General features: G+C 41.3%; 54 protein-coding genes and 1 other RNA gene (2 of these 55 cut by a window edge). 24 read left to right on the plus strand and 31 right to left on the minus strand.

Going from position 1 to position 57,671, the window contains the following annotated elements:
• The 7 genes in view from ispC to lpxA are tightly spaced (at most 48 nt apart) and all read left to right on the plus strand, a layout consistent with a single transcriptional unit that may run on beyond the window.
• Positions 1–826, plus strand: the 3' portion of a protein-coding gene (gene ispC, locus L2096_RS08665; RefSeq protein ID WP_111812336.1) for a 1-deoxy-D-xylulose-5-phosphate reductoisomerase. It extends 371 nt beyond the left edge of the window; 826 of the gene's 1,197 nt are visible here — the last part of the coding sequence; its start codon lies off the left edge, out of view; its stop codon occupies positions 824–826.
• A gap of 4 nt (positions 827–830) precedes the next feature.
• Positions 831–2,186 (plus strand): RIP metalloprotease RseP, encoded by a 1,356-nt coding sequence (rseP, locus tag L2096_RS08670; RefSeq protein WP_004936798.1) that lies wholly within the window; start codon positions 831–833, stop codon positions 2,184–2,186.
• A gap of 40 nt (positions 2,187–2,226) precedes the next feature.
• Complete coding sequence (gene bamA, locus L2096_RS08675; protein ID WP_004936801.1) at positions 2,227–4,713, plus strand: outer membrane protein assembly factor BamA; 2,487 nt, start codon at positions 2,227–2,229, stop codon at positions 4,711–4,713.
• Positions 4,714–4,761: 48 nt separating this feature from the next.
• The gene (locus L2096_RS08680; RefSeq protein ID WP_004936804.1) at positions 4,762–5,262 is read left to right on the plus strand and encodes an OmpH/Skp family outer membrane protein; all 501 of its coding nucleotides are present in this window, start codon (positions 4,762–4,764) and stop codon (positions 5,260–5,262) included.
• Positions 5,263–5,265: 3 nt separating this feature from the next.
• Positions 5,266–6,336, plus strand: coding sequence for a UDP-3-O-(3-hydroxymyristoyl)glucosamine N-acyltransferase (gene lpxD / locus L2096_RS08685; RefSeq protein ID WP_004936807.1), 1,071 nt, complete (start codon positions 5,266–5,268; stop codon positions 6,334–6,336).
• A gap of 6 nt (positions 6,337–6,342) precedes the next feature.
• The gene (fabZ, locus tag L2096_RS08690; protein ID WP_025094871.1) at positions 6,343–6,828 is read left to right on the plus strand and encodes a 3-hydroxyacyl-ACP dehydratase FabZ; all 486 of its coding nucleotides are present in this window, start codon (positions 6,343–6,345) and stop codon (positions 6,826–6,828) included.
• Positions 6,825–7,613, plus strand: coding sequence for an acyl-ACP--UDP-N-acetylglucosamine O-acyltransferase (lpxA, locus tag L2096_RS08695; RefSeq protein ID WP_004936813.1), 789 nt, complete (start codon positions 6,825–6,827; stop codon positions 7,611–7,613). Before fabZ ends, lpxA begins: the two co-directional genes overlap by 4 nt.
• Positions 7,614–7,656: 43 nt before the next feature.
• Here the strand turns inward: lpxA and L2096_RS08700 are convergent, their stop codons facing one another.
• Positions 7,657–8,502, minus strand: coding sequence for a YbgF trimerization domain-containing protein (locus L2096_RS08700; protein ID WP_104124781.1), 846 nt, complete (start codon positions 8,500–8,502; stop codon positions 7,657–7,659).
• Between the two features lie 306 nt (positions 8,503–8,808).
• Between L2096_RS08700 and ffs the strand changes: the two genes are divergently transcribed.
• An RNA gene (ffs, locus tag L2096_RS08705) (signal recognition particle sRNA small type) lies at positions 8,809–8,905 on the plus strand.
• Between the two features lie 11 nt (positions 8,906–8,916).
• Here ffs and L2096_RS08710 read toward each other — a convergent pair.
• The 3 genes from L2096_RS08710 to L2096_RS08720 all read right to left on the minus strand — a co-directional run bounded on the left by L2096_RS08710 (position 8,917) and on the right by L2096_RS08720 (position 11,101).
• On the minus strand, positions 8,917–9,396 hold the full coding sequence (locus tag L2096_RS08710) for a regulatory protein RecX (RefSeq protein ID WP_048763734.1): 480 nt from the start codon (positions 9,394–9,396) through the stop codon (positions 8,917–8,919).
• A 50-nt stretch (positions 9,397–9,446) separates the two neighbouring features.
• A complete protein-coding gene (recA, locus tag L2096_RS08715; protein ID WP_025094874.1) occupies positions 9,447–10,499 on the minus strand; it encodes a recombinase RecA in 1,053 nt (350 codons plus the stop codon).
• Between the two features lie 158 nt (positions 10,500–10,657).
• Positions 10,658–11,101, minus strand: coding sequence for an RNA-binding S4 domain-containing protein (locus L2096_RS08720; RefSeq protein ID WP_025094875.1), 444 nt, complete (start codon positions 11,099–11,101; stop codon positions 10,658–10,660).
• A 576-nt stretch (positions 11,102–11,677) separates the two neighbouring features.
• On the opposite strand from L2096_RS08720, the gene L2096_RS08725 reads away from it, so the two are divergent.
• Together L2096_RS08725 and L2096_RS08730 are read left to right on the plus strand one after the other, a co-directional pair.
• The gene (locus L2096_RS08725; protein ID WP_151815506.1) at positions 11,678–12,538 is read left to right on the plus strand and encodes a 3'(2'),5'-bisphosphate nucleotidase CysQ family protein; all 861 of its coding nucleotides are present in this window, start codon (positions 11,678–11,680) and stop codon (positions 12,536–12,538) included.
• A 56-nt stretch (positions 12,539–12,594) separates the two neighbouring features.
• The gene (locus L2096_RS08730) at positions 12,595–13,332 is read left to right on the plus strand and encodes a histidine phosphatase family protein (RefSeq protein ID WP_004936829.1); all 738 of its coding nucleotides are present in this window, start codon (positions 12,595–12,597) and stop codon (positions 13,330–13,332) included.
• A 67-nt stretch (positions 13,333–13,399) separates the two neighbouring features.
• On the opposite strand, the gene rpsT is transcribed toward L2096_RS08730, so the two are convergent.
• Positions 13,400–13,669 (minus strand): 30S ribosomal protein S20, encoded by a 270-nt coding sequence (rpsT, locus tag L2096_RS08735; RefSeq protein WP_004925626.1) that lies wholly within the window; start codon positions 13,667–13,669, stop codon positions 13,400–13,402.
• A 208-nt stretch (positions 13,670–13,877) separates the two neighbouring features.
• Here rpsT and L2096_RS08740 point away from each other — a divergent pair, with 208 nt between their 5' ends.
• From L2096_RS08740 to L2096_RS08770, 7 genes are all read left to right on the plus strand, one after another.
• Positions 13,878–14,543 carry an NAD-dependent epimerase/dehydratase family protein gene (locus L2096_RS08740; protein ID WP_055414555.1) on the plus strand — a complete coding sequence of 222 codons (666 nt, stop codon included), beginning with the start codon at positions 13,878–13,880 and terminating at the stop codon, positions 14,541–14,543.
• A 12-nt stretch (positions 14,544–14,555) separates the two neighbouring features.
• Positions 14,556–15,071, plus strand: a complete 516-nt coding sequence (gene rraA / locus L2096_RS08745) for a ribonuclease E activity regulator RraA (protein WP_004936834.1) — start codon at positions 14,556–14,558, stop codon at positions 15,069–15,071.
• A gap of 13 nt (positions 15,072–15,084) precedes the next feature.
• Positions 15,085–15,867 (plus strand): glutathione S-transferase N-terminal domain-containing protein, encoded by a 783-nt coding sequence (locus L2096_RS08750; RefSeq protein ID WP_004936836.1) that lies wholly within the window; start codon positions 15,085–15,087, stop codon positions 15,865–15,867.
• A gap of 116 nt (positions 15,868–15,983) precedes the next feature.
• Positions 15,984–16,337 carry a hypothetical protein gene (locus L2096_RS08755; protein ID WP_004936838.1) on the plus strand — a complete coding sequence of 118 codons (354 nt, stop codon included), beginning with the start codon at positions 15,984–15,986 and terminating at the stop codon, positions 16,335–16,337.
• A 60-nt stretch (positions 16,338–16,397) separates the two neighbouring features.
• The gene (mfd, locus tag L2096_RS08760; RefSeq protein WP_250365258.1) at positions 16,398–19,859 is read left to right on the plus strand and encodes a transcription-repair coupling factor; all 3,462 of its coding nucleotides are present in this window, start codon (positions 16,398–16,400) and stop codon (positions 19,857–19,859) included.
• A gap of 143 nt (positions 19,860–20,002) precedes the next feature.
• Positions 20,003–20,437, plus strand: coding sequence for an HIT domain-containing protein (locus L2096_RS08765; protein ID WP_004936845.1), 435 nt, complete (start codon positions 20,003–20,005; stop codon positions 20,435–20,437).
• Between the two features lie 55 nt (positions 20,438–20,492).
• A complete protein-coding gene (locus tag L2096_RS08770; RefSeq protein WP_151746172.1) occupies positions 20,493–21,932 on the plus strand; it encodes an adenylate/guanylate cyclase domain-containing protein in 1,440 nt (479 codons plus the stop codon).
• 50 nt (positions 21,933–21,982) lie between these two features.
• Here the strand turns inward: L2096_RS08770 and fdx are convergent, their stop codons facing one another.
• The 8 genes from fdx to L2096_RS08810 form a co-directional block, all read right to left on the minus strand.
• Positions 21,983–22,321: an ISC system 2Fe-2S type ferredoxin gene (gene fdx, locus L2096_RS08775; protein ID WP_004936847.1), complete on the minus strand. Its 339-nt coding sequence runs from the start codon at positions 22,319–22,321 to the stop codon at positions 21,983–21,985.
• A gap of 15 nt (positions 22,322–22,336) precedes the next feature.
• Entirely contained in the window at positions 22,337–24,199 is a 1,863-nt protein-coding gene (hscA, locus tag L2096_RS08780) for a Fe-S protein assembly chaperone HscA (RefSeq protein ID WP_004936849.1), read from the minus strand.
• Positions 24,200–24,232: 33 nt separating this feature from the next.
• On the minus strand, positions 24,233–24,748 hold the full coding sequence (hscB, locus tag L2096_RS08785; protein ID WP_004936852.1) for a Fe-S protein assembly co-chaperone HscB: 516 nt from the start codon (positions 24,746–24,748) through the stop codon (positions 24,233–24,235).
• Positions 24,749–24,830: 82 nt separating this feature from the next.
• Positions 24,831–25,151, minus strand: a complete 321-nt coding sequence (gene iscA, locus L2096_RS08790) for an iron-sulfur cluster assembly protein IscA (protein ID WP_004936854.1) — start codon at positions 25,149–25,151, stop codon at positions 24,831–24,833.
• A gap of 22 nt (positions 25,152–25,173) precedes the next feature.
• Positions 25,174–25,560: a Fe-S cluster assembly scaffold IscU gene (iscU, locus tag L2096_RS08795; protein WP_004936858.1), complete on the minus strand. Its 387-nt coding sequence runs from the start codon at positions 25,558–25,560 to the stop codon at positions 25,174–25,176.
• A 70-nt stretch (positions 25,561–25,630) separates the two neighbouring features.
• Positions 25,631–26,848 (minus strand): IscS subfamily cysteine desulfurase, encoded by a 1,218-nt coding sequence (locus L2096_RS08800; protein WP_004936859.1) that lies wholly within the window; start codon positions 26,846–26,848, stop codon positions 25,631–25,633.
• A 1-nt stretch (position 26,849) separates the two neighbouring features.
• The gene (locus tag L2096_RS08805; protein WP_004946658.1) at positions 26,850–27,323 is read right to left on the minus strand and encodes an Rrf2 family transcriptional regulator; all 474 of its coding nucleotides are present in this window, start codon (positions 27,321–27,323) and stop codon (positions 26,850–26,852) included.
• 109 nt (positions 27,324–27,432) lie between these two features.
• A complete protein-coding gene (locus tag L2096_RS08810; protein ID WP_212515489.1) occupies positions 27,433–28,086 on the minus strand; it encodes a hypothetical protein in 654 nt (217 codons plus the stop codon).
• Between the two features lie 176 nt (positions 28,087–28,262).
• On the opposite strand from L2096_RS08810, the gene L2096_RS08815 reads away from it, so the two are divergent.
• The 3 genes from L2096_RS08815 to L2096_RS08825 all read left to right on the plus strand — a co-directional run bounded on the left by L2096_RS08815 (position 28,263) and on the right by L2096_RS08825 (position 31,164).
• Positions 28,263–28,721, plus strand: coding sequence for a phasin family protein (locus L2096_RS08815; RefSeq protein WP_048763749.1), 459 nt, complete (start codon positions 28,263–28,265; stop codon positions 28,719–28,721).
• Between the two features lie 166 nt (positions 28,722–28,887).
• Positions 28,888–29,160: a non-specific DNA-binding protein Hbs gene (gene hbs, locus L2096_RS08820; protein WP_004936869.1), complete on the plus strand. Its 273-nt coding sequence runs from the start codon at positions 28,888–28,890 to the stop codon at positions 29,158–29,160.
• Positions 29,161–29,295: 135 nt separating this feature from the next.
• A complete protein-coding gene (locus L2096_RS08825) occupies positions 29,296–31,164 on the plus strand; it encodes a SurA N-terminal domain-containing protein (RefSeq protein ID WP_151746169.1) in 1,869 nt (622 codons plus the stop codon).
• 36 nt (positions 31,165–31,200) lie between these two features.
• On the opposite strand, the gene L2096_RS08830 is transcribed toward L2096_RS08825, so the two are convergent.
• The gene (locus L2096_RS08830; RefSeq protein ID WP_212515490.1) at positions 31,201–32,136 is read right to left on the minus strand and encodes an AraC family transcriptional regulator; all 936 of its coding nucleotides are present in this window, start codon (positions 32,134–32,136) and stop codon (positions 31,201–31,203) included.
• A gap of 194 nt (positions 32,137–32,330) precedes the next feature.
• On the opposite strand from L2096_RS08830, the gene L2096_RS08835 reads away from it, so the two are divergent.
• Positions 32,331–33,554, plus strand: a complete 1,224-nt coding sequence (locus tag L2096_RS08835; protein ID WP_250365240.1) for an alkane 1-monooxygenase — start codon at positions 32,331–32,333, stop codon at positions 33,552–33,554.
• Between the two features lie 46 nt (positions 33,555–33,600).
• Here the strand turns inward: L2096_RS08835 and L2096_RS08840 are convergent, their stop codons facing one another.
• From L2096_RS08840 to L2096_RS08890, 11 genes are all read right to left on the minus strand, one after another.
• Entirely contained in the window at positions 33,601–34,806 is a 1,206-nt protein-coding gene (locus L2096_RS08840) for an acyl-CoA dehydrogenase family protein (RefSeq protein ID WP_025094889.1), read from the minus strand.
• 30 nt (positions 34,807–34,836) lie between these two features.
• Positions 34,837–36,120, minus strand: a complete 1,284-nt coding sequence (locus L2096_RS08845) for an acyl-CoA dehydrogenase family protein (protein WP_250365259.1) — start codon at positions 36,118–36,120, stop codon at positions 34,837–34,839.
• A 226-nt stretch (positions 36,121–36,346) separates the two neighbouring features.
• The gene (locus L2096_RS08850; RefSeq protein ID WP_025094891.1) at positions 36,347–37,723 is read right to left on the minus strand and encodes an ABC1 kinase family protein; all 1,377 of its coding nucleotides are present in this window, start codon (positions 37,721–37,723) and stop codon (positions 36,347–36,349) included.
• A gap of 258 nt (positions 37,724–37,981) precedes the next feature.
• Positions 37,982–38,287 carry a hypothetical protein gene (locus tag L2096_RS08855; RefSeq protein ID WP_025094892.1) on the minus strand — a complete coding sequence of 102 codons (306 nt, stop codon included), beginning with the start codon at positions 38,285–38,287 and terminating at the stop codon, positions 37,982–37,984.
• Between the two features lie 240 nt (positions 38,288–38,527).
• Entirely contained in the window at positions 38,528–39,865 is a 1,338-nt protein-coding gene (locus L2096_RS08860; RefSeq protein WP_004936887.1) for a basic amino acid/polyamine antiporter, read from the minus strand.
• A gap of 5 nt (positions 39,866–39,870) precedes the next feature.
• A complete protein-coding gene (locus L2096_RS08865) occupies positions 39,871–40,749 on the minus strand; it encodes a homocysteine S-methyltransferase family protein (RefSeq protein WP_025094894.1) in 879 nt (292 codons plus the stop codon).
• A gap of 169 nt (positions 40,750–40,918) precedes the next feature.
• Positions 40,919–42,268 carry a dihydroorotase gene (locus L2096_RS08870; protein ID WP_208477130.1) on the minus strand — a complete coding sequence of 450 codons (1,350 nt, stop codon included), beginning with the start codon at positions 42,266–42,268 and terminating at the stop codon, positions 40,919–40,921.
• On the minus strand, positions 42,258–42,818 hold the full coding sequence (locus L2096_RS08875; RefSeq protein WP_004946685.1) for a gamma carbonic anhydrase family protein: 561 nt from the start codon (positions 42,816–42,818) through the stop codon (positions 42,258–42,260). The genes L2096_RS08870 and L2096_RS08875 overlap by 11 nt, the downstream gene beginning before the upstream one ends.
• Before the next feature lie 122 nt (positions 42,819–42,940).
• Positions 42,941–44,263: a sensor histidine kinase gene (locus tag L2096_RS08880; protein WP_025094896.1), complete on the minus strand. Its 1,323-nt coding sequence runs from the start codon at positions 44,261–44,263 to the stop codon at positions 42,941–42,943.
• A 70-nt stretch (positions 44,264–44,333) separates the two neighbouring features.
• Positions 44,334–45,014 carry a response regulator transcription factor gene (locus L2096_RS08885; protein ID WP_025094897.1) on the minus strand — a complete coding sequence of 227 codons (681 nt, stop codon included), beginning with the start codon at positions 45,012–45,014 and terminating at the stop codon, positions 44,334–44,336.
• 1 nt (position 45,015) lies between these two features.
• Positions 45,016–46,671, minus strand: a complete 1,656-nt coding sequence (locus L2096_RS08890; RefSeq protein ID WP_250365241.1) for a phosphoethanolamine transferase — start codon at positions 46,669–46,671, stop codon at positions 45,016–45,018.
• 330 nt (positions 46,672–47,001) lie between these two features.
• Here L2096_RS08890 and salA point away from each other — a divergent pair, with 330 nt between their 5' ends.
• Both salA and L2096_RS08900 read left to right on the plus strand, forming a co-directional pair.
• A complete protein-coding gene (gene salA, locus L2096_RS08895) occupies positions 47,002–48,273 on the plus strand; it encodes a salicylate 1-monooxygenase (protein WP_250365242.1) in 1,272 nt (423 codons plus the stop codon).
• Positions 48,274–48,397: 124 nt separating this feature from the next.
• The gene (locus tag L2096_RS08900) at positions 48,398–49,288 is read left to right on the plus strand and encodes a LysR family transcriptional regulator (protein ID WP_250365243.1); all 891 of its coding nucleotides are present in this window, start codon (positions 48,398–48,400) and stop codon (positions 49,286–49,288) included.
• 31 nt (positions 49,289–49,319) lie between these two features.
• Here the strand turns inward: L2096_RS08900 and L2096_RS08905 are convergent, their stop codons facing one another.
• The 6 genes from L2096_RS08905 to areR form a co-directional block, all read right to left on the minus strand.
• Positions 49,320–50,039 (minus strand): alpha/beta fold hydrolase, encoded by a 720-nt coding sequence (locus tag L2096_RS08905; protein WP_250365244.1) that lies wholly within the window; start codon positions 50,037–50,039, stop codon positions 49,320–49,322.
• A 30-nt stretch (positions 50,040–50,069) separates the two neighbouring features.
• On the minus strand, positions 50,070–51,230 hold the full coding sequence (locus L2096_RS08910; protein ID WP_250365245.1) for an OmpP1/FadL family transporter: 1,161 nt from the start codon (positions 51,228–51,230) through the stop codon (positions 50,070–50,072).
• Between the two features lie 197 nt (positions 51,231–51,427).
• The gene (gene areA / locus L2096_RS08915) at positions 51,428–52,408 is read right to left on the minus strand and encodes a benzyl esterase AreA (protein ID WP_250365246.1); all 981 of its coding nucleotides are present in this window, start codon (positions 52,406–52,408) and stop codon (positions 51,428–51,430) included.
• Between the two features lie 83 nt (positions 52,409–52,491).
• The gene (gene areB / locus L2096_RS08920; protein WP_250365247.1) at positions 52,492–53,607 is read right to left on the minus strand and encodes a benzyl alcohol dehydrogenase AreB; all 1,116 of its coding nucleotides are present in this window, start codon (positions 53,605–53,607) and stop codon (positions 52,492–52,494) included.
• Positions 53,608–53,634: 27 nt separating this feature from the next.
• The gene (gene areC, locus L2096_RS08925; protein WP_004946701.1) at positions 53,635–55,089 is read right to left on the minus strand and encodes a benzaldehyde dehydrogenase AreC; all 1,455 of its coding nucleotides are present in this window, start codon (positions 55,087–55,089) and stop codon (positions 53,635–53,637) included.
• 250 nt (positions 55,090–55,339) lie between these two features.
• Positions 55,340–57,142, minus strand: coding sequence for a sigma 54-interacting transcriptional regulator AreR (areR, locus tag L2096_RS08930; RefSeq protein ID WP_250365248.1), 1,803 nt, complete (start codon positions 57,140–57,142; stop codon positions 55,340–55,342).
• Between the two features lie 283 nt (positions 57,143–57,425).
• Between areR and benP the strand changes: the two genes are divergently transcribed.
• On the plus strand, positions 57,426–57,671 hold the 5' portion of the coding sequence (benP, locus tag L2096_RS08935) for a benzoate transport porin BenP (RefSeq protein ID WP_250365249.1). Its footprint extends 1,002 nt past the window's final position; 246 of the gene's 1,248 nt are visible here — the first part of the coding sequence; the start codon lies at positions 57,426–57,428; its stop codon lies off the right edge, out of view.

The raw sequence follows: 57,671 nt of genomic DNA on the forward strand, positions 1-57,671 counted from the left end.
AAACAAAGAATCGCTGGTGATGTCTGGTGATATCATGATGCAGGCTGCTCGCGAACATCGTGCCTTGTTGTTGCCTGTCGATTCAGAACACAATGCGATTTTTCAGTCTTTACCACATAATTACTTGAGTCTGTCCCCAACAGGATCTCCTCAGCTTGGTGTATCTCAAATTTTATTGACTGCATCGGGTGGGCCATTTCTGGATTATCCAGATGATTTGTTGTCACAAGTAACTCCGCAACAAGCATGTAAACATCCAAACTGGTCAATGGGACAAAAAATTTCTGTTGATTCCGCTACACTCATGAATAAAGGGCTTGAGTTAATCGAAGCCTGTCATTTATTTTCAATTTCCGAACATTTTGTTACAGTTGTTGTTCATCCACAAAGTATTATTCACTCCATGGTTCAATATGTAGATGGTTCTACGTTAGCGCAAATGGGGAATCCAGATATGTGTACACCAATTGCGCATGCACTGGCGTGGCCTGAGCGTATAGCAACAGATGTCCCAGCTCTGGATGTCTTTGCTCACGCGCAGTTGAATTTTAGACAGCCTGATACACAAAAGTTTCCTTCCTTAACGCTTGCCAGAGAAGCGATGCGATCTGGTGGTTTGGCACCATGTATACTTAATGCAGCCAATGAAATTGCAGTTGAGGCATTTTTAAATCATAAAATAAAATTCACTTCGATACCGGAAGTGGTTGAGCATGTGCTGAATCACGTGCAAAATGATAAGGCAACCAGTATTGAGCATGTTTTAGAGATCGATGCTGTAGCACGACAGGTTGCAGGTCGTTACATCCAACAGATCAGAGGCTAGAAAGATGAGTGTATTGTATATTGTCATCGCTGCAATATTGCTGCTAGGTCCTCTTATTGCGATACATGAGTTTGGTCATTACTGGGTGGCTCGAAAACTGGGCGTGAAAGTGTTGGTCTATTCAATTGGTTTTGGGCCAACATTACTTAAATGGACGTCTAAAAAATCGGGCATACAGTATCAGCTTTCGGCGTTACCGCTCGGTGGATATGTCAAGATGCTTGATGAGCGTGAAGGTAATGTGGCCGAGGCTGACTTGCCGTATGCGTTTAATCGTCAATCGCCATGGAAACGGATTGCAATTGTCGCGGCAGGCCCTTTGATTAACTTACTGTTTGCTGTGGTTTTGTTTTGGATTCTCTTTTTACCTTCACAAGAACAGCTCAATACGCGAATTGGGAAAGTTATTCCCAATACACCTGCAGCCGAAATGGGATTAAAAGCAGGTGATCAAGTTGTATCTGTCGATGGTAAAGAAACACCTACTTGGGAGCGTCTAAATTTTGCACTGGTTGATCGTGCAGGTGAAACGGGTCAAATCCGTGTCATGGTCAATGATCAAGGTACAGATAAAACGGTAAATTTGCCGATACAAGATTTTTTGAAAAATCAGAGCCAATCAGCGCTTGATGTACTTGGTTTTCTGCCGTATCGTCCCGCCATGCCAGCAGTCATTCATCAGTTGAGTGAGGATGGTGCTGCAATACGTCAGGGGATGAAGGTTGGAGATCGTATTTTAAGTATAAACGGCTTAAAGATGAACGATTGGTTCGATGTGGTCGATATTGTTCAAAAATCACCTGAGAAATTGCTTAATATAGATGTCTTACGCGAGGGGCAGCTTGTTCATTTACAAGTGATGCCACAAGGTAAACGTGACAGTATGGGTAATGTTACAGGAATGCTGGGTGTTCAAAGTAATCCTGGTAAGGTAACGATTCCTGCTGAATATAAGCAGTTAATTCAATATACTCCTATCCAGGCAATGGGTATGGCTGTTGATAAGACCGTGCAAATCTCTGGCATGATATTGAATTCCATTGTGAAAATGGTTCGTGGTTTGATTGGTCTTGAGAATTTATCGGGTCCGATTACAATTGCTAAAGTTGCAGGTCAAAGCGCAGAAATGGGCTGGCAAACATTTATCTCTTTTATGGCTCTCATGAGTGTGAGTTTGGGGATTTTAAACTTGCTGCCGATTCCTATGCTGGATGGAGGACATTTGGTTTATTACTTTATTGAAGCCATACGCGGTAAACCTGTTTCCGAACAAATACAAATGTTCGGTCTAAAAATTGGTATGGTACTGCTCGGTAGCATGATGCTTTTAGCGCTTTTTAATGATTTTATGCGTCTATAAACGCTGATATGGAAAAATTAACTTACTGGAAAAAACTGGCATGCGGCACACACATTTATTAATGCCTTTGGCACTTGTTAGTGCTATGGCAGCGGTACAACAAGCATATGCAGCAAATGGTTTCATTGCACGCGAAGTAAAAATAGAAGGCTTAGTCCGTCTTACACCTTCAAATGTTTACAATATGTTACCGATTAACAGTGGGGATCGTGTTGATGATCCTACGATTGCCGATGCCATTCGTACATTGTATGCAACGGGTCTTTTCGATGACATCAAAACCTATAAGCAAAACGATGTCCTCACCTTTAGAGTGGTTGAACGGCCAGTCATCTCTAAAATTGAATTTAAAGGCAATAAGCTTATTCCTAAAGAGGCCTTGACTGAAGGTCTGAAAAAAATGGGTGTGGTTGAAGGTGATGTGCTTAAAAGCTCAGCACTACAGACCATTGAAACGGAACTTGAGCAGCAATATGCGCAGCAAGGTCGCTATGATGCAGACATCAAAGTTGAGACCATCGCGCAGCCAAATAACCGTGTTGCTTTAAAGCTGGATTTCTATGAAGGAAAGCCTGCTAAAGTCGTCGAAATCAATCTGATTGGTAATACTGTATTTAGTGACAGTGATATCAAGCAAGCCTTTGCCATTAAAGAGAGCGGCTGGTCTTCAATTGTTACGCGTAATGATCGTTATGCACGTGAGAAAATGGCGGCAAGTCTTGAATCACTGCGCGCGCTTTATTTAAACAAAGGGTATATTAATTTCAATATTAATAACTCTCAGTTAAATATCAGCGAAGACAAGAAAAAAATCTTTGTTGAAGTATCTGTTACCGAAGGCAGTCAGTTTAAATTTGGTCAAACCAAGTTTCTTGGCGATGCGCTTTATCAGCCACAAGAGTTAGAAGCTCTCAAAATCTATAAAGACGGTGATACTTACTCGCAAGAGAAAGTAAATGCTGTTAAGCAATTGCTTTTGCGTAAATACGGTAATGCTGGTTATTACTTTGCAGAAGTGAATGTTGTTCCGCAAATCAATAATGAAACCGGTGTGGTTGATCTTAATTACTATATCAACCCGGGTCAGCAGGTTAAAGTACGTCGTATCAATATTACGGGGAATACCAAAACCGCTGATGATGTATTGCGTCGCGAAATGCGTCAGATGGAAGGCGCACTTGCAAGTAACGAAAAAATTGATCTTTCAAAAGTGCGTCTGGAGCGTACAGGCTTCTTCAAAACAGTTGATATTAAGCCAGTTCGTGTACCAAACTCACCAGATGAAGTTGATCTTAATGTCAATGTAGAAGAGCAGCATTCAGGTTCTACAACCTTAGCTGTAGGTTATTCTCAAAGTGCAGGTATCACCTTCCAAGCAGGTTTAAGTCAAACCAACTTGCTCGGTACGGGGAATCGTTTTGCACTTGACTTGACTCGTTCGCAAACACAAGACTATTACAACTTAAGTGTTACAGACCCTTACTTTACCATTGATGGTGTAAGTCGTGGTTACAACCTTTACTACCGTAAAACCAAACTCAACGACGAATACACTGTTAATAACTATGTCACGGATAGTTTTGGTGGCAGTTTGTCATTTGGTTATCCAATTGATGAAAATCAAAGCTTAAGTGCATCTTTGGGTATCGATTCGACTAAAGTAAAAACTGGCCCGTATGTCTCTACTTATGTACGTGATTACTTATTGGCGAATGGCGGAAAAACGACAGGTACATCGACATATTGTACTGTTGATCTGACCGAAGCGAATAACTTTACGTGTCCTGCAGGATCGACGGTTACTTATGACTCTCAATTTGAGGGTGACTATCTCACTTATATCCTCAACTTAGGATGGTCATACAACACCCTGAATCGTCCGATTTTACCAACCTCAGGTACGTCACATCGTGTTAACCTTGAAGTAGGTTTGCCGGGTAGTGACGTCGATTACCAGAAGTTATCATACGATACGCAAGCCTATTTCCCATTAGGAAAAGACTTCGTACTCAGAGGCTACGGTAAACTTGGTTATGGCAACGATTTACCATTCTATAAGAACTTCTTTGCTGGTGGTTACGGTTCGGTACGTGGTTTCGAAAGTAGCACATTAGGTCCGCGTTATCCGGGTGTTGTTTATCAAGAATCTGGTAAGACTGATCCTGATTGGGAAGCAGTCGGTGGTAATGCACTGGTGCAGTTTGGTACAGAGCTTGCACTCCCTGTACCGTTTAAAGGTGACTGGGCGCGTCAGTTCAGACCAGTGATCTTTGCTGAAGGCGGTCAAGTTTTTGACACCAAATGTGATCTTCCATCTGGGAAATATTCGATTAATGGTGTAGATGCCAAGAAGTATTGTGAAGATAACTACGGCTTCGATCTGGGTAACCTCAGATATAGTGTGGGTGTAGGCTTTACGTGGATTACGATGATTGGTCCATTATCTTTGAGTTATGCATACCCACTTAACAAAAAAGATGGTGACGATACACAATCGATCCAATTTGAAATTGGCCGTACTTTCTAAAGTACGGTTCACTTTTGATCTGTATGTTTTCCTGATTAAGGAACAGTTATGAATAAAATGAACAAAATTTTACTGGTTCTCGGTATTGCATCATCGGGTCTTACACATGCTGCTGGTATTGGAGTGGTTGATCTGGCTCGCGTAGTCGATAACAGCACCTATCTAAAACAGCAAAATGCAAATTTGAACCAGTCGGTAAAGCCAAGTACAACGCGTTTAGAACAGTTGGGTAAAGAGCTTGATGCGCTTCGCCAAAAAGCTGAAACTGAAGGGCGGAGTATGAAAGAAGCTGATATTCAAAAGCTGAATCAACAGTATCAGGCCAAATTAAGTGAGTTCAATTCAACCCAGCAAAGCTTGCAGACCAAAGTTCAGGGTGGGTTGCAGAATATGAACAACACCTTTGAAGCACGTGTCAAACAAGCGGCTGAGCAACTCAGAAAAGAGAATAATCTGGATTATGTATTGAATAAAAATGCAGTGATCGCATCGGATACAAAAGATGATTTAACTGACAAAATGATTCAAAAAGTGAATGCAATTAAATAATCCATGAAAGTTCATCAATATTCTTTAGAAACATTGGCTCATCTTGTACAAGGTGAGCTTTTTGGTGATGCAGCACTGAAATTGTCGGGTTTGGCAAGCCTTGAGCATGCAGATAACCAACACATTGCCTTTGTGAATGGAGAAAAGTATCTTGATGCTGCAATTTCCACACAGGCCGGTGCACTCATTGTTCAGCAAGAGTTGAAAGAAAAGCTGACACAGCATCAGAATTTTATTGTTGTGGATAATCCCTATCTGGCATTTGCTAAATTGACGCATGTTTTTGAAAAAAAGCATACGCAAACTGGAATTGAAGCGACGGCCCAAATACATCCATCAGTCGTTGTTCCTGAAAATGTCTATATCGGCCATTATGTAGTCATTGGTGAAGACTGCAAGATTGGTGAAAATACCGTTATTCTTTCTCATACTGTGTTGGCAGATAATGTATCTGTTGGTCATAATTGCATGATCGATTCACATGTTTCTTTGCTTGAAGGCACCACAATTTTGGATCGTGTACGTATCCATGCCAATACCGTGATTGGTGGGGAAGGATTTGGTTTTGCGCCATATCAGGGTCGATGGCACCGTATTGTGCAATTAGGCAAAGTTCGAATCGGTAATGATGTGCGTATTGGTTCAAATTGCTGTATCGATCGTGGGGCACTCGATGACACTATTATTGAAGATGGCGTGATTATTGATAATCTTGTGCAAATCGCCCATAACGTGCATATCGGTGCGAATACTGCAATTGCAGCCAATTGCGGGATTGCAGGCAGTACCACAATTGGCAAAAACTGTATCCTTGCGGGTGCCTGTGGTGTGGTGGGTCACATCAACATTGCAGATAATGTGACGTTAACGGGAATGTCAATGGTCACAAAAAGTATTTCTGAAGCTGGAACTTATTCTTCAGGTACAGGTCTTTTGGACAATCATCATTGGAAACGTACAATTGTTCGCTTTAGACAATTAGCAGATGTGCCATTGACCCAAGTCATGAAACGACTCGATCATATACAAGCTCAAATTGAGTCTCTTGAATCAACTTTTAAATTGCGTAAATAGAATATGATGACTGAGTCAAACACTCCTGCGTTTACGATCCCTGAATTGCCAATGGACATTCAAAAAATTCGTGAATACTTACCGCACCGCTATCCATTTCTTTTGGTCGACCGTGTAACTGAAGTCGGTGAAAATAATATTGTAGGCTATAAAAACGTTTCGATTAACGAAGAGTTTTTTCAAGGCCATTTTCCAAACTATCCAATTATGCCTGGTGTTTTGATTGTCGAAGCACTGGCACAGGTAGCAGGTATTTTGGGTTTCATTATGAATAATGAAACACCAAAGCCGGGTTCTTTGTTTCTGTTTGCAGGCGCAGAGAAAGTACGTTTTAAAAAGCAAGTGGTTGCAGGTGACCAGCTGGTGTTAAAAGCTGAGCTTGTGATGCAAAAGCGTGGTATTTACAAGTACAATTGTATCGCGACAGTTGATGGTAAAGTCGCAACAACCGCTGAAATTATAGTTTCACATTTAAGAACAGAGCAGGCATGAGCAATAACGACCTAATTCATTCTACCGCTATTATTGATCCATCTGCTGTAATTGCAGCAGATGCTCAAATTGGGCCGTATTGTGTAATTGGTCCCAACGTCACGATTGGGGCTGGAACAAAACTTCATTCGCATGTCGTTGTTGGTGGTTTCACCCGAATTGGTGAGCATAATGAAATTTTTCAGTTTGCAAGCGTCGGTGAAGTGTGTCAAGACCTTAAATATCAAGGTGAAGAGACCTGGTTGGAAATCGGCGATCATAACCTGATCCGTGAGCATTCTAGCCTGCATCGCGGTACAGTGCAGGACAATAGCTTAACCAAAATTGGTAGCCACAACCTGTTGATGGTGAATACGCATATTGCCCATGATTGCCAAATTGGTGACCATAATATCTTCGCAAATAACGTGGGCGTTGCAGGTCATGTGCAAATTGGCAGTCATGTGGTTGTGGGTGGAAACTCAGGTATTCACCAGTTCTGTAAGATTGACTCGTATAGCATGGTAGGTGGTGCATCTTTAATTTTAAAGGATGTTCCAGCTTATGTTATGGTCTCTGGAAATCCAGCACATGCATTCGGTATGAATGTTGAAGGTATGCGTCGCAAAGGCTGGTCAAAGCATGTGATTCAATCTCTACGTGAAGCTTACAAGCTGATCTATAAGTCAGGATTGACCACTGAGCAGGCTATTGAAAAAATTCGTACCGATATCTTACCCGAAACGCCTGAAGTTGAACTTTTAATCGACTCAGTAACTTCTTCAAAGCGTGGTATTGTGCGTTAAGTCGTTAATAAAAAAAGACACTATAAAGTGTCTTTTTTTTGGCCTATTTGAAGTATTTTACTTCTTCGGCTTGAGGATAGGTTTTTAATAGCTTGGCCTTGAGTTGGTTGGCTGCTGTCGTGTTGTGTTCAACATCTTTGGCGATACTATAGAGCTGATAAAGTGAACGTGGCGCCTTGCTTGATGTTGGATAGCGTTTTACGACAATATCATAATTCTTTTTAGCTTCTGAATAGTTCACCGGATCTGTAGCCAAGTTAAATTCTGCTAACCAGAAGTAAGCGTTCCCTGTATAGATGCTATTGGGGTGATTCTTGATAAAATTTTGCATGGGAGCAATCGCTTTTTTTGCACCGCCTTGTTTATAGGCATCTAAAGCAACTGTGTAAGCGGCCTTTTCAAGTTCTACTGGATCTTGTTGATTAGCAGTAGGGGTAGTATTATTGCCAGCTGCAGCTGAATTTGAGGCATCTGAAGGCGCAATGGTGGTATTTGTAGGGGATGCTGTATTTGTTGGAGAATTGGCAGGAGGTGCTGTATTCGACTGCGCATCCGGATCAGCAGCACTACTATCAGGATCAAGTTTCTGATTCAATAACTCCAGTCGTTGATCAAGATCGGTATAGCGATTTTGTAAGTCATTCTTCAGTTTTTCAATTTCGTTGTCTTGTTCTTCTAATTTACCGCGTAAGCTACGAATCTCGTTTTCGAGCTGCTGGTTTTTTTGCATGAGCTCCCAGTTAATATTAATGGGTGCAGCAGGAGATGTACCAGATAAAGAACTACCAGTATTTTGACTCAGACCACGCGATTCAATGGGAATATTTGCATATGTTTGTGCGCCAATAGAAAGAAGAACGGCTGTAAAAAGCAAATGCTTGTTGAGCATAAGAGAATTCCATTTAAAAACTTAGAAAAATGCGCTATGCATAAGACGAGCAGAGTCATCTTAAATACTGTTGTCATTTCATGTAGTCATTAAAGCATTGGTATATAGAAATGCAAGATGTACTTACAAACTTGTAGCATTTTAATAAGTGAAAGCATGAAACGATTCAATTGGATTAAATTTTGCCTTTAAAATGAATGAGCTGATGATGAATTCACCACTTGAAACTGATTTTGACTTAAAACCTTAATTAGTACTTGCAAGGCTTATAAAAATCTCTATACTCTGTTCTTGCAATGGTAGCCCTGCTGGTGGCTTCGCAATTGTACTCTGTGAACCCCGCCAGGACCGGAAGGTAGCAACGGTAGCAGATCTATAATGTGCCGAGGTTTTGCTAGTAGGGTTACCACCATTCTAATCTTCTGCTGTGTAATTTATCGCTTTCAAAATAATATCCATATCAAAACCTCTATATTGTAAGAACCGAATTTGCTTTGCTTTTTGTTTAGGATCTTTCTCCACAGTATCACCAAACTTCTTTCTTTTTAATTGATATGCCTGTTCAAACCAGTCGATATCATTGAATTCATCATCAATTAATTCACGATCAAGCGCTTTCTTCTTTAAAGCGTGTTTAATTTGATTGGGACCTTTACCTTTGCGCATTTGACTGGCCAGAACCATTTCTGCAACACGCTGATCACTTTGATAGTTTTGATCTGATAACTCCTCCACCAATTGTATGACTTCGGCTTGATCAAGCGCGTACAGATTGAGTTTCTCAATTAATTCAGCTTTGCTGTATTCTTTTCGCGTTAGAAGTGCAAATGCTAAAGAGCGAAGGCGAGTGCCTGTTAGGGTGGGATTATCGGGTTTCTTTTTTTGGAAATACATATTCAAACTCATGAAAAAACGCCCCAGAGGGCGTTTGATAGTGTGGTGGCTTAACTTTCAATAAAGTCGGGCTGTTCTTCTGGCTCATCATCATGCGCAGCGGCTGGATCTGTATTTTTGGTGAGCAATTGTTCGCGAATAGCGCGTTCAATTTCTGCCGAAATACTTGGATTTTCCTCAAAATAACGAATCACGTTATTTTTACCTTGTCCAATTTTGTTGCCTTGATATGAATACCAAGCACCTGCTTTTTGAACAATATTTTGTTGAACTGCGAGATCGACAAGTTCACCTAACTGGTTAACACCTTTGCCGTACAGGATCTGGAAAATAGCTTCGCGAAAAGGAGGGGCCATTTTGTTCTTAACCACTTTTACTTTAGTTTCAGAACCGACGATTTCGTCACCTTCTTTTACTTGGCCAATACGACGGATATCCAATCGAACAGATGCATAGAATTTAAGTGCATTACCGCCCGTTGTGGTTTCAGGGCTTCCAAACATTACACCAATCTTCATACGAATTTGGTTAATGAAGATCACCATGCAATTAGAGCGTTTGGCATTACCCGTAATTTTACGTAGCGCTTGACTCATCAAGCGGGCTTGCAAGCCCATATGTGAGTCGCCCATTTCACCTTCAATTTCAGCTTTTGGGGTCAATGCGGCAACCGAGTCAACCACGATTAGATCAATCGCACCCGAGCGAACCAGCATATCCGCGATTTCTAGGGCTTGTTCACCATTGTCTGGCTGAGAAACCAAAAGATTTTCAATATCAACACCGAGCTTGCGTGCGTATTGAGGATCTAGTGCATGTTCTGCATCGATAAATGCACATGTACCGCCAGATTTTTGACATTGAGCAATTGCCTGTAATGTCATGGTGGTTTTACCTGAGGATTCAGGACCGTAAATTTCAACAATACGACCCTTCGGTAAACCTCCAATGCCAAGCGCAATATCAAGCGTGAGCGAACCTGTAGAAACAGCTTCAACGGCTTGCACGGTATTGTCGCCTAAGCGCATAACTGTGTTTTTACCAAACTGTTTTTCAATCTGGCTTAAGGCAGCTTGTAATGCCTTACTTTTATTATCATCCATCTCACAACCTCAAAACTGTGTAATATCACTTTCATTCAAAGTGGATGTATTGAATTTCAACCTCGTTCCACTGATGTATAGTGACAGATTTGCTCTTTCTCTTCTATGTCGATAATGTGCTAGTACGACACATTATGACGCTCAAAACGCAAATGAGTTTACTCATCATTGTATGACCACGATTGATCGAACTGCTGATCATTATCTTGCTTGAACCGATTGATTTGTCTTCTATCTTTTTTGGATGGACGATGATCTGGTCGAGCTAAATTATGCAATTTTCTTTGCGAAGCAATCAACTCTCTTCGTGCAATACTGACAGGCGTTTCTTCGTACAACTGTTGTGCAACTGGAGCAGGGCCACGCATGCTCGATAGTGCTTTAACCACAATAGTTTTACGCTCGATTCCCTGCTGAATGGTAAGCTCCATTCCGATACGCACATCTTTAGAAACTTTTACGCGTTCATTGTTGTGGTGAACCTTGCCACCTTCAATTGCAGCTTTTGCTATTGAACGTGTTTTAAAGAAACGAGCTGCCCATAACCATTTATCGACTCGCATTGAATCGATACTTTTTTCTTCATGTTGCTGTTTTGACATCAAAATCCTTACAAAAGCCACAAAGCAGTTTGATTTTGCCTTTTTACTTTTAGGCACGCTACAGGTTCTAAATATGAGGGCTTTCTGAACAGTTTCAATAGTTCCATTAATTTTTTACACATTCAGTTTTATATTGTTCAAGCGAAACACAATGCTGTAAAGAGTGGGTAAAATAAAATATTTTTAGTTGTAATGAAAGATTAAAAAAGCCACATTAGTGGCTTATTTGGGGCTAATCACATAAAAATAGAGGACTAGAAATAGTAAAACGATTGAGGTCATGAATAGATAAGTATTTGCCGTATTGAAACTCTTTAAAAATTTAATTAAGTTCATGTTAGTTTGATCCAGATTATATTAATTAGTGCTGTAGCGATTCATATTTTAATTTAATTTGAATTTTTTGTCTCATATTATTGCTTATTTGTTATGCATTTGTGTAATTAGTTGATTTTTTAATTAAAACTTAATTTTTAATGTAAATTTTTTAAATATTTTTATTAAAAAAACAAATCTTCTTTCAGATTATTTGAAATAAAATAATTTAAATTCTAAATAAATAGAGAAGATCTAGTTATGTTTGTTATATCTGATCCGGTGTCTCATGATCCATTGTTGTTGAAAATTCTTGATATTTTAGTTCATGCCTCGGAAATACTGGTTCAAGAGTTTGATACTTATGCATCGGGGAAAGTGTTTAAGATTGATCGGAAAGAGGATACTTCTCCAGTCACTCAGGCGGATCTTCGCGTCAATCAGTATATGACTGAGGAGTTGGCAAAACTTGAGCCGTTCTATCCTGTACTTTCTGAAGAAAGTGAAAGTGTGCAGCGATCCGAATGGAAAAGTTTCTGGATGCTTGATCCACTCGATGGGACAAAAGAGTTTTTACATAAACGGCAAGAATTTACGATCAATTTAAGTTTGGTGTGTGGTGATAAAACAAACTTTTCAGCTTTGGTTGTGCCTTGTAAAGGTGTTGTTTATTTAGGATATCTCGATCAACATCCCTATAAATACGAGTTTCAGTCCAAACGCTGGTGGCGTTATCAAGCAGATAGCGATCAGCATTCAAATGTAATTCGAGTTGGCTTAAGTCATAACAATAAAAATGATCAGTATCAGCAACTCATGACGTATCTGGAGCAACACTATACTGTTGAGCGTTTGGAAGCGGGCAGTGCTTACAAATTTTGCTTAATGCTTGAAGGTGAGATTGATCTTTATCCACGTTTTCATCCCACTTCTGAGTGGGATACTAGCGCGGGTCAGGGGCTTTTAGAAAGTATAGGCGGAGGGTTGGTCTCTTTGAAAGGATTGCCTTTTAAGTATAACGTTCGCGATACCTTATTGAATAAAGGCTTCTTAGCATTTGCCAGCCCTAAGTATGAAAAGCTTGCCAAAGACCTGTTGAGTCATATGGACAATTATAATTGAGTGTTTTTTGTTGCGTGGTATAGTGATAACGTAATAAAGAATTAATGATTTTGATCATGACACTTAAATTGCTTCCTCCCAGCATGTTCCGAGCTTTAGATCTACTTCCAGATCCAAACATACCTGTGACTTTGTTTACCCGCCATTCACTGAGAGAGTTGGTGAATGGGCAAGGGCTGGCTGGCTATGATCTACAGTTAACTGATCAAGGACGTGAGTTAGCCAAAGCATGGGGGGCTTACTTGATTGAAAATACTGGTCGAACCATTCAGCATTGTATTTCAAGTCCCATTCAGCGCTGTGTTGATACTGCTGCATTGATCATTGAGGGTGCCGATGCGGTGGCACGTTGCCCAAATACCCATACGATTGAAATTGTCGAGCAAGGTTTGCTGGTGGAGCCAGGAAGTTTTGTGCTTGATATCAAACAAGCTGCACCTTTCTTCAGACAGCAGGGTGCGCTTGGTTTTATAAATAGTTTTGTAAATAACGCGCTACCCGGTATGAAACATCCGATTACGGGTGTATTCGATGTGCTTGAGTTGATTTATAACACGCACCCTTCTGCACCTTATGGTTTAAGTCTTGCGGTCAGTCACGATACAATTATTGCAGCGATTGTCGCAGTCATGGCTGGGCGTCAACAAATTGATCAAGAAGATTGGCCTGCCATGATGGAAGGTTTATTTGTATGGTTTGAAGGAGATGATTTTGCTGGGAGCGAGCTAAACTGGTTATGGCGTGGTGAACGACATCATTTGAGGGTTTCTGATTTTTTAAATCGACATGAGTAATGACAAAATCAGATAAGCTAAATAGCAGACATAAAAAAAGCCCCATCGGGCTTTTTTTATGAATTACTTAGTTAGAAGCAAGTGCTTTAACTTGAGCATTCAAGCGGCTCTTGTGACGAGCTGCTTTGTTTTTGTGGATGATGCCTTTGTCAGCCATACGGTCGATTACAGGAACAGCTTTTTTATAAGCTTCTGTAGCAACAGTATAATCACCAGCTGCAATTGCATTTACAGTACGTTTGATGTATGTACGAACCATAGAACGCAAGCTTGCGTTGTGTTTGCGCGCTTTAACGTTTTGACGCGCACGTTTTTTTGCCTGAGCAGAGTTTGCCACTCTTGCACTCCTTGAAATTTGATTGGTCTGGGCGGGCTGAAGCTTTACTTAAAAAATAAAACAATCACCAGCCCGTAAACAAGTGCCATATTTTGATGAATCCCTGTCGGTAAGTCAAGCCTTGAGACGTTTTTGCTACGTTTTTGATGCTGATTAATGCTAAAGAAAACGTTAAATTAGCTATAAAAATAATTCGGTAGTAAAAAACATGTCTAATTTAAAAAATAAAGCACTGGTTTTGGGTTCGACGGGTTTGGTTGGAAGCGCATTACTTGAACAGCTACAAACTTCAGCATTCTTCGATGCGATCACCGTTATTGTACGGCACAAAAATGACGCATTGAATGATATTCCTCGTGTTGAACAATATGTGCTCGATGATTTTTTATTATTAAATGATGAAGATTTGTCTGGATATACCCATGTTTTTAGCTGTTTAGGCACAACTTTAAAAAAAGCAGGGTCTAAACAAAAATTCTATGCGGTGGATTACGAGATCAATGCACATGTAGCAGATTTGCTACAGAATCAGCAAACACACTTTCTATTTATCAGTGCATTAGGTGCAAACGTATCTTCTATGTTTTTTTATAACCGCGTGAAGGGGGAGCTCGAAGAATATATTAAATCGCTTGGGCTATATCGGGTCTCGATTTTCCAGCCGTCACTTTTAATAGGCATGAGAGACGAGCAGCGTTTACTTGAAGGACTTGGACAGCGCGCATTTACTGTTTTTGAGCATCTTGTGAAGAAGCCATTTTTATATAAGCCGGTTCATGCAGATCAAGTGGCTAAAGCAATGCTAACTGCGTCAAAGCAGCAAATACAACCTTTACAGATATATGATAATTTGCAGATTCAAACAATGACATAAATGGAGAATAAAATGACAACAGTGGTACCGTTTGTGACCTGTGATTTACTTGATGATCATCCAGACAAAAATATTCAAGTACTGGTGCCATCGTTAGACGGTAAGAGTTTTAAAAGTTATGGTGCACGCCAAACCTTTGGGGGAGAAATTGTTACAGTGAAATGCTTCGAGGATAACTCCCGGGTAAAAGAGCTGTTAGCAACGCCTGGGCATGGAAAGGTGCTAGTGGTAGATGGCGGTGCATCGATGCGCTGTGCATTAATGGGTGATATGATTGCCGCATCTGCTGTAGAACATGGCTGGCATGGGGTTGTGATCTACGGGTGTGTCCGTGATGTTGACGTACTACGAACACTTGATCTGGGTGTGCATGCATTGGCTGCAATTCCTCAAAAAAGTCATCGCAAAGGGATAGGCGAAACACATATTCCTGTTTATTTTGGAAATGTGACATTTCAGTCTGGCCATTATCTATATGCCGACAACAATGGAATAATTGTGACAGAAGAACCACTTCATCAATTTTAATAAAGGTTGTTTTATGCTGATTCATCAAGTTAAAGTTTTACAATCCGTTGCTGCCAGTATTATTGAAGGCGGGCGCGGAGTGACTGGAACTGCATTTCCAAAGCAGCCAGAAAAACCGATTAAACTCTATGAGTTTGAAGGATCGCCCTTTTCTCGACGTGTTCGAGAAGTTCTTACCTTATTAAATCTGGATGTTGAAGTCTATCCATGTCCTAAAGGTGGGCAAAAGTATAGGAAACTTGTAAAAGAAAAAGGCGGTAAGACTCAATTTCCTTTCTTAATTGATGAAAATACGGGTGATCAGTTGTATGAGTCAGAGCTGATTATTCAGCATCTATTTAAGCATTATGGACAAACAGGCAAAACACCTGAGAAATATGCTCATTATCCGAAATTGCCTGTTGCAGGGATATTGGCAACGCTTGTCAATACAGCACGTGGTGTATGGGTCAATAAGAAAATTATTGATCGGGCAGCGCCAGAGCAGTTACTTGAGTTGTGGAGTTTTGAGGCGAGTCCTTACTCTCGTTTAGTTCGAGAGACGCTAACAGAATTGGAGTTACCTTATCTTTTGCATAATGTCTCTAAAGAGCGTTGGCAAGATATGGGGCCGGCTGTTTTACGATTGAAACCCGGTAAATATTGCCCATTGAAAGGTGGGAAGCGTGAAAAGCAATTGCCACTCATGCAGGGGAAAATGCAAGTGCCGTATTTGTATGATCCAAATACGCAAACCAAATTATTTGAGTCGGCGCTTATTGTTCAATACTTGAAAAAACAGTATGGACATTCTTAAACACCCAATCTAATCAATTTGGACATAATGCATGAGATTGCCAGAATGCGTGTTACGTGTTCTGGCATGACGAAATCGGGTAAAATTGAACATCCTGATCGAAGCTGAGACAAGACATGTTTAAAAAAATCACGGACTGGGTGGGTGGCTCCAAAAACAATCTAGAAGCCCAGTATATGAAAGATCATGACATCTCATATCATCCTGAACAGGGCTACTGTGTAAACGGCATAGTGGTAAATACGCTTTCAGAACGACTCGAATATTTTTCGAATCGCCGTCTGAATCGTTTCGATGATTTGGCAGCGCTTTACCTTGCAAGTATTGTGATTAATGAAAAAATCGATCTTGAAATTGCTACTGGAAACTATGTGCAGCGGCTACAAAATAACGAGAATAACTTACGAGAATTCAAGGCAATTATTGAAAAATTGAATCATTATTATCGAGAGTTTAAACGAGATAAGTAAGGCATAGATCAATTCGGACATGCTAAGATACAGCGCATGTCTACTAGATATGCGACCTCAATGTTCCAACACGAAATTTCACAACTCAAATTACAGCAATTAAAAACAGGCGAGAAACGCTGGATCGGTTCACTCTTGGGTTCATCTGGTGCACTTCTATTCAAAGAAATGTCTGCTCAAATCTCGTCACTGATTGTAGTGGTTGCAAAGAATAGCCAGCATCTTGCACAACTTGAAAGTGAATTGGAATTTTATGGCATAAAACCGGTTATTTTTCCAGATTGGGAAATTCTTCCATACGATCGTCTTTCACCGCATCAAGATATTGTGTCTGAACGTCTAGCAATATTGGCCAATATGCCGCAGCAGGGCGTATTATTGATTTCAGCTTCAACGCTTGCACAAAAAATTGCCCCAATTTCTTGGATTGTGGGGGAGCATTTTGACATTCAGGTTGGGCAGAAATTTGACTTAGAAAAAGAAAAATTAAGATTGATTCAGGCAGGATATCATTTAGTCGATACTGTATATGACCATGGTGAATTTGCAGTTCGGGGTAGTATTATGGACATTTACGCCTCTGGACAATCACAGCCCATTCGTATCGATTTGTTTGATAATGAAATTGAGACATTAAAGTTTTTCGATCCTGAAACCCAGCGTACGACAGAAAGTTTAAAGCAATTTCGTGTTTTACCTGCTAAAGAGTTTCCGTTAAAAGAAGGTCGATCTGTTTTTCGTGAGCGTTATGCAGAAGCATTTCCAACTGCAAATCCAAAGAAAAATCCGATTTATCAAGATGTTCTAGACGGTATTGCATCGCCTGGTGTTGAGTTCTATCTGCCGCTATTTTTTAGTAAAGAAAGTGTACAACAGGGTAGTTACTTTACTTCATACTTACCTAAAAATTGCATTGTCATTACAAATGATACATTGGATGAGATTTTAATCTCATTTTGGAAAGATGTGTCACAGCGTTATGAAAGCCGCCGACACAATATCGATCACCCAATTTTGGCGCCAGAAGAATTATTTTTAACGCCTAATATAGTGTTAGAGCAACTCAATCAACTGCCTCGTATCGAAGTGTCAACTACACCAGCTCCATCTCGTGCAGGTGCAATTAACTTACCAACAGCAGAACCTGTACGATTACCTGTCGATCCAAAAAAACAGCAACCTTTTGAAGTCGTAAAAAACTATATCGATTCGGCTGGTCATCCAGTTTTACTTGTTGCAGAAAGTGCCGGTCGCCGTGAAACCCTAAAGGATGCGCTACGTCCAAGTTTGGGTGATATCCCAACAATCGACAGCTTTCAAGATTTTCTAAAGCAGCAGCATCCTATTTCAATTACCAGTGCGCCTCTTGATCGTGGTTTGGTGATCGTTGATCAACTGTCGGTTATTTCTGAAAATCAACTTTATGAGCATCGAGTCGTTCAGCGTCGTCGAAAACGCCAGCAAGATGTCTCTGAAGAGTTTCTGATCCGCAGTTTAACAGAACTTAGTATAGGTGCCCCGGTTGTACATATCGATCATGGTGTAGGGCGTTATGCCGGTTTGGTCACGCTGGAGATTGATGGACAGGACTATGAGTTTTTGCAGCTCGATTATGCCGATGCTGCAAAAGTATATGTGCCTGTCACCAATTTACATTTGATTAGCCGCTACAGTGGAGGGGATCCAGATTTAGCGCCATTACACAAAATTGGCACTGATGCATGGAACAAGGCCAAACGTAAAGCACTGGAGCAAATTCATGATGTGGCTGCGGAGTTGCTTCACATACAAGCACGACGTCAGTCTAAGCCGGGATTTGCGTTTGAGCTGGATCATAGTCTGTATATGCAATTCTCAAGTGGCTTTGCTTATGAAGAAACACTCGATCAAGCTAATGCTATTGAGGCGACCTTGCATGACATGCAACTGGCTAAGCCAATGGATCGTTTAGTATGTGGTGATGTTGGGTTTGGAAAAACTGAAGTGGCCATGCGTGCGGCATTCGTCGCGGTGCAAAACAATAAGCAAGTGGCTGTATTGGTTCCCACGACACTATTAGCCCAGCAGCATTATGAATCTTTCAAAGATCGCTTTGCCGACTGGCCGGTACGTATTGAAGTATTATCGCGATTTGGTTCGAATAAAACCCATCAAAAAAATATTGAAGATTTAGAGGCGGGTAAAGTCGATATTGTGATTGGTACACATAAGTTACTTCAGGAAACCGTCAAATTTCATGACCTTGGACTGATGATTGTCGATGAAGAGCATCGCTTTGGTGTTCGTGATAAAGAGCGAATCAAAGCCATGCGTGCTGATGTCGATATGTTGACCCTTACAGCAACACCAATTCCGCGAACTTTAAATATGGCATTTTCGGGCATGCGCGATTTATCCATTATCGCAACGCCACCAGCCAGACGTCTAGCAGTCAAAACGTTTGTTCAAGAACATACCGATGACTCCATTAAGGAAGCCATTTTACGTGAGTTGCTTCGAGGTGGTCAGGTTTATTTCCTGCACAATGAAGTGGATACGATTGAGCGTGCAGCAGAAAATATTCGTAATTTGGTGCCAGAAGCGCGTGTCGCCGTGGCACATGGTCAAATGCGCGAGCGCGAACTTGAGCAAGTGATGCAGCAGTTTTATCACAAAGAATATAATGTTTTGGTTTGCTCAACCATTATTGAAACGGGTATTGATGTACCCAATGCCAACACCATTATTATGGAGCGAGCCGATAAGCTAGGTTTGGCGCAACTCCATCAGCTTCGTGGCCGTGTTGGGCGATCGCATCATCAAGCTTATGCCTATCTATTGGTGCCTTCAATCAAACACCTTAAAGGGGATGCAGAAAAGCGTCTGGATGCGATTCAACGCGCATCAACGTTAGGGGCCGGTTTTATGCTGGCTACAGAGGATTTAGAAATTCGTGGTGCAGGCGAACTATTGGGCGAGCAGCAAAGTGGATCTATGCAGGCGATTGGTTATAGCCTGTATATGGAAATGCTTGAAAAAGCAACCAAAGCGATTCAAAAGGGTAAAACGCCTAACTTTGATGCGCCGCTCACGCTCACAGCCGAAATTAATTTACATATGCCAGCTTTGATCCCGGATGAATATTTGGGCGATGTACATCAGCGCTTACTGTTTTATAAGCGTATCAGTAATACCGACACTCAAGAGAAACTAGACAATATTCGAATGGAATTGATTGACCGATTCGGTACACTACCACCTGCTGTGAAGCAATTGTTTAGTATTCATCACATTCGACTGCAAGCTGAGCAGTTGGGAATCACCAAGATTGATCTCAACACGCAAGGTGGCTACATCGAGTTTGCTCAAGATACACCAGTTCAGGCAATCAGTATTATTCAGCTTATGCAAAAGCAACCGACCTACTACCGTATGGAAGGTGGGCAGCGCCTTAAAGTCATGGTTCAGCTTGAAGCATATGATAAACGTATCCAATTTGCGCAGGATTTATTATCTAAACTTATTAATGAGTTGAATGTATAAAAGCAAATTAGCGTGCTGTATTTAACTCGATTTTTTTGAACAAAATCATTGATATTTGTAAGTAAACACTTGGCTAATAATATTCACATCACAACTGATGTGATAGTATTAGCCATCACTGTTATTGTGTCATTTATAAAGATATGTTTAGTTTGCATCCACAACTTGCTCAAGATACTTTTTTTGTTGGCGACTTTCCGCTTTCAACATGTCGTTTAATGAATGATATGCAATTTCCATGGCTTATTTTAATCCCACGTGTTCCTGGGGTTTCAGAGCTTTATGAACTGAGCCAAGCTGATCAAGAACAATTTTTGAGAGAATCAAGCTGGTTGTCGAGCCAACTGGCGCGCGTGTTTCGTGCAGACAAAATGAATGTGGCTGCACTCGGTAATATGGTGCCTCAATTACACTTTCATCATGTTGTGCGTTACCAAAACGATTCCGTTTGGCCGAAACCAGTATGGGGAACACCTGCGGTCCCGTATTCTAATGATGTTTTAGCGCATATGCGTCAAACCTTAATGCTGGCATTGCGTGGTCAAGGTGATATGCCATTTGACTGGCGTATGGACTAAGTCCAATGTGCTGCATCTGGAATGATGCAGCCTAAGCTGCGAAGTGGAGGATAGGATGCTCACGAGATTGCTTGAGAGAGAGCCTCAACAATTTATGTATTTTCATCGGATGATGGGATACTTCATTCTCTCACTCAATTTGGTGATATATGCCTTCACTTCACCTGATTCAACTGTTCAAATCTTTGTTCCTGCGCTTTTCCTAGCCATCTTAATTGTTATTCCAAAACTTAATCGCTACTTAGAAGATAAGTTTGAAAGAAAAGTTGTTCTCAGCGTTTTTTTTATTATAGATACCATTGTGGTATCAATGTTTCTGGCGGGTGTTCATTTAAATCTTGTTTTAACTTTTGTTAGCCTGTTTGCACTTTTATACAGTGCGATCAACAGCCGAATTCCATTTGCTGTGATGGCTCTGGCTGTATTATCTGGTATTGCCTTTTTTTACTTCAACACACTGTTTATTTTCGGTTTTCATGGTTATCTCGGAGCGACTAGCCAAGAATTAATCGTGATCAGTTTGATTTGCCTGATTATTTTTATCAGTATGGGCAATTACTATCAAAATTTATATATTGAAAAACTCAACTTAGAGCGTCAAGACTATTACAACCAAATGACGCGCTATATGACATTTGCTAATCAGTTAAGCCGTTATGCACCTTTGCAGTTATGGCAGTCGATTATGCGCGGAGAGTCAGAAGCTAAAATTGAATACAAACGTAAAAAATTGACCGTATTTTTTTCTGATATTCAGGGATTTACCGAGCTTTCAGAAACATTGATTCCAGACGATTTGGCTTTTTTGCTCAATGATTATTTGAGTCATATGACTGAAATTGCCAATCAGTACGAAGCAACAATTGACAAGTTTATGGGCGACGCCATTTTAATTTTCTTTGGTGATCCAAATTCTCAGGGTGTTCAGCAAGATGCCAGATCCTGTGTTGAGATGGCCATTGCGATGCGTCAGCAAATGAAACTGTTACGAGAGCGCTGGAAAAAAATGGGATATCCCGCTTTAAATATCCGGATGGGAATTAGTACGGGTTATTGCCACGTGGGAAACTATGGTGCGACATATCGTATGGCCTATACCATAGTAGGTCGTGATGTTAACTTGGCAGCACGTTTGCAATATGCAGCAGAAGTTGATGAAATTTTAATTTCGGATGAAACTTACCAGCTCATTAAAGATGATTTTTTATGTGCGCCGAAAGCGCCAATTTATTTAAAAGGTATTCAAAACGCGGTTAAAACTTGGCAAATTCTTGAAAAATATACGGGAAGCCATGAGGAGTTTCAGCGCTGGTTTGATTATGAGTATAAAGGCTTTCATCTACTGTTAAATTTAGAAGAAGTACAGCGTTATGAATACGCACAGCTGATTGAAGTGATGGAAAAAATGATCCAGCGTATTCAAGATCAGCAGGCAGTCACCAATAGTGAAGGCGTGGTGAAGTTGTCACTTGAAGATGAAGTAAAATCCGAATAATCCGCTAAAGCATATAAAAAAGCCATCGTTGAACGATGGCTTTTTTTTGATTAATGATTTTCTGAGGCATGATTGATGGTGTATTTTGGAATTTCGACTTCCAAATCTTCAGTCACCACTTTTACTTGGCAAGACAAACGTGAATCTGGCTCTAAGCCCCAAGCACGATCAAGTAAATCTGCTTCAACATCATTCATTTCATCAAGGCTATCAAAGCCTTTACGAATAACCACGTGGCATGTGGTACATGCGCATGACATGTCGCAAGCATGTTCAATCTTAATGCCGTTTGCAAGCAAGCTTTGACAAAGGTTGGCATTTTCTTCTACTTCAAACTCAGCACCATCTGGGCAAATTTGTGTATGCGGAAGAACTTTAATACGTGGCATAGTAATTCACCTGTTTTATTTCTGTGAGTTTGACCAATCTTCAAGTTTGGTGCCTTTAAGTGCATGATCGATATGACGATTCATGCGCATAGCAGCAAATTCATCGCTATGCACCTTAAGCTTGGCGACAGCTGCTTCAATTTGAGCAATATCATTCGATTGTAATTGTTGCTGAAGCGCTTCTTTCGCTTGAACAAGTGCTTTTGCCTGCGATGAATCGAGTAATTCAGCATCGGCTTTCAATGCTTGTTCGAGTGCCTCGAGTTCGCGTTGCGCTTCAACTTTGGTTTCTTGCAAGTGACGAAGATTTTTATCTTCTTCGGCATGCTCGAAACCTTCTAACAATAGGCGTTCTGTATCTGCAGAAGAAAGCCCATAAGATGGTTTAATATCGATCTGTGCTTTGACGCCGGATGTGGTTTCTTGCGCAGAAACATTGAGCAAGCCATCTGCATCCACTTGAAACGTAACTTCAATGCGTGCCTGACCCGCAGTCATTGGTGGAATACCATGCAGTACAAACTTACCCAGAGAACGACAATGTTCAACCAGATCACGCTCGCCTTGAACCACATGAATCAACATTGCAGTCTGGCCATCTTGATACGTGGTAAATTCTTGGCGGCGTGCCACAGGAATTGCAGTGTTACGAGAAATCAGTCGCTCAACCAAACCACCCATCGTCTCTAAACCTAAAGACAATGGCGTAACATCCAACAGAAGTGATCCATCTTGTGTATTACCAATCAATTGATTGGCAGTGATCGATGCACCAATTGCCACGACTTCATCAGGATTGATTGAACAGAGTGGTTCTTGTTTGAATACTTCACGCACCACATTTTGAACGGCATACGAGCGTGTAGAACCACCCACCAAAACCACTTTCTCAATCTCATCTAAACTGAGTTTTGCATCACGTAAGACACGTTTACAAACACTAATGGTTTTATCGAGTGCAACTTGAATAATCGACTCAAAATCACTACGGGTAAGTACGATCTGATGATCCAGTGCTTTAAAGGTCACTTCAGGCAATTCAGAAAGTTGTTCTTTTGCACTACGTGCAGCCACAATAAAGGCTGCATATTCGTGATCATCGAGTGATTCAATCTGTAACTGTTTTTTCACCCATTTAACAATGAGTCGATCTAAGTCATCCCCGCCTAAAGCCGTATGTCCACCAGTAGCCAGTACTTCAAAAACACCTTGTGAAAATCTTAAGATGGAAACGTCGAATGTTCCGCCACCCAAGTCGTAAATCACATAATTGTGGTCTTGAGCTAACTGGTTTTCTTGATCTAAACCGTATGCAATTGCCGCCGCAGTGGGTTCGTTCAATAAACGCAACACGTTTAATCCAGCAAGCTGGGCCGCATCGCGCGTTGCCTGACGCTGTGCTTCATCAAAATACGCAGGCACTGTAATTACAGCACCATTAATCGGATTTTTTAGGCTATCTTCTGCGCGAAGTTTGAGCTGAGTCAAAATGGCTGCAGAAATTTCGACTGGCGTTTTACGCCCTTGCGCCGTTTCAAATGCAGGCATTTCATTGTCATTACCCACCAGTTTGTACGGGTGCTGAAACTTAATATCCGCTTTTGAGCGTCCCATAAAGCGCTTGACCGAAACAATGGTATTTTGCGGATCAGTAGTCAAAAATGGTTTGGCATCGTTGGCATATTCAATCGACTGATCGGCGTAATGCACAATCGAAGGAAATAAGACATGGCCTTTTTCGTCCTGTAACACTTTGGCTTGCCCAGAAAGAACTGTTGCAACCAAAGAATGTGTTGTTCCAAGGTCAATACCAATCGCAATGCGATGCTCGTGTGGGGCACTTGATTGACCAGGTTCAGCAATTTGCAAGAGTGCCATGTAAAATCCCTTGAGTAAATCTATGCAGTAAAATTAAAAGTCGTCATCAAGATCGAAGCTATCTTCATCAAGTAGCTGATCTTCTGCTTTGTCTATATCGTTTAAGACTCGTTGAAAAAAACGTAATTTTCGTACGGTGTCACGTGCTTCCGACCAGTCTTCATCGTTATAGTCAATTTTAAATTCGCGAATAAGACCATCGATCCATTGATTCACTTCATTTTTGAGTAAATCAAGCTCAGATGGAGTCGAGGCTTCATCAAGCTGCTCTCTAATTTCGAGTGCAGATTGTAAAAATTCAAAATCATGAATAGATTGGTCGAGGTGATGATCTTGTTTTTTCAACGCCAACATATAGGCAGCACGACTATCGACATTACTTAAGGTTTTGTAAGCCTGATTAATGTCACTAGATTGAATAAGCGCCTGTTCTTTATCTACAGCTTTATCTGGATGATACTGCTGTTGTAATTTCAGAAAATTATTTTTTAAAGCGACTAAATCAATGTCGAGTGCTACCGGTAAGTCAAACAACTCAAAATGATTCATGGGAGATGAATTCCGAAGTTAATCATAAATTAAAAACAGTGAAGATCACTGTTTTTAATTAAGAAGAAGGGAAGGTTAAGGATTAAACGGTAAAGGATTCACCGCAACCACATTCACCTTTTTTATTTGGATTATTAAATTCAAAGCCTTCATTCAATCCATTTTTGACGTAGTCCATCTCCAAACCTTCGAGATAAACTAGACTTTTTGGATCTACAAACACTTTTACACCATGCTGTTCAAAGATTTCATCGTGCTGATTAACATCATCGACAAACTCAAGCACGTAAGCCAAACCGGAACAGCCAGAAGTTTTCACACCCACCCGAATGCCTTCGCCTTTACCACGGTTGAGCAAATAGTTGCGCACATGAGTTGCTGCATTTTCAGTTAAGTGAATCATGAAAACTCCGTTGTAGTGCTAATTAAGCTTTTGATTGCTTGTTGCGATAATCGACAATTGCGGCTTTGATTGCATCTTCTGCAAGTACTGAACAGTGTACTTTTACAGGAGGTAATGCAAGCTCGGTTGCAATATCGATATTTTTAATCGCTTGTGCTTGATCAAGCGTCTTACCTTTTAGCCACTCTGTTACCAAAGAGCTTGAGGCAATCGCAGAACCACAGCCATAAGTTTTAAAGCGTGCTTCTTCGATAACGCCTTCATTATTTACTTGGATCTGTAAGCGCATTACGTCGCCACATGCAGGAGCACCAACCATGCCAGTGCCTACATTTTCAGCATTTTTGTCTAAAACGCCAACGTTACGTGGGTTTTCGTAATGATCAATTACTTTTTCGCTATAAGCCATGTTGCTTCTCCAAACCTCGGGGTCAGCCTAATATTAAATATGAGGGTTAAAACACCGATTTCAATTAAAATTAGTGTTCAGCCCATTCAACCGTAGAAAGGTCGATACCTTCCTTGTACATATCCCAAAGCGGAGAAAGTTCACGAAGTTTCTCAACAGCGGCTTTGGTTACTTCTAGCACGTGATCAATATCCGCTTCTGTGGTGTATTTACCGAAGCTAAAACGAATTGAGCTGTGTGCAAGTTCATCCGACAAACCAAGAGCACGTAATACATACGATGGCTCAAGGGTAGCAGATGTACATGCTGAACCACTTGATACAGCAGCATCTTTTAATGCCATCATCAAGGATTCGCCTTCTACAAAGTTAAAACTTACGTTAAGGAAGTTTGCAACGTTTTGTGTCGGATGACCATTTAAGAAAACTTGCTCTAGACCTTGCAAGCCATTCCATAATTTGTCACGTAAAACACGTAAACGCGCTTGTTCTGTTTGAATACTTTTTCCTGCAAGTTCAAACGCTTCACCCATGCCAACAATTTGATGTGTTGCCAAAGTACCTGAACGCATACCACGCTCGTGACCACCACCGTGCATTTGTGCTTTCAAACGAACGCGTGGAGTACGACGAACATAAAGTGCACCAATACCTTTAGGGCCATAAGCCTTATGCGCAGAGAAGCTCATCAAGTCAATTTTCATGGTCGAAAGATCGATTTCGACTTTACCTGCTGCTTGGGCAGCATCGACATGAAGGAATGTTTTATTGGCACGTGTAAGTTCGCCAATCGCAGCAACGTCAGTTACCGTACCCAATTCGTTGTTGACCAACATAAGTGAAACAAGAATGGTGTCTGGACGAAGCGCAGCCTTCACCATTTCAGGCGTAATCAAACCTGTACGTGGCTCTGGCTCTAGATAGGTGATCTCAAAACCTTCTTCTTCAAGTTCGCGGCATGGATCAAGCACAGCTTTGTGTTCGATTTTGCTAGTAATAATGTGCTTACCTTTCGAACCGTAAAATTGTGCGATACCCTTAAGCGCAAGGTTGTCAGATTCTGTTGCACCAGAAGTCCAAACGATTTCGCGTGGATCTGCTTTGATTAAATTGGCAACTTGTTCACGTGCATATTCAACTTTTTCTTCAGCTTGCCAGCCATATGCATGTGAACGTGATGCAGCATTACCGAATGTGCCTTCAAAAGTAAGACATTCCATCATACGTTCCGCTACTTCTGGAAGAACGGGAGTGGTGGCTGCATAATCAAGATAAATCGGACGTTTCATGTCAAATACCTGTAACCGAAAGAAGCGGTGAATCGAAATGAACTGAATTTTGACGTAGTGCAACGGTTTGAACGTTGTCGCGTGCGATCAAGTCAGCCAGTGTGATTTTTGCTAAGTAATCGGCAATGTGGTGAGAAAGTTCTTGCCATAAGTCATGTGTTAAGCACATTGCACCGTTTTGGCAATTGCCTTTATGGTCACAACGCGTGGCATCGACAGTTTCATTAACTGCTTCAATGATTTCTAAAACCGTGATTTCGGCAGAGTTGCGTGCCAAGTGGTAACCACCATTTGCTCCGCGAACACTCGAAACCAAGCCATGACGCTTAAGTTTTGCAAAGAGTTGTTCGAGATAGGCCACTGAAATGGATTGGCGAGCTGCAATTTCTGCTAGCGTGATCGTTTGTTCAGTTGGCTGCAAGGCTAAATCAAGTAAAGCAGTCACTGCGTAGCGACCGCGAGTTGTAAGACGCATGATTCGGTACACATGTTGAGACTAGATAATGGAATTTTATGAATCCTGACTAAATTAGTCAAGTTTTTTCACTGTCATTTAAATCGCTTTAGATAATCAGATTTTTCTATTAGTTGTAATTCAGCCACGTAGTATACACCAATAACAAAACCAAAACGATTGTCGTAATACCAAAGCTGATATTAGTGATGCGCTGACGACGCTCCAAGCGACGTAAACGGTTTTTATATTGTTTCACTTCGACAGTTAGCGTATTGATATGGGTGCGTTGCTGATCGATCTTGTCCAAGAGGGGAGCGATTCGCTTTTTTGAACCTAAAATATCATCTGGAGAAGCTGGTTGGTTTAACCATTGTTTCCAGTCTGCAAAAAGCTTAGGTACACTAAAGTGAAGAATGATATCTTTGAATTGTTCTTTAAGTTGTTCGTCGCCTTCAATGCGCATTTTTTTGATGCTATAGCGATTACCCACAGACAACACTTTAAATAAATCCATTAAAGTCGTATTGACGGTAAGATCTACCGGGTGCTCTGGCGCTTTATAATCGAACAAAATGCCTTTTTCACAAAACTGTACATAACAGTCGAAATAAGGAAGATAACTGTTGATGCGGATGGTCACTTTGTTCTGAACAAACTTTTTTGCTTGCAAAGCAATGACACCGTCGTTCTTTAAGATAAAAGTGAAGACAGTTTCAAGGATGATCAAAATAATATTGAGCAACAAATAACTTTGTTCTTTTCTTTGTTGCGCTTCGCTCATAAAAAGTGAATCCTTAGATAACGCATGTGTTGAGTAATACAGCTCGATATAAAAATCAATTTAGTTTGCTTTGTAGAACACTTTTAATAAACGATCAAGTGCTGGCTTGTTATTATAGAAGCATTTTTAATACAAATCCGACAAAGTGATGCGAAAGTAATCAGGAGTAACGACGAATGGAAAAAAAATCAGTCAATGCAGATGATCTAGACAATGAATCAGAAAAAAAATGTGAAAAAATAAAAGCTTCTCGAAAATCGGCGTTAGATTTTAGAAAATATACCAAGCAGATCTGGTTGGCTGGTTTAGGGGCTTTCTCACGTGCAGAGGAAGAAGGGAATAAGCTTTTTGACTCATTGGTCAAAGTTGGAGAAGAGCTTGAGTCAAAAACCCAAGATGTTGCCGATCAAACTGTACATCGGGTAACTGAAAAAGCCAAAGAATCTGTCGTTGATACAAAGGACAAAGTTGAAAAGATGATTGACCATAGTGTCCATCATTCGCTGAATCGGATTGGTCTTGTGACTACAAAAGACGTTCAGCATCTGGAGCAAATGTTAGTACAACTTACGGCAAAAGTTGATTTGTTGATACAAGAAAATCAAAAGTTGCAAGCGAAATTAAATGAAAAGTGAGAAAAAACTGATTTTGGCAAATTTCTTCATAAATTCGTCGTTATTTTAACTAAAACAGCTTAGGTAGTATTGCGTTTCCCCCTAAAGCATTGCTATAAAGGCGTCATGGCCTTTTTAAACTTCAGCCTTGGATCTCAAATAAACGAATTAAGAGGACGTTACCTTCATGAATAAATCAGAATTAATTGATGCGATTGCGGAGAAAGGGGGATTGTCTAAAACTGATGCTGGTAAGGCATTGGATGCGACTATTGCTTCTGTAACAGAAGCGCTTAAAAAAGGTGATTCTGTCACTTTAGTAGGTTTTGGTACATTTAGCGTGAAAGATCGTGCTGCGCGTACGGGCCGTAACCCAAAAACTGGTGAAGAGCTTCAAATTAAAGCGACCAAAGTACCAAGCTTTAAAGCTGGTAAAGGTTTAAAAGATTCTGTTGCTTAATCTTTTAATAAAATTAAACGCGCCATCTTAAGGCGCGTTTTTTATTAAAAAAAGATGCGTCTCTGAGTGTTTCATACATTCATTCAATAGCGTTTTTCAGTTAAAATCCCTCCGAAATAAAATATTGGAATATTTATGGAATCGTTTCGTAAAGTCATTAAGGGTTGGCTTGGAAAAGTCCTGCTGATTTTGTTTTTGACCCCTTTGGCGCTCGTGGGAATTGAAGGTTATTTTGGCGGGGGAAACAAAGCAGATGTTGCTAAAACGGTAAATGGTCAAGATATCTCCAAAAAGGATTTGGAAAATTTAACCAAAACCTATAAAGAACAGTATTTGTCGCTAGTGAAAGGTGATGAAACCTTATTAAATCAATCGTATATTCAAGAAAATGCGCTCAATACCCTTATTGCTCGTAGTCTATTGTTACAGCAAGCAGAAAAATTAGGCATTTCTTTGAGCGATGCACAAATTGAACAAATGCTGGCTCAGCAACCAAGTTTCCAGGAAAATGGTAAATTTTCTGAAACCTTATACAGCAATTACTTGCGCTCGGTTGGCATGACCAGTCAGGCATTGATCGCAAGTCTTCGTCAAGATCATGCTTTGAAAATGCTGACGTCAAGCATCGTCGATACAGCACTGGTGAGTAAACATGATCTCCAGCAAGTTGCTGTCTTACAAACAGAGCAGCGTACGTTGCATTTGGCTAGCATTAAGCTTGATGAATATAAGAAGAATATCAGTGTAACCAATCAAGAAATTGCTGACTATTACAATGCACATAAAAACAGCTTCAAACAGATTGCAAGTGTAGATGTCGACTATATTGTGGTTTCACCATCACAGGTAACGACGGCACCGGCGGCGGTTACTGAAGCAGAATTGCAACAGGCTTATAGCACTTTTGTAGAAAATCAAAAGAAAGATGCCAAACGAAATGTAAAGCACATCTTGATTACTTTGGATAACCGAACTGATGCACAAGCATTGAAACTGGCTAATGATGTTTATGCCAAGATTCAGGCTGGAACTTCATTTGCTCAGGCCGCGCAGCAGTATTCAGATGACACCAGCTCAAAAGCTAATGGTGGTTTAGTCGATGCTTACCAACCGGGTGTCTTCTCGGTAGATTTCGATCAGGCAGTTCAGTCATTGAAAAATGGTCAGATTTCAAAACCTGTGAAAACGCAATATGGTTATCATATTATTCAGGTTGAAACGGCTCAGCAAAATGTGCCTTCGTTTGAGGCAGAAAAAGCCAGATTAACTGCTGAATTACAAAAGTCTAAGGCAGCAAATGCATACTCAGACACCATCAATCGTTTAAATGAAATGGTGGTGAGTAGTGATGCATTAGATTCAGTTGCTCAAGAAGTAAAAGGCAGCAAAGTTGAAGCACTCAACGGCGTCACAGTTGGAACGCAACACCCACTATTGAGTCAAGCCGGTGTCAAGGCAAAACTCTTTAGTGATGATGTAAAGAACGGTGACCGTAATGCATCGACCAACATTCAGTTGGCCAATGGTGATACGATTTGGGTGAAAGTCCGCAATTATCATGCAGCAGGTGTAAAACCTTTAGCCGCTGCAACTGCCCAAGTGCGTGCTAAACTCATCGAAGATAAGGCCTTTAAAGCTGCTCAAGCAAAAATTCAAACGATTCTGAATGACTTTAAAACACAACCTGCGGCACAAGTTGTTGCAAAAAGTGGTTTACGTTTTGAAAATGCAGGAGTGTTTGCTCGCTCTCAAGGCCTAAAACGCGAAATTGAACGTACAGCATTTAGCCTAAGCGCACCAAAAGCTGGTATGTGGTCTGTAGCTGCGACTAAGCTACCCGACGAAATGGTTGTGGTTGCCGTATCTGATGTCAATTCAAAAGCAGTTGATGCATTGAATCCAGAGCAGCTTCAAGAGTTGAATAAGCTTTATCAACGTTTCCGCGGACAACAGGAGTTGGATGATTACACCCAATATCTGAAGTCTCATGCAAAAATAAAATAAGTTTCAATTAAAAAAAGCGCCGAAATGGCGCTTTTTTTACTCGATATTTACATTAATACTTTGTCGATACTGTTTGGGTGTTTGTTCAAACTGTCGCTTAAAGGCTTGACTAAATGCAGTTTCAGAAGCATAACCCACCTTATGGGCAATTTGCTGAATATTGAAGTTGCTGGTTCTGAGTAGTTGGACCGCGAGCCGTAAACGATGTTGCTGTAAATAAGCCAGTGGCGTTTCGCGTAGCACACTCTGAAACAAACTGGCAAATTTTGAACGCGACATACAGCATTGATCTGCTAGTGTTTCGACCGTCCAAGGCTGTTCGGGATATGCATGAATTGCCGCTAGAGCGCTAGACAATTCTGGATGTTTCAGTGCAGTAAGCCAGCTTTCTTGATCGTCAAGCTGTGCAATATAATCGCGAACACATTCAATAAAAAGAATACTCATCAAATGATCAAAAATTTTATCTCGACCCGGTTGAATCCGCTGCGTCTCGAGTGCCACAAAATACAACCCGACGCGTAGCCATTCAGGCCCAGTCGAACTCATGGCATGATGAATATGAAGAAATGCAGGTAAAGCATCGAGTAGTGGCCCAGCCATATGCATATCAATATGACTACGCACAGTAAAGATCAGGGCGTGTTCATTTGATCCAGAGCCGAATTCAATCGCGTCATTGAGATGACCATTGAATAGATGATCAATACTCATGCTGTCAATCAGCTTACTCTGCCTGTCATTCGAGACGTGATGTGCTTTTCCAGAGGGAATCAGCACAATATCGCCTGCCTGTGCTTCGACCTGCGTGCCATCGGTGATGTAAAATGTTGCACTTCCCATCAAGATGATATGAGTCACCAATGCATCTTGTGCACCGCAATGAAAAGCCCATTCACCTTGGGTTTTGAGGTATAAATATTCAGACTTATTTAAATGAATATCATCAAAGATTTTACTCAGTGCATCCATACCGCGTTTCAGATTCTTTTTATGTCTTGATTATATTACGTGATTTTCTCATCTACATGTGATTTTAGGTCATTGAAATGGATGAAAATGCCAAAGACGTTTAAATAGGTTTTTTGGACGCATACGACTGTTTTAACGGCGCAGAATACATAATCATAGCTTTAACACAAGGCAAGAAAAAGAAAGGATGCACAATGAACGCACCAGTGAAAGTGGACCCGTCTTTAGAAGACGCCATTCAGGCAACTAAGTCGATGCGTGAGATTGATCGCAAACGCTATTTATGGATGATCAGTCCTGCGCTTCCAGTTTTGGGTATCGGAATTTTGGCAGGCTATCAATTTTCTCCTCGTCCGATCAAAAAGATCTTTGCATTGGGCGGTCCATTACTTCTGCACGTAATTATTCCGACGATTGATACGCTGATTGGCAAAGATGCCAGTAATCCGAGTGTGGAAGAGATCAAACAACTCGAAAATGATCCCTATTATGCTCGGTTAGTCAAAACATTCATTCCTTTGCAATATATCGCCAACGTATATGCTTGCTATCTAACGAGCCGTAAACAAACATCGTTTTTAGATAAAATCTTACTCGGCATTTCAATGGGGGCGATTAATGGCATTGCCGTGAATACAGCACACGAATTAAGTCATAAACAGGATCGCATTGATCATCTTTTATCACATCTGGCTTTGGTTCCGACTGGCTATAACCATTTTCGGATCGAACATCCTTACGGGCACCATAAACGTGCGGCAACCCCAGAAGATCCCGCGTCATCGCAAATGGGAGAAACCTTTTATGAATTTTGGCCACGCACCGTATTTGGTTCACTTAAATCTGCGATCGAAATTGAAACAACGCGTCTAAAACGTAAAGGCAAAAAGTTCTGGTCGAAGGAGAATGAACTGTTGCAAGGCTGGGGTATGAGTGCTGCTTTTCACAGCAGTATGCTGGGTATATTTGGTAAGGGGACACTGCCTTATTTGGTGACTCAGGCATTTTATGGCATTAGTTTATTTGAAATTATTAACTATATTGAGCATTACGGCCTATTACGGCAGAAAAAAGAGAATAGTCAATATGAAAGAACCATGCCTGAGCATAGCTGGAACAATAATAATATTGTGACCAATTTATTTTTGTACCAGTTACAGCGTCATTCTGATCATCATGCTTATCCAACAAGACCATTTCAGGCGTTACGCCATTTCGATGAAGCACCTGAGTTACCGAGCGGATATGCCAGCATGTTATTGCCAGCCATGATTCCACCACTTTGGTTCAAAATGATGGATCAGCGTGTGCTGGCGCATTATAAAGGCGATTTATCTAAAGCCAATATATATCCTAAACGCCGTGCCAAATTGTTTGCAAAATTTGGTCTAACCGATCCAATGCAATCATCTGAATAAATAAAAAAGCCTCATTAGAGGCTTTTTTTAAACTTAAAAAATTGAATTACTTGAGCTCGCTGGACGATTTACCGAGTTCTCGCCGTGCAATAATGAGTAACTGAATTTGTTGAGTTCCTTCAAAAATATCCAGAATTTTTGAGTCACGCGCCCATTTTTCGAGTAGTTCATCTTCGTTATAACCCAAACCTGCCGCGAGTTCGACGCATTTTAGGGTGATTTCATTACAAATCCGTGCAGCTTTGGCTTTTGCGATTGAGGCCTCTTTCGAGTTGGGTTGTTTATTGTCAGCCATCCATGTCGCTTTAAGGGTCAATAAACGGGCCGCTTCCCATTCAGCTTCCATTCGATAGACCTGCGCCGCCAAATGAGAAGTCTGTAAATAGGGGGTGCTGTAATGTGAATCGAGATGATCTTTTAACAGTATTTTAATGCGCTCAAGTGATGCCTTGGCACATCCTATGGCCATAGCAGCAACCAGTGGGCGGGTGTTATCAAAAGTTTCCATAACTCCTGCAAAGCCTTTGGCAACATCGATCTCGGCATTGCCAAGCAAGTTTTCGGCACCAATTCGACAATCGACAAAACTAATTGCAGCGGTATCTGAGGCCTTAATTCCAAGTTTATGCTCCAGACGTTCAATGGTCATGCCCGGCGTACCTTTAGGCACCACAAACGACTTAATTGCAGCTCGACCCAGCTTTCGATCCAGTGTTGCCCAAACCACCACGGCATCAGCACGAGCACCCGATGTTACATATATTTTCTCACCATTTAAAATGTAGTGATCACCGTCTTTTACTGCGGTGGTTCGAATGGCAGCGGAGTCGGAGCCACAATTGGGTTCGGTAATGGCCATTGCAGCCCAGATGCCTTTAAAGCGTTTCAGTTGTTCGTCATTCGCTACTGCTGCAATTGCAGAGTTACCAAGTCCTTGACGCGGCATACTGAGCAGTAATCCGGTATCGCCATAGCACATTTCTATAATACCGAGTGCGGTTGACATATTGGTGCCGTTTCGAATGCCTTCTCGATTTTCATCGCCGCGTTTGCTCGCACCCGCTGCGCCTGCATTGATTCCGTCACCACCTTCATTCATGCCGTCAATCAGTGAGGCAATCATATCGAGTTCTTTAGGATAGGCGTGCTCAGCTTTGTCATATTTACGTGAAATGGGGCGTAAAACATTGACTGCGACATCATGCGCCTGACTGACCATCATTTTAAATTTTTTGGGAGTTTGTAAGTTCATGGCATATCCTTTCTTCTGCTTGTCGTGTGTTTATGCATGTAAGCCCGAGTGAACAATCGCAGTTGCGCGCAAATCTCGATACCAGCGTTCGACAGGATGTTCTTTGGTAAAGCCATGACCGCCCAGAATTTGCACGCCATCTGTGCCGATCCGCATGGATTTTTCGGCACACAATAAACGAGCCAAGTACGCTTCACGATGAAAGGATTGACCAGCTTCTGCAAGACTGGCCGCATTCCAAACCAGCATCCGCATTGCATCAATCTCTATCGCCATATCGGCCACCATAAATGCCACACTTTGACGATGCGAGATAGGTTCGCCAAAGGCGATCCGATCATTGGCATAGTCAATACAATAGCGTTTGACCGCCTCGCAAGTGCCAACTGCCATGGCACACCACATCAAGTTACCCAAATCGACAAATGCACTGTAGTCAAAATCATCGTCACCTAAGCGCTGGGCAGGGGTCTGCTGAAACTCAAGTGTTATCGTTTCAGTCGCTTTTAAACCCATCGCCGGCGATGACTTTATGGCAATGGTGTCACTTCGCTCAACTACAAATACATCGGGCTGGCCCTCAAGCATGGCACTGACGAGGTAAAGATCGGCATGCTCACCTAAAAGCACCAGTGTTTTTTGTCCATCCAAGTAAAAATGGTCACCTTCACGCTTGGCTGTCGTTTTAAGCTGGAACGGATTAAATGCGGCAGTATTCTCTTGAGTTGCAAAAGTGGCTTTTAACTGACTATCTTCAGCAAAAGCGGATAAATAACGTGATTGAATGCTTTGTGATCCCCAGCGAGTGATCGCATTGATGGCACTAAAGCTGCTTAAAATCCCTGCGGCTAGACTAAAATCACCTTGCGCCAGATCTTCTGCAATTAAAATATTACTCACAATATTTTGCTCACTGGCTACACCTCCTGCAGCTTCGGGAAGGGCGTAATAATTCAGGCCAAGTTCATCTAGATATTGCCAAATAGTTTCGGGGAATTGTCCGTCATGATCAGCTTGATGTGCATGTATATAGAGCACTTCCTGTGCAAATTTGCGCATGGCTTCGCGCGTCATGGTTTGTTCTACGGTCAAACTCAAATCAAATAAATCTTTGTTTTGCCGAGGCAGGCGCTGTCGATCAATTGAGTTGGATTTAAACGTTTTCTGCGCTTTTGAAAGCGCCTTAAAGCCTGTTTTTGAACCTTGATAAAGTGATCGCTCTACAAACTTTCTAAGTTTGAGTTGATCAAGTACGTCACTTCCTGCAAGTTTGGTAATCAATGATAGTCCTAAACCTTGCGCCTTACTCACCATATTTGACATTGCAAACTCCGTTGCCCTGAAGGGAATACGAACTATGCTGACATGCTGCCCAAGTAAAGACTATGTCATGGATGACAGGTGAAAGAATTTAGATTAACGGTAAAAGACAATTTTTTATATTTATAAGTATATGAATATTATGGAATTTAATCGATTTTTAAAAATGAGCTTTTAACGGAATTGACTAGGATGACAAATGTCATCCTAGTCAATTGAATCATTGAACAAATTTTTGAATCATACGGCGAACATTGGTTTTGGCTTCAATCACGGTCATAAAGGTATATGCACCAATGAATTTGCGGCTGATAAACATAAATTCTTTTGGCGGTACAGAAAAATAACGCGAGGCCATCGATTTGCTGGCTTGTTGCATCACACGGCTATGTAGCTGGCTTTTTTTCCAGTCATAGCGGTTATCCTGATCCATCAGACCTTCTGGCATGTCTGGGTTATTTTGTGGTGAACTAAAAGCTTCAGTTGCCAGCAAGAAAACCTTGGCCATATCTGGCTTGATGCTTTGCGGGATTGAGTCAAAGAAACCGTAACCTGTCATGGCTGCAACCATTTCTTCACTGCTGTGATGATAGCCAGCCTGAATCAAATTACGTGCAACGTTGAGCAGATGATCATCGAATTGGCGGATCGCACCAAAATCGAGTAAAACAATTTTATCGTTGATGTCATCGCCGTTGCCCAAACGTACCAAATAGTTGCCGAAGTTTGGATCGGTCTGCATTTCTCCCCATTCAAAAATCTCGCGGACAGCAATTTCAAGAGAAGCTTCACCCAGTTGATTACGGCGTTCTTGTGGCAAAGACAACATCACGGGGCTATTAATTGGGACGCCACGTTCATAGGTCATGCATAAGATTTTGCTGGTACAGTAGCGATCGACAATTTGAGGAACAACATAACGGGGATCGCTTTTTAAGCGCTCTGCAAAGCGACGCGTAGTTGCAGCTTCAATATCGTAACTCACCTCACGGTGCATCATTTCTCTGACTTCTTCAAACCACTGATCAAACTCACGTGTTTGCGGCACCATGCGGGTGAGTTTCAGCATGTTTTTAAACAGGCTCATATCCGAGTCAATGGCTTCGGCCACACCTGGATACTGAATTTTTAATACCAGTTCTAGACCGTCAGATTTACGTGTTGCGCGGTGAACCTGTGCCAATGAAGCGGTACCGATAGGTTCATGATCAATGATAAGATCATCTAGCTTACTGCCCAGTTGTGTTTGTAAATGCGATTTGATTGCAGGCCAAGCCAATGCGACGGTCTGGTTATTGAGGGTATTGAGTGCCTGAGTAATTTCCTCAGGTAGAAAATGCTCGCCGTACAGTGCCATCATCTGGCCGATTTTGACGATAGAGCCTTTCAGCTTGCCAATTTCAGAAACCAAATAATTGGCTTGTTCGGTCATGGCTTTTTTTCTTTTCTTTTCCTTTTCTGCTTCACTTGAAAACATTGAGCTTGCACTTGCAGTGGCCCAGCGCGTGCCTGCGAGGAACGAGGCTTTTGCGATCGATAAGCGTCGATCCATCGAAGAAGTTTTTAAATTCTTAAGCTTATCGTTCTGATTTGACATATAAAATCCTTTGCTGAAACACGCAGAAAAGTAATGAAGACAATTGTAACGAATACTACAGGCTCTAATCGTATTAAAACAGTCATAGGCTGTTTAAAAGATGAAAAGTATTACTGCAATCAGACGCTGAAACTTGAGGGTATCGTATTTTAAGGCAATTTTGTAAGTGAATAAAACTGAATTGTGATGAACTGCAGTCGATTTATCTGAATTCATTCAATTTTTTCACCAAGTATTGTTATTCAGTATCCAGCTTGACTACATCGCATACTGAATCTTGATCTGGTGACGCTGTTTGAGTTGAACCTTGTTGGCTTCAATATGCTTGGCAATCATGCTCTTGACCGAATCGTGAGTAAAACCCAAGGCGTATCCTTTTACAATCACAATACTAGGGAGTGTAAAAAAGAAGTATCGCGCATCGTCAAGTGAAGGCTGATCAAAAATTTTGTGTTCTTGCAAGGTTTCGCAAAAGAACGTTTTTTCATTTTGCACATGATGTGAAGCGTCGTCATTCCAGTACTTTTCACGCATTGCCATAAGATTATTATGCTTATAACTCATATCGGATGTACCTCTAGATGGATCAATCAAAACTTATCACATTATTCGCTCAGATGAGTTTAATCAACTCAATGTGAAATCTTTGCGAAGCGTGTTGGTCCGCTGTTGATGAAAGTCTACAAGTAAATGAACAGACTATAATGAGTAAATTACAAAGAAAAAAATACAGTGATGAAGATTAAGCCATGAACATGGTCAGGTTTAAGCTACATCACTGTATGGCTGAAATCATGAATTATTTTAATCGTTGAGTAGTTTTTCTGTATTGCCGCGTTTAACCGAATAGCGGCTATAAAAATAAATCACGAGCCCGAGCAGGTACAAAATACCAGACAACAATAACAAAGACAGACCTGCAGCATATAACAGCCACACCGCATATAAGGTTGCGATACCGGCAATAAAAATATGTTTGCCACGTTTGTGGCGTGCAGATTCTTTCAGATAAAAAGCAGAAACCAAAAAGTAAGGCAACAGGATCATGACCGATGAGATCAGTAAAAGCTGGGTGTAGTTTTTATTGAAAAAACATACTGCAATCAATGAAAGCTGTACCACAATCGAGGTCAGCCACAATGATGTAATCGGTACATTATTGGTATTGGTTTTTAAAAAACTTTTTGGAAAAGCGCCATTTTTTGCAGCCAAAAATGGAATTTCGGTTGCAAACAAGGTCCAGCTTAAATAGGACGAAGAAACTGAAATAATCAGCCCCAATGTAATGACAATGGTACCCGGTAAACCAATCAATTGCGCAAGAATACTGGCCATAGACGGATTATGCATGCCTGCAATCTCTGCACGCGTATTGATACCGTATGACAACACCGTCACCATGACATAAAAGCCTAGTGCCAATAACACACCCAGTAGAGTTGCTTTACCGATATCGTTTCTACGTTTGGCGCGCGACGAAAGGACAACGGCGCCCTCGATACCTGTAAATACCCAGAGCGTAATCAGCATGACATCACGCACTTGTTGCCATACTGGCATTTGTAAGGATGTATCGAGAAAATTTAATTTGAATAGTTCAAGCTTGAACGCCACAAACGAAAACAAAATGAATACGACAAGTGGCACAATCTTGGCAATTGTTGCCAGCAAATTGACCAAAGCCGCTTCTTTAATGCCTCGACTCACGAGCCAGTGCACAAGCCAGACAAAAATGGATGAGCCAATAAGCGCATATAGGGTATTGCCTTCACCAAAGTAGGTATGTTCAGGCGTATCGGTAAACATACCCACCGCAGAAAAAGCAATGACCACATAGCCAACAATCCCGACAGTGGTACAGAGCCAGTAACCCCAGGCAGAACAAAAGCCGATCAAATCGCCAAAGCCTTCGCGTGCATAGTTGTAAATCCCGCCGTCCAGATCTGGACGTTGACGGGTTAAATGTAGCAAGGATATCGCCAGAAAAATAATACCGACGCCAGTGATCAGCCATGCAAACAGTAAAGCAGAACCATTGGCAACAGCAGCCATATTTTGTGGCAGACTAAATACGCCTGAACCGACCATGGAACTAAACACTAAGGCGGTGAGGGAGAGTAAACCAATTTTAGAAGTGGACATGCGGCTTAGTCTTGAAAAAATTGAGAGAGTTTCTGAATATGTTCAGGACCAATACCACAGCATCCCCCAATCATACTGGCGCCAGCATCTTGCCATTGTTTGGCAAATTGTAAATACGCGTCTGGATCTAAGTCTTTACGGATTTCATCTAGACCATCATTGGCTGTGGCTTCACTGTTTTGTGGCGGAAATGCATTCGCATAGGCACCAATTTTAATGGTGTTTGGAATGAGTTCACGAATTTCTTGAATCGCTTGAAGAATGACTTCTGGCTGACAGCAGTTGAACAGTACGGCACTGACATTTAGTGATTTAATCAGTTCGGCAGTTTCTGCGATGCTTTCGCCAGAACGTAGCTGTGCAGCAGGAAGCGCCTGATCATCTTGGAGGGTAAAGGAAACCCAGAATTCACGACCGTCTTGAGGTAAAAGCTCACGAACAGTACGAACTTCTGCCAAACACGACTGAGTTTCTGCAAGCCATAAGTCAACGTCAGGCGACAATGCTTCAATAATAGGGCGTGCCAAAGTGGCTGCTTCATCTGCCTGAAATAAATCGGCGCGGTAAGAACCAAAAAGTGGAGGAAGACAGCCCGCAATTTGCACCGCAGCGCCACTTTCTTCAACTGCACGTTTGGCCTGAGTAGTGGCAACCTTGACTAAATCAGTGACCTCTTGATCAAAACGGTCTTGACCAATATGAAAAGGTACAACTGCATAGTTGTTGGTGGTAATGACTTCAGCGCCTGCACGAATAAAATCTAGATGAACCTGCTTCACAATATCAGGTGCTTCGGTAAGTGCCAAAGCTGACCATTCAGGTTGTCTAAAAGGTGCACCACGACGAGCCAGCTCGCGCCCAAATCCGCCATCTAAAATTTTCATAAGATCTCGAATACAAAAAAAGTTGATTATAGAGGATATAAGCACCGCCACCTGTGTAAAAAATTGACAACTGGGGGTGTACTTATAAAAAAATAAGCAATTTATATGAATATTTTAGATAAAGAAAGATTAATTTGGTTCAATCCTCTTAATGAAAGATGACCCAGATTCATCGATCAATTTCAAGTGCATGACCTCTGCAATTGAGATACAACTGCTGATTGTGCCACGCGATTTGTCCCGATACGATGGTGGTGGCGACGCGATACTGAAAACTTTTATGCTGAAAAGGGGTCCAGCCACAGTGCATGTAAATCGGCTGCTCGGCAACGGACCATGGATTTTTTTCGACTAAAACCAGATCGGCCCAATAACCTTCTCGAATATAGCCGCGCTCTTTAATTTTAAATAAATCGGCCACGCGGTGTGAGGTTTTGCTGACCATATCTTCGATACGTAATTGGTCTGCCGCAACCAGCTCAAGCAACGCAGGCAGGGCATGCTGAACAAGGGGTAAACCTGCTGGTGCATTGAAGTAACTGTTTTGTTTTTCATCCCAAGTGTGCGGAGCATGATCTGTACCAATAATATCTAACAAATCACTTGATGAAACAGCTTTAATCAAGGCATCTCGATCAGTTTTTGTTTTGATTGACGGGTTACACTTGATCAGATGACCGAGCTGGTCGTAATCTTGGGCATCAAAATGTAAATGATGAATACATACTTCAGCTGTTATGTGCTTTTCATGAAGCGGTTTATTTTCAAAAAGTGATAACTCTTTGGCTGTGGTCAGGTGCAGTACATGCAATTGCGTCTGATATTTTTTTGCCAGCTCGACTGCCATTTTTGAGCTTGCATAGCAGCAAGCTTCATCGCGAATCAGTGGGTGAAAATGCGCAGGAACATTCTCACCATATTGCGCCCGATACAGCGCCTCATTGGCAGTAACAATGGGGCTAGATTCACAGTGCGTGAGTAAAATAGTGGGAACATGAGCAAATAAAAACTCAAGCGCTTTGGGATCATCTACCAGCATATTGCCAGTAGAAGAACCCATAAAGACTTTCACGCCGCTGACCAGCTTTGGATCGAGCTGCTCAATGATCGACAGATTGTCTGCACTTACACCAAAATGAAATGCATAATTGCCATGACTCGAGCGGGCTGCAATTGCTTTTTTGGCATTCAAGGCATCTAAGTTTAGCGTAGCGGGCTTGGTATTGGGCATGTCCATGAAGCTGGTAATGCCACCTACAGTTGCTGCTGCCGACTCAGAGGCAATAGTGCCTTTATGTGGCGCACCCGGATCACGAAAGTGAACCTGATCGTCAATCATGCCGGGCAGTAGCCAAGCGCCATTGGCCTCGATCTCTTTTGCACGATGTATGCCTGTAATCGAGGACTGTATTTTGGAAATACGGCCTTGCTGAATCAAAACATCACAAAATTGGCTATGACCTTCATTGACCAGATGTGCGTTACGAATAATCAGGTTGGGTAAGGCATTAAAACTCATTGGATAATGCCTTATATCCTTGAACCAATTCGATGTTGGTGGTCACCACACTTTCTGAAAATTCGGTAATCGAGACGTCGATTGGAGGATACGCCGCCAAGTCGGTTTTGGCGTTGATATAACTCATGGCAGGGACATAAAAGTTAGGCGGTAAATCACGACCATCGACAACGGCATTATGACGAATGGCACTGTTGTTACCGATTTTGCAATTAAATAGTACACTGTTAAAACCGACAAAAACACGCGCACCGATGACGCATGGCCCATGAATAATCGATCGGTGCGCAATTGATGAGTTTTCACCAATTTGAACGGCTGCTCCGGCTTTTGAATGAATAACCACACCGTCTTGAATATTCGAATTTGCACCGATCACGATCGGTTCCATATCACCGTTTTCATCGGTTTCATCTGCACGAATGACAGCGTAAGGCCCAACAAACACATTGGCGTGAATGATGACTTTGCCACAAATGATGGCAGTCTGGTCAATGTAGGCAGATTGATGAATTTGCGGCAAATGGCCTGATGGGTTTTTACGAATCATAGTCAATATTATTAAGCAGTGAATGAATGGGAGTTACAGTGGTCTGTATTATTGTTATGTTATAACATAACAATAAATTCAATCAAGTCATTCAATCCTTAAATTTTGGCCTAAAATGTTGTTTATTCGTGCTTTGATTCAGAAATGGGCTTGAATTTTAATTGCACGCATAATCCATTTAAAAGATTAGACGTCTTAAATTGCATAGATGCATCGAGTGACTGCAATGCAGTATTGACAATCGAAAGCCCTAAACCACTCCCTATTGCATTATGCTGAGTTTTTTCTAAACGAACAAAACGTTGCAACACATGGTTGTATTGATGCTCTGATATTCCCGGGCCATTGTCGTGGATATCGACACAGATCATTTCATGATCGTATGAAACTAAAATACAGACCTGATTTTTGGGTGGGCTGTATTTAATGGCATTATCGATGAGGTTGATAAATATACTTTGCAAGGTATTGGGGCGCGCCAAAATCATCACTTGCTCGAGAGCGGGCTCAATACTGACTTGAATTTCGATTTGTTTTTTACGCGCATTGGCCAATAACTGACCGACACTTAAGCGAAGTGCATTGACCAGATTGAGTGACTGTAGTGGCTCATCTTGCTGAATTTCCTGATGTGCCAAACTCATGAGCTGATCGACCAGATGTGACATGCGTTTCAGACTCAGAGATAGATCATTCAGATTTTCTTGATAAAACGGATGATCTTGTGGTGTTTTAAGTAAAAGTGAGGTTTGTAGCTTTAAAGCAGTCAGTGGCGTTCGAAGTTCATGAGCAGCATTGGCAATAAACACTTGCTGTTGATTTTTTGCCTCATCAATGCGCTTAAACAAATAGTTGAGTTCATCTATGGCTGGGCGGATTTCCATAGGCAAATGATCAATTTTGACCTCTGACAGATCGGTGTAATTGCGCTCTGAAAAGGTACTACGAAGTTTGGTGAGCGTTTTAAGGTGATGACGAATCAAACGATATACCCCATAAATACCAAATGGCATAAAAAAGATATACGGAATCAGCATGTTAAATGCCAATTCTTTGGCCAGATGTCGCCGTACTTTGATTAACTGACTAATCTGAATTTGCTTGTCTTTGGCAGGATACACATAAATTTTAAGTTCGCCGCGGATGGTTTTTTTTCTTGTGAAATATGGGGTAGAGGAGTATGGCAAAATATAGTCGTATTGTTGGCTTAGTTTTGCAAGTTCGGTATCTTTAATAATATCAATAAAGACATCGGTTTCATCATACTCAGCTTTAGGATCATAAGTAGATAAGCGTAATGACAAGTCGTTTTTATCGAGAAATTCCGCCATTTCCTGCATTTGGCGATCGATTACCTCCTGAGATTCTTCTAGTGCAATTCGATACGCCGCAATTCCGATAAAAAAAAGCAAAAAAATACTGAAAAGCGAAATGCTCCACGTCATACGTTGGCTGAGTGGTTTTTCGCGATAAAAGGATCGAAGCTGACTGAACCTGAATTTCAGGCCTCGGTGGTCATTTGTCTGTGCTTTCAACACAATAGCCTAAGCCTCGCACATTTCGGATAAAATCTTTCCCTAGCTTTTGTCTTAAATTATGAATATGGACCTCAATGGTATTGCTGTTCACTTCATCATCGCAATCGTAGAGTTTTTCTTCGAGCATATTTTTAGAAAAAATCTGATTGGGATACATCATCATCGGTTCTAAAATGGCCCACTCTTTATTTGAAACATTAATGGGCTGGCCTTCTTTGAGTAGTCGATGTGTATTTGGAAAAAGCTGAATCTGACCCACTTTAAAACTGATTTCACTTAAAGAGGAATAATTACCGCGTCGCAAAACGGATTCAATCCGTGCCACTAACTCATCAAAATCGTAAGGCTTGACGATATAATCATCTGCGCCGAGCTTCAAACCCTGAATCTTTTCTTTACTCTGATCGCGGGCACTGATAATAATCACTGCCAGCTTGTTTAGCTCCATTTTTTTACGAATGTGCTTGAGTACGTCTAGGCCGTCAAGTTCCGGCAAGCCCAAATCGAGTAAAACCAAGTGATAAGTCTGGCGAAATAAAAAATCGAGTGCCTCGATGCCATTTTTGGCCCAATCGACTTCAAACTTCTCATGCTGAAGCAGTTTGAAAGTCGTTTTACCGATCATGACATCGTCTTCTATGTATAAAATTCTGATCACGCTACAGTTTACCTCTGCATTGAGCGGTCAAATCCAAGCTTGAATCCAATACCTGTGTTCGAATATGCAACAAGCCCAACACGGTTGGAAACAAATTATCTTGACTGACCGGATTATTTTTTTGTCCGTTTAAGCACTGCTTGATTGTTTGTTGCTGTGGCCATGTCGTTGAAAACCAGAATAACATAGGAATGTGCGTTTGTTCTTTCGGCGCCATAAAATAAGGCGTACCGTGGAGATACAATCCATTTTCACCAGTCGATTCACCGTGATCCGATAAATACATCAGACCTGTCGAGACCGGTAAAGCATCGAGGGTATGAATCAATGTACTCAGTACGTGATCGGTATACAAAATGGTGTTGTCGTAGCTATTGATCAAGCTTTCGCGTGAGCAGTTTTGAATGTTGTTGGTGTCACAGGTCGGCGTAAATTTTTTAAAAGCAGCAGGGTAGCGTTTGTAATAAGCTGGCCCATGGCTCCCTAGTTGATGCAATACAATCAATTGATCTTTTTTGAGCTGTTTTAAGTCGAGCGCTTTAAGATAATCCTTTAAGGCATCGATTAAAATTCCGTCATAACATTCGCCGTCTTTACACTGATTTTTGTAACGTGGATCATCTTTAGGCGAGATGTAATGTTGTATACGATCACATGCACCTTTGCAGCCCGAGTTGTTATCAATCCATGTCACTTCATAGCCTGCGCGCTGCACAATATCTAACAGGCCTTCACGATGACCCGCCAATGCTTCATCATACGCGCTACGCTTCATGCCTGAAAACATACACGGCACTGAAACTGAGGTTTGCGTACCACAAGAGGAGGCTTGAGTAAAATTTACCAGATCAAGTTTACTTAGCTCTGGATTGGTCGGTTTGTGATAACCATTTAGGCTAAAGTTTTCTGCACGCGCTGTTTCACCCACCACCAGCACCATAATTTTAGGTGCATGTGCACCCACAGTATGTACGATGTGTGCATCTTCACCGTATTTGACCAAAGGCAGATCGCGTTTTTTATATTGCCGGCGGGAATAACTCCAGCTACTCGAGATCACATTTAGCGGTGAAATCTGTGCTTTAAGCTCTCTATTTTCGCGAAAGATCGGCGCATATTGGCTATAAAAAGAAAAAAGCCCAGCACCTATCATAAAAAGTGCTACAGCCAAGCTGCCGAATTTACCAATCAACAAATGCTTAAGGTTATTTGCTGGCTTGATTTGAATAAATAAAAGACCAATTAAAGGTACCACAATGATTTTAAGTACCCATAACAACAGGGGTATAGAGAGCAAATCCAAAGCTTCACGCGTATCGGTTTGCATGACATTTTCAATCTGCGCGGTATTGATATTTACACCGAGCTGATTGACAAAGTAAGAGGTTAACCCCGTTAATACAATCATGATCACAGCGACAGTTTTGGCAGATGCTCGCCAACTGATCAATTGTAAAAAGATAAAATTTACGCCAGCAATCAGTAAAAATGTGGCACTCATAAACAGTACTTGCATCAAACCGTCAAATGCACTGAGCTGCAAAACTTTATGATAAAAACTGCCATTGGTAAAACTGGCCAACCAGCAAGCCAGAATAGCATTAAAGGTGTGTATCGAGACACGCCATTGTTTGTTTGGTGTTAAAGCGGCAAACATATTTTGGTCTTTAAATGTTCATTGAGATTCTAGGTATATTAGAAAACTCAAAAATTAAGAAAAAATTAGATTTAGAATGAATTCACGATCTTCTCATTGTTAGAAGTTACATATTTTCAAGTGCTTAATATAAGAAAATGGCCATTTTGATCGATCTTTTGTCTTGTAAAAAAGATATTTGAAAATTTTTTAATGATCATTTGTTTTTAGGTTTTTGTTTTTTAAAGATTATTTAAAATATTGATGTCTGTCATTGAGATCTTTTAATTGGATAAGTTTTGTGCGCTAACGCAAGATGAAACTAGATAAAACAACACTCAAAGGAATTGTGTGATGAAAAAAGTTCGTATTGCATTGGTGGGTGGTGGTATTGCGGGAGTCGCGCTTGCAGCCAACTTATTTAAACAGCCGCATTTAGATGTTTGCTTATATGAAGCAGCACCTCAATTTTCTGAAATTGGTGCCGGAATTTCATTTGGCGCGAATGCGGTTCGTGCCATTGAGCTACTTGGTTTGGCTTCGCAATATACCGCGATTGCAGATCAAGTATCTGCGCCATTTCAGGATGTATGGTTTCAATGGCGAAATGGCTATAACGATGATTATTTGTCGAGTTCAATTTCTCCTCAGGTTGGTCAGTCTTCGGTGCATCGTGCCGATTTCTTAGATGCTATTTTAGGAAATATTCCACAGCACCAGTGTAAGTTTAATAAAAAACTCAAATCGATTCAGGAGTACGATACGCATATTGAATTGAGTTTTGAAGATGGGACACGCGCCGAAGCCGATTATGTCATCGGTGCAGATGGTATACACTCCGCCACGCGTGATTATGTGCTGCAAACCCATCAGTTTGCTCCAGTACGTCCTAATTTTACTGGCACGTGGGCTTACCGCGGTATCATCAAAGCGACAGAATTTAGACAGGCCATTGTGGCAGCCGGCCTAGATGTAGAAATTGCCGACGTACCACAAATGTTTTTAGGCAAAAACAAGCACATTTTGACCTTTCCGATTCGTCAAGGTGAAGACATTAACATTGTGGCGTTTAAGACAAACGCTGAGCAACTTACGCTTGCAGAACATACCCCATGGACACGTGCGGTAGACAAACAGGAAATGTTGGACGATTTTCAGGACTGGAGCGAAAGCTGCCGAATTTTACTCGCTTTGATTGAGCGTCCGACCTTGTGGGCACTGCACGAACTGGCCGAATTGCCGACTTATCAAAGTCAGTCTGGCCGTGTCGTATTAATGGGAGATGCTGCGCACGCCATGCTTCCACATCAGGGTGCCGGAGCAGGACAAGGGCTTGAAGATGCACTCACGCTAAAAGTATTGTTTGAGCACACTGAGCTGACTGTTGAAGATTTACCGCGAGTTTCTGCAATTTATGAACAGATCCGAAAAGAACGCGCCTGCAAGGTTCAGCGTACTTCGCGTGAGTCTGGGCAAATATATGAACTTAACTCAGCGCTGTATCCAAGCTTTGAAGCAGTGGGTGCACATTTGCAAAACCGTTTTGACTGGTTATGGCAGCATGATTTAGCACAAGACATGTTAGCGGCCCGAGCAGCGCTATCGCCTGTTGCAACGATTTAAACCCTAAGAATTTGGCACAAGAGTGTTTTGAACGACTTGTGCCTTTAGCACAATTCTATTTTGAAAAAGTTGAATAAAAGTGTTTATGATAGGATTAAATTAAAATCATGGAAGATTCTAAAACGTGGACTTAAGTCTGATCCGTATTTTTATTTGTGTTTATGAAAATAAAAATATCAGTAAAGCCGCTGAGATTTTAAATCTGAGTCAACCTTCTGTTACCTATAATTTAAATCGATTACGTAAGCATTTAAATAATCCTTTATTTGAACGCACGCAATATGGTGTGGAAGCAACTAAATTATCGCATGAATTATATCCTGTATTTAAAGAGTCGATTTTAAAAATTGAAATAGCAGTCGATGAGGCATTAAATTTTAATCCACTCACTTCAAATAAAATCTTTCGAATTGGTTTATCAGATATTGGTGAAATTTGCTTATTACCGACATTAATCGAATACTTAAGAGCACATGCACCAAAAATAAAAATAGAAGTAGAAGAGATTAAAATTGATCAAGTCGAAAAATGGTTAATCGAAGGATTTATTGATGTGGCTATTTTTAATAGTACACATTTGGAGTTTAAGCATCTTGAATATGAGACTCTTTTTTTAGAGCGATATGTTGCACTGGTCAACATGAATCATCCGCGAATAGGAAGTACACTCGGTTTTGATGCGTATTTAAATGAATCTCATGTGGCGATAAAGTCATCTACCGGGCATACTCAGGTCGATCATGTATTAAAACTAATGGGGCATCAGCGTAAAATTGCTTTGGAAGTGCCTCATTTTGGAGTTTTACAAGGTGTGCTGGATAAAACAGATTTGATGGTGACGCTGCCCAGTCGTGCTGCACAGCAATATTTAAATCAATCCCATGTCCGTGTTTTGGAGTTGCCGTTTCAAATGTCTGAATTTTATGTGGGCTTACATTGGTTTGCCCAAACCAATGAGCCCCTTGCTCGGACATGGTTGATTCAAACCTGTAAAAAGGTTATTTCAGTTTTGTAAGACCGCGGGCTAAGCCCGGCAGTCTAAACAATTAATCATGACTGGCTTCAATAATTTTAGTCGCCAATTCCTGAGGGCGGGTAAACATTGCTTCATGGCTTCCACCCATTTCAACCAACTTGAATTCTCCAAGTCGGCTCGACATTTTAGGGTGCCAAAAGCCAGCAGGTAAAGCCTGATCTTCGGTGCAGTTCAGGTAGCTTTTTGGAATATTCAGCGTATAGAATTTTTTTAGATCCAGTCGATCATGAAAGGGCTGACAAGGCTCAGGCGTCAGCATCTTATAAGTTTCCTCGGCCATTTGATCATCTGCATCATTGATGAAAGCATGACGCCATACTTCATAAGGCAGTAAAACGGTGTTATCACCCGATGCTGCGGCCAGACTCGTAAACAGCTCGTAGTAGGCTTCCGGCATGTTATCAAACATATTTTCGCCGTCTTGTAAAACAAAAGCATTCCAGTAAATCAGCCTTTGAATGCGCTCGGGAATGACCTCGGCGACTTTTGAGATAATGGTGCCACCATAACTGTGCCCAAGCAGTACAATCTCACTAAGATCATGCTTTACGATATAATCCGCAATCGATTGACTGCACTGCGTGTGAGTCACATTCCGGTCGGCATTTGAGCCATGGCCTGCCACAGTAGGACAGTGCACGGTATGGCCTTGAGCACGTAAATGAGTGGCTACAGGTTCCCAGAGAGAGCCATCGTGCCATGAGCCATGAACAAGTACATATGTTGTCATTTTGATCGTCCTTTAATGTATTGATCGCGTTTAAAAGTCTTTTGAAATTCCGAGGGTAATCACATGGTTCTGATTACTTAAATGGGTACCTGTGCTGTTTCCAGTGCCATTTAAGGTTTTGTTCACCGCATATTCATAGCTAAGATTGAGTGTTGCAAAACCAAGATCACGGCCGTAGCCAATAGTCCATGATTGATTGGCGACGGCATTGGCATAAAAATTCACCAATGTGTCTTGAGTATCTACGACTGAGTCTGCATGGCTATAGCCAAAACGCAAATGATCATGAGGTGTGAGTTGATAATCCACGCCAGCTCGATAAATCGTTTGATTTTGCCAGTTAAAAGAACCTTTTTTCCCTAATCCATCAGCATCTTGCCAATTAAAACGTACGATATCGGCTGCTAGAGTAAGTTTTTGATTTGGTTTGTGTTTAATCCCGATTCCATAACGTTCTGGCAAATTAATTCTGCCTTCACTGCGTGCCAATAAATCATTTTTATAGTCATCGAGCTTCGAAAATTTCATTTCAGTGCTATAGCTCGCGCCAAGCCACCAATTGGGTTGAAATTCCCAAGTCGTACCTACACTTGCACCAATCCCATAGGCCCATTGATTACCATGGCTTTCTAGAAAAATAGGCGTGCCTTGTCCATCGACTCCTGCAAGTACACCTTTTGCCCTAAATTGCTGAATGCCTAAATCTAAACTCGCCCCCAAACTGAGATTCGGTAAAACCTTGTACGATACCGTTGGACTTGCCTTTACAATCGCCAGATTATCTTTGGCTTTATCGGCTGGAAACCCATGGATTGCAGGTTCATCATAGTCTACTGAAGCACCTGCACCCGTGAGACTTAAACCCCAACTTAAGCGGTCGTTATAATGCTGCACCAAAGCCAGACTTGGAATCGGAATGACTTTATTGGAATAAAAGCCTTCTGGTTGATTCAGTAAGGTTGCTTTAGAACGAATATTTAATAACGAAAGTTGGGCATCTGCACCACTGTTTTGAAAAGACAGATTGGCAGGATTATCATGAATCGACGTTCGATCCATACCTTGAGCAAGACTTACACCGCCCATAGCGCTTGAAACCTGTCCAGATCCAGTATTATAAACGCCATTAAATGCATAGCTTGATAACGGTATACAGCCGATCAGAACCAGACATAATTTATGAGGAAACATACTCAAAATCCTTGTATTGGATAAGTCAAACCATTTGACTTTTATTTATCTAAAATTATTTAGAGTATTTTAAATTTTAAATGATTGGTTTTATATTTTTAGTCATGTGAGAGTATATATTTATACATTATTGATATAATAATTTTATGGGTAAATTAAAAAGGTTCTTAATAAGAACCTTTTTAATTAAAAAATGATTATTTGGCTTGTGTATTGTTTTTTAACCATGCTCTTATTATATTGATCGTCTCTTTCGTTTTATTGAGTACGCCATACATTTCAAAAAAACCATGTACCACACCTTTTATTTCATGATATTCAGTATTTACTAAACTGCTTTTTAATTTTTCAAAATAAACACGACCCTGATCACGTAAAGGATCAAATTCGGCTGTTATAATTAATGTAGATGGAAGATGTTGGTGACTTTGAGCGAGTAGTGGTGAGGCAAGCCATTGATAAGCAAAATCTTCATTTTTCAAATAGATTTGTATCATCTTTGACATTTGTTCGGCAGATAGAGGAGGAGTGAGCTTCTGTTCTTCAAAGGATGGATATTTATTGTCATGTATTACGGTAAGATCAATACATGGGTAGATTAAAATTTGCCCTGCTAAAGAAGTTCTATACGTTTGTTCTTTAAAAGTGAGAGCAGTGATTGCTGCCAGATTGCCTCCTGCGCTGTCTCCTGCAACATATAAATGGTCTGGATGAATGCCAAGAGCAGATGCATGTTCAAAAATCCACTGTGTGGCATGAATCGCATCATGAGCAGCTTGAGGGTATGGGTATTCAGGCGCAAGACGATAATCGACACTAATGACATTAACATCTAGATCGTTCACCAAATGTCGACAAAGTAAATCATGCGTTTCGATACTCCCTATACACCAACCTCCGCCATGGAAGTAAATCAGTGTTTCACATGATTCACTATGCTGGCGTTGAGTTTTATACGATCTTAAGCGTAAGTTACCATCGTTTACTTGTATCCATAAATCTTCTACGTCTTGAAGTTCAATGAATTGCCCCGCGACGTGAGGACCAAAATTGAGATACCAGTTTCTCATTTCATTGATATTTGGATCATTTAGAGTACCAATATCAAATGCAGGTGCACCTTGAGCTTCAAGCATTGCAAAAAAATTTGCCAGTTGAGGATCTAAACTCTGTAACATGTATTAAAAATCCTTTTTAAATCATTTTGATTTATTTACGATTTGAGAAGTGATGTCTTGTTCAAGACATCACTTCTCAATGCTTAACCAATTTTTAAAATGGGTTTGAGTGTGATGCCTTTGTGGCTATCTATTGCCGCCTGATTAATATCTTTAAAATCATAGAACTTAACCAGTTTGTCGAACGGAAACTTACCTTGCTGATATAGCGAAACCAAAGCCGGAATAAACTTTTTCGGTACGCCGCTACCTTCTACAACGCCGATAATCGATTTGCCGCCAAGCAATAAATCATTCACGTCAAACGCTGCGGTCGTTCCTAAAGGAGGGGCACCCACCACTGCAATGCTGCCAAGAATACCGAGCGCATCGATCCCTTGTTTCAAAATTTCTGGGCGTCCAGTCGATTCAAGAGCAAACTTTACACCACCGCCTGTGATTTCCTTGATGGCTTCGACAGGATCTTGCGTTTTACTGTTGATAACATGGGTCGCACCAAGTTCTTTGGCTAACGCCAAACGAGACTCGACAATATCCACTGCAATAATAGTGGTCGCACCACATACTTTTGCAGCAAGAAGTGCACTGAGTCCGACTGCGCCTGCACCCCAAGTGACAAAGCTACTGGCAGGCGCGACTTTCAGCGCATTGATTGCAGCACCTGCACCAGTTTGTATGCCGCAGCCGAGTGGCCCCAAAAGTTCAAGCGGTACATCTTTACTCACTTTTACGGCATTATTTTCACGGCTGATGGCGTAGGTTGCAAACGAAGATTGCGCAAAGAAATGATCATGAATTTTATGATGATCGTGCGAGCATACGGCAGAATGCCCATCTGGATCTCCACCACTGAAGTTTCGTCCAAAAAAATCCTGACAGTAGGCTGGTTGTCCGCTGCTACACTGCTCACAGCTTCCACAAAAGCCATAGCTGAGCACCACGTGATCACCTACAGCCAAATCTTTGACATTCGGGCCAATGGCTTCAATGATGCCTGAACCCTCGTGACCAAGTACCGCTGGTAATGGAACAGGATAATACTGATCGCGCACAATCAGATCGGTATGGCACATTCCCGTTGCTACAATTTTAACCAATACTTCATCGTTTTGAGGTTCACGAATCTTGAGCTGTTTGAGCTCAAAGTCTGCGCCTTTGCATTTGGTCACTGCTGCTGTGATTAAGGTAAACTTTGTCATTTCTGTACATCCTGTATGAGAAAAAAATTAAAATGGATAGTGTGGCGCCTCAGCCTGAATGGTCATCCATTGCCACTGAGTAAATTCATCTGGATTTGCTGGCCCACCAATTCGTGTTGCATTGCCAGATGCGCCAAATCCGCCAAATGGATTAATCGTTTCATCATTTACGGTCTGATCATTGATATGTAACAAACCGACATTTAGCTGTGCACCGAGTTGCATGGCACGCCCCACATTGGATGAAATAATGCCAGCCGAAAGCCCATAATCTCCCATATTGGCCAGTTCAATCGCTTGTTCATCGCTTGCAAAAGGAATCAGTACGGCCACTGGCCCAAAGATCTCTTCACTGAAAATTGGATTATCTGCTTGCACCTGTGAAAGTACGCTTGGCTCAAAGAACGGGCCATTCGCTTTACCTCCAACTTCAAGGGTCGCGCCGTGTTCAACCGCGGCTTGAACCAATGCTTCTACGCGCTTGCTTTGCTTTTCATTGATCAAAGGGCCAATGGTCACGTTTTGCTCTAAAGGATTACCCACCACAAAGCGTTTGACCTTTTCGATTACGCGCGCTTTGAGAGCATCGTAAATTTTTTCATGAATCAAGATTTTGCCAGATGTCATGCAAATCTGGCCAGAATGCAAAAATGCACCCCATGCAATATTCTCGGCTGCTAAATCGAGATCGGCATCGTCAAGAATAATCAGCGAGTTTTTGCCGCCAAGTTCTAACGAGACTTTTTTCAAAGTTTTGCCGGCATTGGCACCAATGATACGGCCCACCTGCGTTGAACCCGTAAACTGAATGCTGGCAATATGTGGATCGAGTGTGAGAGCCTCACCTGTATCGGCGCCACCTGGTAATACATGCAGTAAGCCCTTTGGTAAGCCAGCCAGTTCAAAAATGCGGGCAATTGCGTAACCACTACACACCGCCGTTCGTTCATCTGGCTTAAGTACCACCGCATTACCAAATGCCAAAGCTGGCCCAACCGCACGAAGCGCCAAATAAAGCGGAAAATTAAAAGGTGAAATTACGCCGACCACACCCAACGGTAAGCGTTTGGCCAAGCTTAATTTACCGTTGCGACTCGGTAATATGTTCCCCTGATCTAGCTGCGGAAATGCAATACAGTTTTTAAGCATTTGAATGCTTACTTTCACTTCAAACTGAGCTTTAAGTGCCAGTGAGCCACTTTCACGAATCAGCCAATTGACCAGTTCATCTTGGTGCTCTGTGGCAATCTGTACGGCTTTTTCAAATACGGCTTGGCGTTCTAAATAATCGAGCGCCCACCACTGCCGCTGCGCCGTTTGCGCTTCTTTCGCTGCTTGAGCAACATCTGTAGGCGATGCAGAGCCTGTCTGGCCGAGCTGCTCACCTGTGGCAACTTCTACCACACCGTAGGGTTGTCCGCTTTCAAACCAACCACCGTTAAATAATTTTTTGTTCCAAATTGAAGCATCAAGTAATGTCATATAGACCTCGTAACGTCCTGTTCGTGCTTTTTCGATAATTTCGTTCTTACGATTGTTTAAAATCACACAGACTAAAATCGTATGTGTAGTATCGATATCTCACCTATTGCAGGGAATGTGCCAATATTTAAATTATTGTTTTTATTTAATTAATTTTTTAAATTTTCGGGTGGTTGTTCAGGGGCTGAACACTATTGAATTGTACATTGTCCAGAATCTGAACAATGTACAGTACTACTTTTAGGATTTATTACTGTAAATACTTATACAGTGTTGTTCTTGAGATATTGAGTCGCTTAGCGGCTTGAGAGATGTTGCCTTTTTCTTGTTGCAAAATGTCCAAAACAAGCTGTTTGGTCATCTGATTTAGTGAAGTTTGAGGCTTATTTGCTAGGTAGGATTGGGGCGTAACTTTTCGTTGCTGTGGTAGATGTAAATGTTCAAGATGCGCATGTTCAAGAGAATCATGCGCTATAAGCGCCGCAGAAAGTTGAATCACATGAGCCAATTCTCGAATGTTTCCGGGCCAATCGTAGCGCTCGAACTGTTCTTGAACATTGACCGACCAACTGTAAATTTTGGCTTTGGCCAGCAGTGTCTTAAAAATATCAATTTTATCTGGACGGTCTTTGAGTTGTGGTAACTCGATCTGATAGCCACATATTCTGTAATACAAATCACTTCTGAAGTCATGGTTGTCAATCATTGCCAATAGATCTTGATGGGTGGCAGAAATTAATTTGAACTGACTTTGAATCGGCTTATGACCGCCTACACGATAAAAAAACTGATCTTGTAAAACGCGTAATAATTTTGCCTGTAAATGTTTGGGTAAATCACCAATTTCATCTAAAAACAAAATGCCCTGATGAGCAAGTTCGATCAAACCACGTTTGCCTTTGGCACTTGCTCCTGTAAAAGCACCTGCTTCATAGCCGAAAAGTTCAGATTCAAGTAAGTGTTCAGGAATAGCTGCACAGTTAATCGAAATAAATGCCTGATCTTTTGCCGCAAATTCGTGAATTTGACGTGCCAAATGATCTTTACCTGAGCCTGTGGCACCCGTAATTAAAATGGGTACATCGGAATGCAAGATTTTGCTTAATTTGGCAATATCTTTGAAATCGGGTGTAGATGTGCTGAATAGGTGGCTTGTTTTTTTAGTCATTTGAGGCGTGTATAAACGTGCATAAAACAGCGCTTCGTCTTGACTACGTATAAATTGCGTCTGCTGCTCAAGTGAGGCGAGGGTACTGATCGAACTGAAATAGTTCGAGATGGGCTTATACAATAATTGATCAATAGACGTATTGAGTAAAGTTAATGCCATTTGATTGGCTTTTTGAATCTGCCCCGTGGCATCAATTTCAATCATGCCAGTATAGGCTGTTTTTAATAAATCTTCTGAATGCTGAAAATAAAGCAGCTGATGTTGTGCTGGCATATTCTTTTTTATAATTTCATTTTCAACCACATATCCCTGATAAAGCAGGTGTCTTAGCCAGTTACTGGCCAGTTGTTCACGATATGAGGTGATGTCCAGCGCGCCCAGTATTTTGCCCTGACCATTGAACACAGGTACCGATGCACAGTAAAAGTCAGAGAATTCATTTAAATAATGCTGGTGGCCCATCATAATGATCGGCATCTGACTCAAAATACTACACGAGGGCGCAATACTGCCAAACTGTGCAATATCCAGAACTTGACCTTGCTTTAAAAAATGATAGGGCGAATGAGGGTCAGGATTTTGATATTCGGCAATAATTTTAAATTGGGTATTCAGAAAAAATGTACAAATATTCTGATGTTTAAACAGCGCCCAAATATCTTTCAAAATAGGAAAAACCGTTTCAGATAGACGCATATCGTCTGTGGTTAGGGGCTGCTGTGTCGAGGCTGGAACTGGCGTGAACGGGCTCAAGCCCGCTGCTTTGGCTTTATGCCACATCTGTAAAATGGTTGGATCAAGCTCGGTTTGTTCTGGAACTTGACCCGTTTTATAAAAATAATCTTTAACTTGGCACCAGTCACGACTTGATGAAATTTGCATAGTTTGAATCCTTCAAAAACAAAGAAACGTTGCTCGCGACTACATCAGAAACAACATCATCTTTTCATCGTCCATTGAATCTTTTTTGACTATAGCAAAGATACTTTTTGAGTTGTGTATAAAAGTTGATTTTATAGATTTCAGGCGTTTTATCCGCATTAACATATCCTAAAGGTATGAATATATGTATTTTTGAATATCGACACACGTGATTAAAAAAAATAAATTAGCGATCAATAATTATTTTTATTACATGATCAGGATGATCTTTTGGGAAGGACCTATGCAATATTCAACAACGCGTCTTTATCAGTTTATGCTACGAATGGGGGTTACTTTTGGCATGGTAGGCTGTATCGGTGTGATACCGACAGTGGTCAATGCTCAAGATAACTGGACACTTAGCCTCAAAAACGCTTATATCGATCGTGATTATGACGGCAATGCTGTCAAGGACACCGGTAGCTGGTCGCAAGGCGCTTCTTTATTTTATAAATCTGACTATTACAAAACACCCATCGATGGACTT

The sequence above is a fragment of the Acinetobacter sp. ACZLY 512 genome (genome assembly GCF_023614015.1).
GTDB classification, from domain to species: domain Bacteria; phylum Pseudomonadota; class Gammaproteobacteria; order Pseudomonadales; family Moraxellaceae; genus Acinetobacter; species Acinetobacter soli.

Bases quoted from the DNA above. Each gene is read 5' to 3' on its own strand.
- rseP (WP_004936798.1), top strand. From the start codon at position 831: ATGAGTGTATTGTATATTGTCATCGCTGCAATATTGCTGCTAGGTCCT.
- bamA (WP_004936801.1), top strand. From the start codon at position 2,227: ATGCGGCACACACATTTATTAATGCCTTTGGCACTTGTTAGTGCTATG.
- L2096_RS08680 (WP_004936804.1), top strand. From the start codon at position 4,762: ATGAATAAAATGAACAAAATTTTACTGGTTCTCGGTATTGCATCATCG.
- lpxD (WP_004936807.1), top strand. From the start codon at position 5,266: ATGAAAGTTCATCAATATTCTTTAGAAACATTGGCTCATCTTGTACAA.
- fabZ (WP_025094871.1), top strand. From the start codon at position 6,343: ATGACTGAGTCAAACACTCCTGCGTTTACGATCCCTGAATTGCCAATG.
- lpxA (WP_004936813.1), top strand. From the start codon at position 6,825: ATGAGCAATAACGACCTAATTCATTCTACCGCTATTATTGATCCATCT.
- L2096_RS08700 (WP_104124781.1), bottom strand. From the start codon at position 8,502: ATGCTCAACAAGCATTTGCTTTTTACAGCCGTTCTTCTTTCTATTGGC.
- L2096_RS08710 (WP_048763734.1), bottom strand. From the start codon at position 9,396: ATGTATTTCCAAAAAAAGAAACCCGATAATCCCACCCTAACAGGCACT.
- recA (WP_025094874.1), bottom strand. From the start codon at position 10,499: ATGGATGATAATAAAAGTAAGGCATTACAAGCTGCCTTAAGCCAGATT.
- L2096_RS08720 (WP_025094875.1), bottom strand. From the start codon at position 11,101: ATGTCAAAACAGCAACATGAAGAAAAAAGTATCGATTCAATGCGAGTC.
- L2096_RS08725 (WP_151815506.1), top strand. From the start codon at position 11,678: ATGTTTGTTATATCTGATCCGGTGTCTCATGATCCATTGTTGTTGAAA.
- L2096_RS08730 (WP_004936829.1), top strand. From the start codon at position 12,595: ATGACACTTAAATTGCTTCCTCCCAGCATGTTCCGAGCTTTAGATCTA.
- L2096_RS08740 (WP_055414555.1), top strand. From the start codon at position 13,878: ATGTCTAATTTAAAAAATAAAGCACTGGTTTTGGGTTCGACGGGTTTG.
- rraA (WP_004936834.1), top strand. From the start codon at position 14,556: ATGACAACAGTGGTACCGTTTGTGACCTGTGATTTACTTGATGATCAT.
- L2096_RS08750 (WP_004936836.1), top strand. From the start codon at position 15,085: ATGCTGATTCATCAAGTTAAAGTTTTACAATCCGTTGCTGCCAGTATT.
- L2096_RS08755 (WP_004936838.1), top strand. From the start codon at position 15,984: ATGTTTAAAAAAATCACGGACTGGGTGGGTGGCTCCAAAAACAATCTA.
- mfd (WP_250365258.1), top strand. From the start codon at position 16,398: ATGTTCCAACACGAAATTTCACAACTCAAATTACAGCAATTAAAAACA.
- L2096_RS08765 (WP_004936845.1), top strand. From the start codon at position 20,003: ATGTTTAGTTTGCATCCACAACTTGCTCAAGATACTTTTTTTGTTGGC.
- L2096_RS08770 (WP_151746172.1), top strand. From the start codon at position 20,493: ATGCTCACGAGATTGCTTGAGAGAGAGCCTCAACAATTTATGTATTTT.
- fdx (WP_004936847.1), bottom strand. From the start codon at position 22,321: ATGCCACGTATTAAAGTTCTTCCGCATACACAAATTTGCCCAGATGGT.
- hscA (WP_004936849.1), bottom strand. From the start codon at position 24,199: ATGGCACTCTTGCAAATTGCTGAACCTGGTCAATCAAGTGCCCCACAC.
- hscB (WP_004936852.1), bottom strand. From the start codon at position 24,748: ATGAATCATTTTGAGTTGTTTGACTTACCGGTAGCACTCGACATTGAT.
- iscA (WP_004936854.1), bottom strand. From the start codon at position 25,151: ATGATTCACTTAACTGAAAATGCAGCAACTCATGTGCGCAACTATTTG.
- iscU (WP_004936858.1), bottom strand. From the start codon at position 25,560: ATGGCTTATAGCGAAAAAGTAATTGATCATTACGAAAACCCACGTAAC.
- L2096_RS08800 (WP_004936859.1), bottom strand. From the start codon at position 26,848: ATGAAACGTCCGATTTATCTTGATTATGCAGCCACCACTCCCGTTCTT.
- L2096_RS08805 (WP_004946658.1), bottom strand. From the start codon at position 27,323: ATGCGTCTTACAACTCGCGGTCGCTACGCAGTGACTGCTTTACTTGAT.
- L2096_RS08810 (WP_212515489.1), bottom strand. From the start codon at position 28,086: ATGAGCGAAGCGCAACAAAGAAAAGAACAAAGTTATTTGTTGCTCAAT.
- L2096_RS08815 (WP_048763749.1), top strand. From the start codon at position 28,263: ATGGAAAAAAAATCAGTCAATGCAGATGATCTAGACAATGAATCAGAA.
- hbs (WP_004936869.1), top strand. From the start codon at position 28,888: ATGAATAAATCAGAATTAATTGATGCGATTGCGGAGAAAGGGGGATTG.
- L2096_RS08825 (WP_151746169.1), top strand. From the start codon at position 29,296: ATGGAATCGTTTCGTAAAGTCATTAAGGGTTGGCTTGGAAAAGTCCTG.
- L2096_RS08830 (WP_212515490.1), bottom strand. From the start codon at position 32,136: ATGGATGCACTGAGTAAAATCTTTGATGATATTCATTTAAATAAGTCT.
- L2096_RS08835 (WP_250365240.1), top strand. From the start codon at position 32,331: ATGAACGCACCAGTGAAAGTGGACCCGTCTTTAGAAGACGCCATTCAG.
- L2096_RS08840 (WP_025094889.1), bottom strand. From the start codon at position 34,806: ATGAACTTACAAACTCCCAAAAAATTTAAAATGATGGTCAGTCAGGCG.
- L2096_RS08845 (WP_250365259.1), bottom strand. From the start codon at position 36,120: ATGGTGAGTAAGGCGCAAGGTTTAGGACTATCATTGATTACCAAACTT.
- L2096_RS08850 (WP_025094891.1), bottom strand. From the start codon at position 37,723: ATGTCAAATCAGAACGATAAGCTTAAGAATTTAAAAACTTCTTCGATG.
- L2096_RS08855 (WP_025094892.1), bottom strand. From the start codon at position 38,287: ATGAGTTATAAGCATAATAATCTTATGGCAATGCGTGAAAAGTACTGG.
- L2096_RS08860 (WP_004936887.1), bottom strand. From the start codon at position 39,865: ATGTCCACTTCTAAAATTGGTTTACTCTCCCTCACCGCCTTAGTGTTT.
- L2096_RS08865 (WP_025094894.1), bottom strand. From the start codon at position 40,749: ATGAAAATTTTAGATGGCGGATTTGGGCGCGAGCTGGCTCGTCGTGGT.
- L2096_RS08870 (WP_208477130.1), bottom strand. From the start codon at position 42,268: ATGAGTTTTAATGCCTTACCCAACCTGATTATTCGTAACGCACATCTG.
- L2096_RS08875 (WP_004946685.1), bottom strand. From the start codon at position 42,818: ATGATTCGTAAAAACCCATCAGGCCATTTGCCGCAAATTCATCAATCT.
- L2096_RS08880 (WP_025094896.1), bottom strand. From the start codon at position 44,263: ATGACGTGGAGCATTTCGCTTTTCAGTATTTTTTTGCTTTTTTTTATC.
- L2096_RS08890 (WP_250365241.1), bottom strand. From the start codon at position 46,671: ATGTTTGCCGCTTTAACACCAAACAAACAATGGCGTGTCTCGATACAC.
- L2096_RS08905 (WP_250365244.1), bottom strand. From the start codon at position 50,039: ATGACAACATATGTACTTGTTCATGGCTCATGGCACGATGGCTCTCTC.
- L2096_RS08910 (WP_250365245.1), bottom strand. From the start codon at position 51,230: ATGTTTCCTCATAAATTATGTCTGGTTCTGATCGGCTGTATACCGTTA.
- areA (WP_250365246.1), bottom strand. From the start codon at position 52,408: ATGTTACAGAGTTTAGATCCTCAACTGGCAAATTTTTTTGCAATGCTT.
- areB (WP_250365247.1), bottom strand. From the start codon at position 53,607: ATGACAAAGTTTACCTTAATCACAGCAGCAGTGACCAAATGCAAAGGC.
- areC (WP_004946701.1), bottom strand. From the start codon at position 55,089: ATGACATTACTTGATGCTTCAATTTGGAACAAAAAATTATTTAACGGT.
- areR (WP_250365248.1), bottom strand. From the start codon at position 57,142: ATGCAAATTTCATCAAGTCGTGACTGGTGCCAAGTTAAAGATTATTTT.